Origin of the sequence: Flavobacterium sp. UMI-01 (genome assembly GCF_019656315.1) — a bacterium.
In the GTDB taxonomy this organism is placed as follows: domain Bacteria; phylum Bacteroidota; class Bacteroidia; order Flavobacteriales; family Flavobacteriaceae; genus Flavobacterium.
Genome location: NZ_BPLU01000019.1, coordinates 1 through 57,671, shown reverse-complemented (window position 1 = coordinate 57,671; position 57,671 = coordinate 1). Strand labels below are relative to the sequence as shown.

The following is a 57,671-nucleotide window of genomic DNA, read 5'->3' as shown; positions in this document are numbered from 1 at the left end:
TGGATTATTGTATAGAGTAACCACAGCTGGAACTTCTACTTCTGTAGCTCCTACACATACCTCTGGTGCTTCTGCTGCTGCTTCAACTGGTGCTGTGTTTACGTATATTGGTGTGGCTGCAACAGCTACAGCGGTTAAAATGACAGGAGCTTTGACTTCCGCTCAAACAGCGAATAAAGATGAATTTAGAAAAGTAATACAAGATGAGCGTATGCGTGAATTGTGTTATGAAGGATTTAGAAAAAGAGATTTAATTCGTTGGGGAATGTTAGTTCAAAAAGTGAAGGAAATGGGAGATCTAGCGGTTAATGGAAGTTTGGAAAGATTCCCGAATGGTAACCAAATCATTCATATTGCTTCTAATAGTGGATCTCTTAGAGATATTGCTGCAAACTCTGGTAAAAACATTAGTGATAGATGGAATTTATTGCCAATACCATTGGATGAAATTTCGAACAATAGATTGGCTAAACAAAATCCAGGTTTTCAATAATTAAAAATAAAATATGATGAAAAAAATAATTTTTACGATAATGATGTTAGGTATCATTGCAACTTCTTGTAGTGATATTGAGGTAGAAACTCCATCTTTTGAGGCCAGATTAGATAAATTAAATTATAAAGCAGGTGATACGGTTAGGTTTTCTTTTTCAGGTAAAACCGATTATTTGTATTTCTTTTCAGGTGAATTAGGTAAAGAATACAGCAAGCGTTCTATTTTTGAAAATGACGTTAATGGAAATGCTGAATTTTCTTTTAATAGTAACGTAAGTGGCGGTACTGTTGGGGTAAACAACATAAGAGTATTAGTTTCTAATGATTTTAACAGTGTTTACGATAAGACAAATGTGCAAAATGCTACATGGGTTGATATCACAGACAAAGTAGTTTTGGGAACAACGACTACCAATGTTGCCTCGGGTGTGGTTGACTTATCACCTTACCAAGCTGAGGGGAAACCGTTGTTTATTGCGTATCGATATGTAGGTAGTAATACTCAAACAACCGCTCAAAGAACGTGGACTATTGGTGCTTTCTCGTTCAAAACAAAACATGCTGATGGTGAAGTTTATGTTAATGCTACAAGTGTTAGTAACGCTACGTTTACTAATGTAACTTTTGATGAGAATGCAACCCAATGGACTGTAAACAGTGCTTCGTTGACACATGTGGGTCTTGCTGCAGGAAATTTAGATGATGATGACTGGGTTATCTCTTCGGCTATTAATTTAAAAACAGCCATCGGTGATGCAACAGGAGTTGTTACGCTAAGAACACTTAATACTGGATTTACACCAAGTTCTTTTGAATATGTGTATCAAACTCCAGGGACTTATAAAGCTACTGTTGCAGCTGTAAATGCTACATCACAAGGTAGAAAAGATAAAGTTACTGAGTTTACAATCGTAGTAGAATAATTTTATTGTTTTTTGATTTGAGGAGAGGTTGTCTAGTAATAGATAGCCTCTCTTTCTTTTTTTGGTGTAAACGTAATTTAGAATTTAGTTAATCCAATTTTTTTTTATTAGCTACAATTCTCTACATGCAATAGTTAAAGTATTTGTGTTCTTTTAGACTGCAAATAAGGGTTTTTTTGCGGTTATTTAAATAAAAGTATATTAGTTGTTGTGAAAGGTTATAAAAGTGCCTCTATTGAAGCAAAATCAATCCGTATGTCTTCGTTTGGGATTTGGAATGAAATGAACTGGTTTTCCGATTGAAAGAATTCAAATGAAGTAAAGTAATGCCTGTTGAGTTTAATTGAATTCGGTTTTGAATAAAACAAAAGCGACAGTAAATAATTAAATTTACTGCCGCTTTCAAAAAACCAATCAAACTAACTAAATTTCTAACAAAGAATTTATTTGTATTACCTCCCTAGATTTTGTGTCCGGACAGGATTTATTTTCATCATTTGGAATGCCTTATCAATAACAATAGTTTTTCAGTAATTTAAACCAAGACATAACCATTGGGTTAGAAATTCCTAAATAAGAATAGGTATTTGTTCTAAAATAAAGGAGTCCTAATGGGAATCCTGATTTCTTATGGATTTTAATTACTAGTCCTTAAGGATTGTTTTTCTACCTATTCAGTTACTTTTTTACAAGTAAAACATGCATTTTGTTATTTGTACTACAATATTAAAAGATTAAATTTTTATTAGGTATAAATTAATGCCTCATGAGTATAAATTATAATTCATCTGAGTGTTGGATGCTAGTTTTTCTTATCGTTTTCGAGTCTCGAGTTTTTTTTTTGAGAGTAAAAGTTTAAAAATGATAAGAGTAAAAATGATTGATAAAACGGAAACATATTAAACAGTGTTTTTTGCCAAAATAAAATGGCTTCTGGGTAATTTAAGTTAGTTTTTTTGCTTACTTAATGGGAATGCTTTGGTCTTCATACCACATTGTGGCAATTTCAAAATTAATTCATACAATTAATGAAAAAGTTGTTGAGTGAATGAAGTATGTTTTATTCATTTTGAGTAAGTGCCTGAATTTGAAAAAAAATAAAGTTGAGTAGAGTTATACTGCGTAATTTGGGTTTAATTTAATGGAACTCTTCTTGTTTAATGACGATTCTAAAAAGGTCACTGATGTCTTTGTCTATATAATGTCTAGTTGTTTTTATGAGGTAATTTTATTGGAATGAAAGTTTTTTGTACAAATTATCTTAAGTTTGTAGCTTCTGTTTATTTAATTTTTTTGAAGAAAAGTTTTATAAAAAAGCGATTTTAAGTCGCTTTTTTAAGATTATTAAATAGAAATAATGACGCGCCTAAGAAGGGAAGGATAGGTAAAGCTGTTAAACGTAAAATCTTTTATTTTTTTTAATAAAATAATGCTGAAATCGGTCAAAGCCAAGAAACAGCAAGCGATAAGGGGCTAAAAGAATAATAGTTTATAGTCTTTGGTTAATAATTTAATAAGGGTCTGGTGTGATATCCTTAAACTTGTAATTGTAAACAAAGTCTAATAATATTAGTTGTTTTCAAGGAATATCAAATTAATTAAAATAAGAAGTTCTAGTTTTATTAAGTTGATTTTTTTATAAAAATATTAATTCAATTATAATGAGTGTAATCAAGCCGTGTTTAATTTTAGGTTTATCTTTATTGTTATCCTGTAATTCAGCAAAAAAAGAAAATTTAAAAATTACTAAATCAGAAACTAAAACTGATTTGGTATTACAAAAGAATGTCGATAAAATAAAAACCGTTGCACAAAGTTTAAAGTATGTTGACAGCTTTCCTAGAAATGTAAAAAAGAATACCAAGAACTGGAAGTTCGTAGATGTAGCCGATTGGTGTAGCGGATTTTGGCCAGGAGTACTTTGGTATGCCTATGAAGCCTCTGGTGATAAAGAGATTCTTAAAGAAGCGCAAAGATTTACAGCTCCTCTTAAAGTGATAGGATATACACCTGCACTAGATCACGATATAGGATTCCAAGTATTTTGTAGTTATGGTAACGGTTATAGATTAACAGGCAATAAAGAATACAAAAAGGTAATATTGGCTGCAGCTGATACCTTAGCTACATTGTATAATCCAAAAGCGGGAACCATTTTGTCTTGGCCAGTACAGGTGAAGAAATTCCAGCACAATACGATTATCGATAATATGATGAATTTGGAATTGCTTTTTTGGGCTGCTAAAAATGGTGGAGATAAAAAATTATATGATATCGCCAAAAGTCATGCTGAAAAAACGATGCAACACATTGTAAGAAAAGATGGTGCTGTTTATCATGTAGGGTCATTTGATTTAAAAACAGGAAAATTTTTGAGAGGTTACACACATCAAGGATATGCAGATGAATCCATGTGGGCAAGAGGTCAAGGTTGGGGAATTTATGGTTTTGCAATGGCTTACAGAGAAACAGGAGAAAAAGCATTCTTAGATACCTCTATTAAATTGGCAGACCATTATATGAATAGATTGCCAAAAGATGGAATTCCATACTGGGATTTTGATGACCCTAAAATTCCAAACGCGCCTAAGGATGCTTCGGCAGCTGGTGTTGTAGCTTGCGGAATGTTGGAATTATCTCAATTGGTTAAAGACGAAGCGTTGAAGCAAAAGTATTATAATGCAGCGGCATCTTATGTGGACATATTATCAAGTGATAAATATTTGAGTGGAGACACTAATCAAGCTTTGTTGTTACATTCTACAGGACATCATCCAAAAGGTTCAGAGATTGATGTGCCTATCATTTATGCTGATTATTACTATATGGAAGCTTTGATTCGTTTAAATAAAATGAAAAATCTAAGCAGCAAGAGTACTTCAGCAGTAATGAAATAAAAGGTTGTTAGTTACGAATTAGTTTGTAGTAAGTGAATAGAGTCGATTATGGTTTTCCATAGTCGATTCTGTTTTTTAAGGAATATAGTAACCAGAAGAATCAATAAGAAATTTAATTTTTTCTAAATAACAATCCAATACTGAGGTTACTAAATAAAGCTGTATTTGGATGTTTTCCTTGGCGGAATACGACTTTTGCAGTACTATTCAATGGGTTTTGTTGAAGAAATCCTGTTTTTGAAGAATATGTCCTGATTTTTGACGAACCTATTCATAGTAGTATTGGGGTTTAGAGTTAATTTAGCTTCATTTAAAATAGAATAGAAATCATTTTAAGAAACCAAAATTATTAAACAACAAACTAAAAAAAACTTTTGTTATGAAATCAAAGTTAACCCTTATCATTGTATCCTTATTGACAATGAGTTTTACCGCATTGGCCCAACTGAAAAACAAACCCGAAAAGGTGGAAAATTTTATGGATATGGGATTTGGTATTTTTGTGCATTGGAGTTTAGACTCTCAATTGGGTAGTGTGATTAGCCATTCGATGGTGGGAGCTTCTGAAGATTATGTAAAAAGGTACATGAATGAACTTCCTAAAACTTTTTACCCAGATAAATTTGACCCAGACGAATGGGCAAGATTGTTTAAAGTTGCCGGTGCCGAATACGTGGTTTTTACTGCCAAACACCATAATGGTTTTTGTATGTGGGATACCAAGACGACTCCTTTCAATATTATGAACACACCTTATAAGAAGGATATCGTAGGGGAACTGGTAAAAGCCTTGCGCAAACAAGGACTGAAAGTAGGGATTTATTTTTCGCCAGAAGATTTTAGCATTTTGCACAAACAAGGCAATTTGATTTCTCGTAATACTAAAGAAAGTCAGGTGACGGACAACCCAGAATTGTTAGCCTATGACAAACGACAAATTGATGAATTGATTGCCAAATACAGTCCTATTGATGTGATGTTTTTTGATTCTTTCAAAAAAGGAGACTTAGTACAATATGTTCATGCCAAAGATCCCAATATTATGGTCACTCGTGGTGAGATACAAACACCAGAGCAAAAAATCCCAGATGTAGCCATGCCAGGACCTTGGGAAACCTGTATGACTATGGGGACGCAATGGGCGTACAAACCAACCAATGAGGTGTATAAAAGCGGTAAAGAAGTAATCAATAAATTAATCGAAATCAGAGCCAAGGGTGGAAACTTTTTACTTAACATAGGGCCAAAACCCAATGGAGAAATCCCCATTGAACAAGAAGAACGTTTGCGTGAAGTAGCACTATGGATGTTTGTAAATTATGAAGGAGTGAAGAATGTTAGGTCGGTGCCAGGACTTATAAGGGATGGTGATGTGTGGTTTACCAAAGATAAAAAAGAGAATACGGCTTATGTTTTCATAACCGAACAAAAAGACTGGTTCAAGGGGTTTCGAAGAAACTTTTTGATTAAAAATATTAGGGCTACAAAAGAAACGACAGTCTCAGTTTTAGGTCAAAATGATTTGGTTGTAGAATACTGGCCGGAGAACAATCCTAAAACGACTTTCACACAACACGCTGACCGATTGGAATTATCTGTAAGTAGAGCGCAAAGACTTTACAATGATAAAATTTGGCCTAATGCTATCGTTGTAAAAGTGACCAATGTAGAGTTTACAGAAACTAAAAAATAGGAATAAAAGACGTATCGTTAAGCAGGTAAAGGACATTGTTAAAACCCGTTAATTAAGGCTTTTTGTCAATATATAAAGGACTTTGCTCGCTCTTTTGAAATACAATACCAAATGAACTATAGTTTATATGGAATGAATTATAATTTATAGGCTATGACAGGAATTGTTTTTAAAATTGTATCAGGTAATTAATTTTAAAAATACAATTTCTTTTTGCCTAGAGGGTTTGGGTTGAAAAGAGAAAGTTTAAGTAGATACTATGAAAAGAATAATTTTAGGAGCTATTGCGCTTTTAGTATTGAGTGGAGCATCCGCTCAAAATGCGGTAAAATCCAAAGCGATTAAAGCAAAGGAAATGACTTTGGAAGAACGCATGGCATGGTGGGAAGAAGCTCGTTTTGGAATGTTTATCCATTGGGGGATTTACACTGTTCCTGCTGGTTTTTATAAAGGTGTGGCACAAACCAATAGTGGGGAATGGATTATGAACAAAGGGAAAATTCCCGTTGCTGAATATGAACAATTTGCAGCGCAATTTAACCCGTCTAAATTCAACGCAAAGGAGTTTGTGGCCTTGGCCAAAGAAGCAGGAATGAAATACATGGTCATTACAGCCAAGCATCATGATGGTTTTTCGATGTTTGATTCTAAAGCAAGTGAATATAATATTGTTGATGCTACGCCGTTTAAACGTGATGTTTTAAAAGAATTGGCCAAAGCTTGTCAAGAGCAAGGAATTAAATTTGGGTTTTATTATTCGCAAGCACAAGACTGGCATCATCCAGGAGGATTAGGAAATAACTGGGATCCTACAATTAAGCGAGTGAGCAGTGATGAATATGTGTACCAAAAAGCCTTACCTGAAGTAAAACAATTATTGACAGAGTATGGTCCAATTGCTATTTTTTGGTGGGATACGCCAAGACAAATGACAAAATCAGTTGTTGATAGTTTGCATCATATTACGAGAGCTTTACAACCAAAAATTATCACCAATGATCGTTTGGGAGATGATTATCCAGGTGACCATAAAACGTTTGAAAGAAACGGACCAAGATACCAGCCTGAAGCAAAATATTGGGAACTGTGTAAACCTATCAGCGGAAGCTGGGGCTACCGTTCTGACGATAATAACTTTAATTCGGTTAAAACCTTAATTCAGGATTTAATTAATCAAAGCAGTAAGGGTGGAAACTTTTTACTGAATGTGAGTCCTACTCATGAAGGGATTCTAAGACCAGAAGCTACAGAGCGCATGAAAGCTATTGGTGTTTGGATGAGTAAAAACAAAGAAGCCATCTACGGTACTCAAGCCAGTCCTACAACTACTGAACCTGCTTGGGGTAGAATTACCATGAAAACAGTAAACAACGCAGGATTGCTGTACTTGCACGTGTATGATTGGAAAGATGGTGCAACACTTCCTATTAGACTTAAAAACACTGTAGAAGCTTGTTATTTATTAACTGACAAAAAAAGAACATTTGAAACCAAAGCAGTGGCCGATGGATTGCAAGTGCAATTAAAAGGTGAAGCACCTGATGCAGTAGCCTCAGTAATTGTTTTGAAATTAAAAGAAATGCCAAATGCTTTACCGCAATTGCCATTGACACAGGATAAGGCAGGGGTGGTAACCTTGCCAGCAGTTAGAGCTCAATACGAAAACTTACAAGGACCAGGGGCTCAGTATGACGATCATTTGGATTGTGTAGGAAGTTGGGATAGCGAGACAGCTAGAGTGTATTGGTCATTTGAAGTGGCAAAACCAGGAACTTTTAATTTGATAGGAGCTTTTTCAGCGATGTCCGATACGGAAATCAAAGTAACTCTAAACGGTCAAACGCAAACAGTGAAGATTCCTACTACAGGGGACAATCCTAAAAGATTTAAAAATATAGCACTTCATACATTTGAGATAACTAAAGCAGGTAAATACGAGGTATCATTTATGCCTGTAGCAAATAATTGGAAAGCTGTAGGATTGAAAGAAGTAAAATTAGAGCCTACAAAATAAATCATCAAAAGCATGAAATATGTAATTCTCTTAATTCTTGGATGCATCATGTCAAGCTCTGCCCAGAATCCTATTTTTGATAATTTAGGAGAGGCACCCGTTGATGGTGGACTTCAGATGGCAGATTATTGGGTTTGGGGAAGTTCTGTTATAAAAGGAGAGGATGGAAATTATCACATGTATGCCTCTCGATGGCCCAAGTTTTTGCCTTTTCATCCCGGTTGGATGATTGCGTCAGAAATTGTTCATGCCACTTCCAAAACACCACAAGGCCCTTATCAGTTTCAAGATGTGGCTTTAGGGGCTAGAGGAGCACAATATTGGGACGGTCGTTCGTGCCATAATCCTAAAATTGTCAAATACAAGGATACCTATATTTTATATTATATGGGTTCGACACATCCTTTTGAAGAGGTAACCAAGCAAAATGTAGCAGCCTTTGATTTGCAAAGCAAGTGGTGTATTGCAGGACGCTGGGGAAAACGCATCGGAATCGCTACTTCCAAAAGTCCAAATGGCCCTTGGAAGCGATTGGATAATCCCATTTTGGATGTGAAACCGAATTCTTATTATAGTTTTTTAACCTCAAATCCTTCGCCTTTAATCAAAGAAGACGGTTCTGTAGTTTTGCTTTTCAAAGGTCGCTCTTATAAAGAAGACGGAATTTCAAACAGTGACATGAGTATTGGAGTGGCAACTGCTCCTTCTTATGATGGAAAATACACAGTGGTAGGAGACAAGCCGCTTTTTTCAATAGATAAATTTGGTGAAATTGAAGACCCACATTTGTGGAGTGACAAAAAAGGCTATCACATGGTAGCTAAAGATCAACGAGGAGCTATCACGGGAGGACATGGCGACGGACTTTTGGCACATTCGAAAGATGGAATTAATTGGGTGATTGATAAAAATCCAAAAGCTTATACCAAAACGGTAAAATGGAATAATGGCAAAACAATCGTGCAAGGACAATTGGAACGCCCTTTTGTTTTGGTTGAAAACGGAAAACCTACTCACATTTTTTTTGCCACCATGGATGGTTCAGGAGGTTTTGGGAACGGTACAAAAACATGGAATATGGTTATTCCTTTGAAAAAGTAATTTAACTAACTAAATACATAATTAAATAATGAATAAAAAAATAATACTTTGGTCTATTACTGCAGCTCTTGCAGGATTTTTATTTGGCTTCGATGTGGTGGTTATCTCTGGAGCGGATAAAAAATTACAATCGATATGGCAATCTTCGGATTCTTTTCATGGTTGGGTTGTAATGGGTATGGCACTTTGGGGTACTGTTGTAGGAGCTCTTTTAGGAGGTATTCCTACCAATAAGTATGGTCGTAAAAATACCTTGATTGCTATCGGAATTTTATTTGCTGTATCTGCGGTTGGATCAGGTATCGCTACAGGACCTTGGTTTTTTGCTATCGCTCGATTTATTGGTGGTATCGGTGTAGGTGCATCGACAATTGCAGCGCCAGCTTACATCTCTGAGATTGCACCTGCAAAGGATAGAGGGCGTTTAGTAGCGTTATACCAGTTTAATATCGTTTTTGGAATTTTGATTGCTTTTTTATCCAATTATCTTTTGAGTGGAATTGGAGAAAATGCTTGGAGATGGATGTTAGGGGTTGAGGCCATTCCAGCGGTATTGTACATCATATTTGCGTTGCGTGTACCTAAAAGCCCAAGATGGTTGTTGTCACAATCTCGAAATGAGGAAGCTAAAGAAGTGTTGCAACTTATCAACCCAGAGATGAATGATGCTCAGATTAATGAAATTATAAGTGAGTATCAAAATCATCACGACCAAAGTGACCATTCGGAAAATATTTTCATGAAAAAATATAGATTTCCATTGTTATTGGCTTTCTTATTGGCCTTTTTCAATCAGTTGTCAGGGATTAACGCTTTCTTGTATTATGCTCCTCGTATTTTTGAAGAAGCTGGTTTAGGAGAAAGTACCGCTTTGTTGAGTAGTATTGGTATTGGAATCACAAATCTTATCTTTACTTTGGTAGGGGTGTTTTTGATTGATAAATTAGGTAGAAAAACATTAATGTACATCGGTTCTGTGGGGTATATCATTTCCCTTGGGTTGGTGTCCGCTGCGTTTTTCCAAGGGTGGACAGGAATGGCTGTGCCTATTTTCTTATTCTTGTTTATTGCTGCTCACGCTATTGGTCAAGGTGCTGTTATTTGGGTATTTATTTCTGAAATATTTCCAAACCATTTACGTGCTTCGGGACAAGCTTTCGGAAGTTCGACACACTGGGTTTTGGCAGCCATCATTCCTTCGTTAATTCCGTTTTTATTTAACCATCCGATGATTGGAGCAGGAATGGTATTTTTATTCTTTGCATTAATGATGGTACTTCAATTGTTGTTCGTGGCTTTCATGATGCCAGAAACAAAAGGGAAAACATTAGAAGAATTAGAAGAAATTATGTTGAAAAAATAATAGAAAGTTCTTTCTGAAATGAAAAAATGGTTTCCCTTTTTATTGTGTTTGAATGTTGTCTTTACTGCTTTTGCATCGACTGTAGATACCCTAGTGGTTTATAGCAAGTCCATGAACAAAAACATAAAGAACGTGGTTATTCTACCTGATTCGTACCAACAAAAAGGGAAAAACTATTCCGTAGTGTATTTACTGCATGGCGCGGGTGGCGATCACAAAGCGTGGCTGTCTAAAGCACCCGAGATTAAGAAATATGCGGATGAATACGATGTGGTTTTAGTATGTCCGGATGGTGATAAAACCAGTTGGTATTTTGACAGTCCGGTGGATAATGCGATGCGATATGAAACCTATATTTCAAAAGAACTGGTAGCACATGTGGATAAAACCTATGCTACAATTGCCAATACTAAAAACAGAGCCATTACAGGTTATAGCATGGGAGGTCATGGCGCTTTGTCACTAGCGTTTAAACATCCTGATGTATGGGGTGTAGCCGCTAGTATGAGCGGTGGTGTGGATATCCGATCCTTTCCTTTGGGTTGGGATATTGCCAAAAGATTGGGTTCTTATGCGGAACATAAAGAAAACTGGGAAAACAATACCGTAATCAATCTGGTTCATTTGTTAAACGGTAAAAATTTGAAGTTCCTTTTTGATTGTGGTGTGGATGATTTTTTTTATGATGCCAATAAACGATTGCATCTTAAGTTAGTTGAGCGTAACATTCCGCATGATTATATCGAAAGACCCGGCGGACATACCAATGCCTATTGGAGCAATTCCATTAAATATCAAATGCTATTTTTTAGCGAATTTTTTAAATAAAGAACAGAATGAATTTTCGAATAATTAAATTTTTTGCCATGATGGTAGTTTTGGTTTCTTGTAAAACAACGAAACCAATAGCTAATATTGAAACAACTTCAAAACAACCCAATATTGTAGTCTTGTTATGTGATGATTTAGGATATGGAGATTTGTCTTCTTTTGGACATCCTATTATCAAAACACCTAATTTGGATAAGCTAGCTCAAACGGGGATTAAGTTAAGCAACTTTTATTCTACAGCTCCTGTATGTTCTCCTTCAAGAGTGGGATTGCTTACCGGTAGAAGTCCAAATAAAGCGGGGGTGTATGACTTTATTCCAGGAGGCAAAAAGAGTGAAGACAATAGAGACTTAGTACATCTTCAAGCGCACGAACAAACCATTCCAGCGATGCTTAAAAGTGTAGGATATGCCACTTGTTTGGTGGGGAAATGGCATTGTAATTCAAAATTTAATTCAAAAGCACAACCACAACCTAACGATTTTGGTTTTGATTATTGGATGGCAACTCATAACAATGCGGTTCCAAGTCATAAAAACCCCAACAATTTTATTCGCAATGGCAAAGAAGTGGGCGAAATAGAAGGTTTTAGCAGCCAAATTATAGTTAGCGAAGCTATCAAATGGCTGGATAACAAAAAGGACAACAAACCTTTTTTCTTAGAAGTGACTTTTCATGAACCGCATGAACCCATAGCTTCACCAGAAGATTTGGTGCAAAAATATTTGCCTTTTGCTAAGACGAGAGAACAAGCGGAGTATTTTGCCAATGTTGAAAATGTAGATATCGCAGTAGGTCGTTTGCTTGCTTATTTCGAAAAAAATAAGATTACAAATACTTTAATTGTGTTCAGTTCGGATAATGGTCCGGAAACTTTAAGACGTTATGGCGACAAAGCCAAACATTCTTATGGCTCGCCAGGGGCATTAAAAGGGATGAAATTATGGACCAATGAAGCTGGTTTTAGAGTACCGGGAATCATCAACTGGATAGGGAATAAAACTTTTACGGGAACTTCGGATAAGGTGGTTTCTGCCTTAGACTTTTTACCCACTTTTGCGGAACTGGCTGGAGCCAAATTGCCAAACAGAACCTTAGACGGAGAATCCTTTACTTCACTTTTGAAAAATGGTGATTTTAACCGTACCAAACCGCTTATTTGGGCTTTTTATGATGCTACAAATGATCATAAGGTAGCGATGAGAAAAGGCGACTGGAAAATCATGGCTCGTATTGAAGCTGATGGAAAACCATTACCGAACATCCATAATTTATACGATGGAAATGAGGCTTTAATGAAAAATGCCAAGCTTACCGATTTTGTATTGTTTAATTTGAAAAAAGACATAAGTGAATCTGAAGATGTATCTTCGAAAGAAACCAAGGTTTTTGCAGAAATGAAAAAAGAAGTAGAAAAACAATACAAAGATTTAGTAAACGAAAGCCATTATTGGGTGCGTAAAGAATAAATAGTAAGAACAATCCAATAACAAGCTCGCTTTCAAAAACAATTTAAAATGAATAAAAGTTTCCTAAAATATAGTGTCCTAAGTATGTTGACTATGGTGGTGTTCAATAGTTGTAAAACGGCTTCGGATACTATTGAATTAAAATCCCCAGATACCGATAAAAAAATTACTTTTTATCAATCCAAAAATGAAAACGGAATCCAATTTTCAGTAAACTATGGAAAGCAAGAAGTGCTTTTGCCTTCGATACTGGAATTGATTTCAACCGAATTGAATTTTAAAGGAAAATGTACCATTTTAAGCGTAGAAAAATCTACGGTTAACGAGAATTGGAATTCCCGTTTTAGCGAACTGAGTACGATTCCAGACCACTACAATCAAATAAAAATAGCGGTAAAATTAGGGGAAACCCAATTGACGGTGATTGCGAGAGCTTATAACGAAGGAATTGCTTTTTCGTATGAGATTCCAAAACAGCAAAATCTTACTCAAATTGGCCTGAGCGAAAATATTTATTACAACTTTAAAGAGGATTATCCAGTTTGGTCCACACCAAAAAGAGAAAAAGCGGTGCTAACTGCTCAAGGAAAATACCGAAAAATTCCAATGACACAATTGGAAGAAGGCGCTGAACGTCCTTTGTTGATTGAAATGGGCGACAAGCTAAAAGTGGCTTTGGCAGAAGCCAAATTAGTTGATTATGCTCGTTTGAGTTACAATAAAAGTTCGGCTTCTAAATACAGTATTGTATCTACGCTGGATGGTGTCATGGGTAAAGCAAAACAAGACACGATTACAGGAGCGGTGATTTCGGAAGCTAAAAAAGATGGGAATAAAGTGTATAAAACATTGCCTTTTCAATCGCCTTGGCGTGTGATTATGATGGGCAAAAGCAGGGGCGAATTGTTGGAAAACAATTATATCCTTCAAAATCTAAACGATCCTTCTCAAATTGCCGATGAATCTTGGATTAAACCAGGTAAAGTACTTCGTGAAACGACCTTAACTACTCAAGGGGGATTGGCAGCCATCGATTTTGTGGCCAGTCATAATATGCAATATGTGTTGTTTGATGCGGGTTGGTACGGTAGCGAAATGGATGATAAATCGAATGCGACTACGGTTACTTTAGACCCAAAACGTTCCAAAGGACCTTTCGAAATTGAGACAATTACCAAATATGCCAAAGAAAAAGGAGTGGGAATCATTTTGTATGTGAACCGCAGAGCCTTAGAAAAACAATTGGACGAAATTTTACCTTTATACAAAAAATGGGGTGTAGCCGGAATCAAATATGGTTTTGTGAGAGTAGGCGACCAAGACGCGACCAAATGGCTACACGAAGCCGTAAAAAAAGCAGCCCAATACGGAATGGTATTAGACATTCACGACGAATACCGACCTACTGGATTTTCCAGAACCTATCCTAATTTATTGACGCAAGAAGGAATTAGAGGAGATGAGGAAACCGTTCCTAACGAACATACTTTAATCACGATGTTTACCCGTATGTTAGCCGGAGCGGCTGATAATACCGTTTGTTATTATAGTCCAAAAGTGAAAGCGATGGGTTCGAATGCTTCGCAATTGGCCAAAACCATTTGTTTGTTTAGTCCGTTGCAGCATTTGTATTGGTACGATAAACCAGCGGCCTCTCCTGAAAAATTAGACGGACTTTGGGGCGATACCAAACACATTGGCAACGAACCCGAATTAGAGTTTTTCAATAACGTACCAACTACTTGGGACGAAACCAAAGTATTGGTTGATAAAATTGGCGAATTAGGAGTTATCGCTCGCAGAAAAGGAACCGATTGGTATATCGGTGGAATCAACGGGAAAACGGCATCGAATCTTAGTTTAGATTTTTCATTTTTGGATGCCAATGCGGTTTATCAAACAACTCTTTATACTGATGATGAAACCGTAAAAACCAGAACGCATGTCAAAATTGAAGAAAAAGAGTTGACCAAAACGTCCAACCTAGACCTAGCCTTGAAAAGCAACAATGGTTTTGTGATGCGATTAATTAAAAAATAAATTAAAGATTGATAATTTAATAAGAGTATGAAATGAGCATGACTCAAAATTTGGTCGCAAACACCAATGATGATATGCGAATTACATATGACCGATAAAAAAAACAATAAATATCAACATATGAAAATAAAGAATATTGTAACCGCCGCCGTTTTAAGCTTGAGTTTATTGGGAGTGAACCACCTAACAAACGCTCAAAATAAAAAAGCAATAGACTTAAAATTAAAAGAAATTAAAGGAACCAAAAAACGCAACGTGATTTTCATTTTAACCGATGACCATCGCTACGATTTTATGGGGTTTACTGGAAAAGTGCCTTGGTTGAAAACACCAAATTTAGATAGAATGGCCAAAGAAGGAGCGCACATGAAAAATGCCTTTGTAACCACTTCTTTATGTTCGCCAAGCCGTGCCAGTATTTTAACCGGACAGTATTCTCACGTGCATACTATCGTGGATAATGTGGCGCCAGACCCAGGAAATTTAGCGTATTTTCCACAGTATTTGCAAAAAGCAGGTTATCAAACGGCTTTCTTTGGGAAATGGCACATGGGTGACCATAACGACAAACCGCGTCCAGGCTTTAATCATTGGGAAAGTTTTGCAGGACAAGGCGATTATTATGCGCCTAATTTGAACATCAACGGAAAAAATATTCAGTACGATGACCAAACTTATGTAACGGATTTATTGACAGATCATGCGGTAGAATGGTTGGATAAAAGAGATAAAGAAAAACCGTTCTTTATGTATTTATCACACAAAGCGGTTCACGCGATGTTTTTCCCAGCCAAACGTCATAACGGCATGTATGCAGGGAAAAAGATTGATAAACCAGATAGCTACACCCAAACGATTGGTTCTGAATATAAAAAATTAAACTGGCCGGATTGGGTAAAAAGACAGCGTGATAGTTGGCACGGTGTGGATTATATGTACCACGGAACTGCAGACGGAACTTTTGACGACTTGGTACAACGCTATTGCGAAACTCTGATGGGAGTAGATGACAGCGTAGGAACGGTTTTGGACTGGTTGAAAGCCAATGGTCTAGATGAAGATACCATGGTGATTTATATGGGTGATAATGGATTTAGCTGGGGAGAACACGGATTAATTGACAAACGTCATTTTTACGAAGAATCAGTAAAAGTACCGATGTTAGTGCGTTGTCCTGAAATTTTTGAAGGTGGAAAAACCATCCAAAGAATGGTGCAAAACGTGGATATTGCGCCAACAATCCTAGAATGTGCTGGTTTAGAAAAACCAAAATACATGCCTGGAAAATCTTTTGTACAGTTGTTAAAAGGAGATGAGTCGAATTGGAGAGACAAGATTTTTTACGAATATTATTTTGAATATGATTTCCCAATGACGCCAACTGTTTTCGGTGTTCGTACCGATAAGTACAAATACATCCGTTACAACGGAATTTGGGATACCAATGAATTGTATGATTTAGAAAACGATCCAAACGAAATAGTAAACTTAATTGACAAGCCTGAATTACAGCCGCTGATTAAAGAGTTTGCCAATAGTTTATACGATTGGTTAGAAGACACTAATGGAATGCAAATTCCGTTGAAACGCAATGTGTTCCATAGAATTGGAGATTACGAACACCCTAACCAATATTAATTTTTAAGAATAAAAGATAATTATTACCCCCATGAGATTGATAAAACTAGCTAGTTTCCTTTGTACCCTGTTTTTTATAACAGCCAACAGCCACGCTCAAAAAGTAGGCAGTCATCCGCGTTTGTTTGTGGAACAAAAGGATAGACCCGCTGTATTGCAAAAAATAGAAACAGAAGAATGGGCTAAAAAATCATGGGAAAAATTATTATCCGAAATTAATCCATATGTCAACCGTCATGTGAATGATCCCGAGTGGATTGTTTCGCGATTGGCGATGTATTGGAAAAAAGGGGAACATTACACCCAATGTTATATTAAAAATCAAAATTGGGATTACGGAGAAGGCAACGCACCTATTCCTACAGTGCGACTACCTGGTATGCGTACTTGGAACGATTATGTGAATGTGCCTTTGGAAGACCGAATTCCGTATAATGAAACTGGCGATTTGTTAGGTATCAGTCGTTCTAAAAGCGATAAAACACCGGTTTTGATTCCGTACAAAGAAACGGGACACATGATACGTGCCAATAATATGGAGATTTTGCAATTGGCTGAAAAAGCTTCTTTTGCTTATTTCGTTACCCAAGAAGAAAAATACGCTAAATTCTCAGCCGATATTTTATGGACTTGGTTGCTAGGGACCTATTATATGAATCCACCACTTGACCCGCAAAAATCTTCGGGTGGTCGTGGCGGTTATGAAAAAGGTGGAATTTTAGGGTATTACGATTACGAAGTGATTCATGACGACCGACAAATTCCAGCAGCGGCCATCTATGATTTTGTACACGATTATATGGTGCAACATCCGCATCCGCATTTGAAATCGATGCAAAAATCGACCGAAGATGTGGCGGGAACGGTTTTCAAACGTTTTATCGAAATCGATTTGATTCGTGGTGGTAAGGTAGGAAACTGGAACGTGAATCGTTACAAAAACATCATCGGAAGCATGCTCGTTTTGGAGTCCAATGATTTTTATGCGGACAAAAAAGGAAAAGAATATTACATCCCGTTTTATACCGAAAACCGACCTTCGGATAATTTTGCCGGTTTGCCTGTTATTATGGATTTCTATAATAAAGAAACCGGTTTGTGGCCCGAATCACCGGGTTATGCTACGGGCATGATTCCTACGGTTTTGGATATGGGATTGCAATTGTATCGCGCAGGAGTGAATACACTCGCAGGAAATCCTATTATATTGAAAGCCGCTATGGCTAATTTAGGTTGGTTGGACGCTCGCGGAAATTTGGTCGTCTTTGGCGATATGCGTGGGGGTGCGGCCGATATGTCTTCTTTTGAATCGCTATTGACGTATTCGACTTGGGAAAAAGACCCTGAAACGGCTAAAACAGTGGCAACCGTTATTCGCAAAAGCATCGCCTCAGGGCAATACGACCGTAATAAATCCGATTGGAGAGGGATTGTTTTAAACCAAAGTTTACCCGAATCTCCAAGTGATTTACCGTACCACAATGCTGCCTATTCGGAGTTTCATAAGCATTTAATCTTGCGTAATGGCAATGACGAAAAAAATGGTTTGATGTTTACCTTATACGGTGGAAAAAACAAATCACACCTTACGGCAAATGGCTTAGCGATGCAGTTTTATGGCAAAGGTTGGGCTATGGCGCCCGATGCTTCAGCTTACGAATCCTATTGGTCTTCGGATGCACCGTATCATCGTGGAATTTTAGGTTCGAATACTATTGTACCGGGTTATGCCGAAGGGGACATTACCATCAATGCGATGGATCCTAAAACCGATAAAGGTTCTTTTTACAATAGTGTAACCACCTCCAATCATTGTTCGTTTGCAGATGTTTCGGCTAGCGAAAAACGCCGTTTGGTCGCTATGGTGCGTACTTCTGAAACTACGGGTTATTATGTAGATATCTTTAGAAGTAATCAAGCAGATAATGATTACATCCATCATAATTTAGGGAATTCGGCAGTCTTGCAAACAGCCGAAAATACACCCCTAGCTTTGCAAAAAACAAATGATTTAGGAACCAAATATGCCAAAGAATATTCGTTTTTTACGAACCAACAAAAAGCGGCTTATTCGAATGATTTCAACGCTACTTGGACCACTAAAACGGTTTCACCTGCCTTACACACGAGTATGTGGATGATGGGACAAAACAATAGAGAATTGTATCTGGTTGATGCACCACCTACAACCTTACTGTCCAATGTTACGCCTGGACAAGTGAACAAAAGTCCTGAACCAACACCCACGTTAATCGTGCGTCAAAACAATAATAATGGCGAAAAAAATCCTTTTGTCGCTGTTTTTGAAAATTACAATGAAGGCGAAAAAGCCATTGATAAAATCGAAAAAATTGCTACCTCAGAAAAATTTGTGAGTATCGCAGTGACTTCAAAAAATAGTATGCAATTCATTTGCAATGCGATTGACAACCAATTGTATCAGCCTACTAAAGGGTTAAAATTTCAAGGTACTTTTGGAATTGCTTCTGAGGAAAACGGAAAATTCCAGTATTTGTATTTAGGAAAAGGAAAAGCATTAGAAAAAGACGGTTTCAAACTAGAAGCGGTTAACGATACGGTTTCCGCTGAATTAGTGTTTGAAAATGGTAAATACTATTATTCAGCGGACCAAGCGGTTTTGATTCAGTTGAAAAAAGGTAAAGCCAAAGAATATCCAGCGGGATATCATATTGAAATTAAATAAGTGACGGGTTGGGTGTAATTATTAAAAACGTCAGTTCGAGTGTTTTTTGTGGAGAGAAACGGAACAAAACTTCTCGATACGCTTCGCACTCGAAGTGACGTGTATCGAGAACCGTTTTTGCTGCTATTTTTCTTGTTCTCGATACAAATTTTCTGAAAAAGCTATTCGCATTTTCTGAAAATTTACTCGAACTGACGAAGAAACATCATCAAAAACTAATTACACCCAATGGGTTAAAAGTGAATTAGAGTAGCAATGTCAGTCTGTCCCGAAGCGTCGGGAGTCGAAAACCTTTTTAAAATGCATTTCGACAGGCTCAATGTGACACTAGAGGTACAATTAAATTATAAATAATAATTACCCACGGGTTAATGTTAAAATAAAAATGAAGAAATTATTGCCCTTTTTAGGAGTATTATTGCTGTTGAGTCCCATTATTTCTATTGGACAAACAACCACGCATCCTAGAATTTTCACCACCAATGCCGATAAACCACAGTTTTTAGAAACCTTAAAAACAGTGTCTTGGAAAAACAGCTTAGTGGAATCTAAAAAAGCCAAAGTTGAAAAATACATTGCCTTTTGCGAAAAAGACCCTAGCTGGTTGGTGTCGCGCTTGCAAATGAACTGGAAGACCAAGCACAGCAAAATATTTTTAAAGGGTGGAAAATTTGACCATTCCGCAGGAAAAGCTCCTGTGCCTACGGTTCGTTTTTCAGGAACAAGAGATTGGGCTTCGGATTACGCACGTCCCAAGTTGGAAGACGTCATTCCGTATTTAGACGACCCGAGAGGTCTTTTTTTAGAAAACAAAAAAAAGGTAAAAGAATGGGTTCATCCGTCAAAAGTGGGTTTTACCATTGAAAAAATCAATGAACAAATTATGGATTTGGCAGCCGATGCCGCTTTCTTGTATTGGGTTACGGGTGACGAAAAATACGCTCGTTTTGCCAAACCGGTTTTCGAGACCTATATGGAAGGGATGTATTATCTGGAAGCGCCTGTTGATTTGGAAAACGGAACCCAACAACGCATATCGGGTTTAACCACTTTTGAAGTGATTCACGAAGGAATATTGGTGAAATTGGCCACGACTTACGACTTTTTGTATGATTTTATAAAAAAAGAAAAAGTCAATATTCCGCATTGTGAAGCCGTTTTTCAAAAATGGGGAGACCAAATTATCGTGAACGGAATTCCAGACAACAATTGGAACCTTTTTCAAGCGCGTTTTTTGATGTATGTGGCGTTGGCGTTAGAGGATAATAGCCAGTATAAAAACGGCAAAGGTCGTGAATATTTTTTAGACCATACCTTTACGACCTCTACTGAAAGACAGTTGTCTATTAAGGAATCCTTGTTGGTTTACGACCAAGAAAACGGGATGTGGCCAGAATGTTCAGGCTATTCGGTGCATGTGATTCAGTCGCTATTGGATATTTTTACCTTATTGGATCATTATACTAATAACAATGAATTGTCGCAATATCCTATTGTCGAAAAAGCTGCTTTGGCTTCGTTCCAATATTTATTTCCCAATGGATATATGGTAGGTTTTGGTGATTCGAGTCACAAACCCTTGCCTCCTGAAAATTTCGAATTGTTAATTTCAAATTATCGAAAGTATAAAGATGAAGAAAAAGAAACATTGCTATCCGGTTTGCTACAGCAAATGATTGCCAATGGCGAATACAAACGTAAAGCAGATGATTTTTTTGAGTTGTTTTTTTATGTGGACAATTTAAAAGCGACTAGCTCAAAAGACGGTTTAGCCGAATTGACCACGCCAACTTTTTATGCGTCGAATGTGAGTATGTTCAACCAAAGATTAGGTGCTGGAAAAGCCGCTGCGATGGTTTCGACTGTGGGTTCTTACGGAAATCATTCTCATGTAAACGGAATTTCGATGGAGTTGTACGCCAATCAATATGTTTTAGGCCCAGACGCTGGCAAAGGACCTAGTTATTGGCACATTGATCACAGAGATTACTATTCGAGATTTCCAGCGCACAACACCGTAGTGGTCGATGGAATTTCAGATTATGGAGCGATGAGAGGTTCGCATCCGTTTAAATTAGAAAATTGTTTTCCTAAAGTAGGCGAGATTCCTGCTTTTGATAAATTAACCTTTGCCAATGTATCTTTTTTTGAACCCAAAGCCAAGGCAGATCAACAGCGCTTTACGGCGATAATCAAATCGAACACCAATCAATCATATATTGTAGATGTTTTTAGGTCTAAAAAACAAAGTGACGGCAAACAAAGACACGATTATTTTTACCATAATTTAGGGCAAACACTTGAAATATTAGATAGTAATTCAAAAGCGATTAGCTTGACCAATACAGATGATTTTGGTTCTAAAAAAGGCGATTTAAAAGCATACGATTATTTGAAGGAAAAAAAGAAAATCGAAACAAATAAGGATGTACAAGCTCTTTTTAGACTAAAAACTAAAGGACAAGCAGATAATTTGATGAAACTGTGGATAAAAGGCAGTGAAAATCAAAGCATCTATACGGCCTTGGCACCCAAATCCAATGCGATTAGCAAAGGAACTGCTCCAGCAGCGATATTGGATGACCCGATGCAAACATTGATTGTAAAACGTGAAGCTTCGGCTTGGGAAAATCCTTTTGCAATGGTGTATAATCCGTATATTGAGGGAGAAAAAAATCCGATTGCGGAGGTAAAATACAGTTCGCTTAAAGATAATCCGAGTACACAACTGATTGAAGTCGTATTAGATGATAAGAAAACAATTGATACGATCATATTAAATGCCAATGATAAAACGATAGTAGCAGAAGAAAAAGGTTATCAAAAAGGACTTTTTTCTATTGTTAGAAAGGCGAAAGAGGCTACGGCTATCAGTTATTTGTTTGTTTCTGGCATGTATAAGTTCGAACAAAACGGTTGGGGCATTACGGCTTCAGGCGAAGCTGTTTCGGTATCGATTGAACGCTCAGAGAATTCCTTCGTTATAGAAAGCGATGGACCTGTGTTGTTGCAAGTTCCGTTTTTAGAAGGAAAAAAATTAGCAAAAATCAATGTGTATGAAAATGATACAGTAGTCGATACCAGAGAAGGGCAAATCAACAGAGCCAATCCAGAGCAACTGGAATTTAGGTTGTCTAAAGCCACTAAAAAAGCGGTGATTGTCTTCTAAATTTTTTAAATCATTTTTCAAAATAATAAAGAGTAACCAACCAAGAATAAAATAATGAAACGATTAAGTATCCTAATTGCTTTTTTAAGCCTGTGTTTTTCATACGCCATGCCACCCACTGCGGTTGCGATTTATGTGTCACAAAAAAGCACTGCCAATGGAGATGGTTCCAAAGCGAAACCTTTTGCGACTATCAAAGCAGCCATTTCGAAAGCCTCTCAGCTGAAAGCAAAGAATAATAATACGGCAATTGTAATTAACATTTTACCAGGAGAATACCGATTGACAGAAGCCATCCTGATTCCTGCTTCCTTAAGCGGATTGACGATACAAGGAACCCAAGCTTCTGAAGTGAGTATCAAAGGTTCGGTAGTGTTGAATGCTAAATGGAAAAAATACAACGAAAACATCTATGTAACTTCAGTTCCTGAAAATGTAAATTTTGATCAATTGGTTATCAATGGCAAACCCCAAATTTTAGCACGTTATCCTAATTACAATGAAAAAGCGCAGTATTGGCAAGGTTTTGCTGCTGATGCTATTTCGAAAGAACGCATCGCCAGTTGGAAAAATCCAAAAGGCGCTTTCTTTCATGCGCTGCATAGCGGTAAATGGGGTGGTTTTCACTGGGTAATCACAGGTGTGAATGCGAAAGGCGAACCTATTTTAGAAGGAGGTCACCAAAACAACAGAGGTTCTAAACCACACGAAGAATACCGTATGGTGGAGAATGTTTTTGAAGAGTTAGACAGCCCTGGCGAATGGTTTTTGGATAAACAAAACCATCAATTGTATTATTGGCCTACAAAAGCTGTGGCGCTTTCGGATGCGAAAGTGGAAGTGGCTGTACTGAAAGATTTGGTTCAACTAAAAGGAAGTTTAGAAAATCCAGTGAAAGATGTAACCATCAGCGGAATTACCTTTAGTCATACGCAGCGTACCTTTATGGAAACCTTTGAGCCTTTATTGCGTAGCGATTGGTCTATTTATCGCGGGAGTGTGTTGTTTTTTGAAGGAACAGAAAACTGTGTGGTTAAGGATAGCGAATTTGCTTATTTAGGAGGAAATGTCATCATGGCAAGCAAGTACAACAAAGGATTGCAAATTACAGGAAACCATATTCACGATAATGGTGCTAGTGCGGTTTCGTTTGTCGGGGATGCTTCGGCAGTGCGTTCGCCTTCGTTCAATTATGGAAAATTTGTGCCTTTGGCCAAAATGGACACCCTTCCTGGACCTAAAAACGAATTGTATCCGCGTGAATGCTTGGTCAAAGACAATTTAATTCACCGCATTGGTAGAACCGAAAAACAAACGGCAGGGGTTCAAATTTCGATGGCAATGGACATTACCGTAAGCCACAACAGTATTTACGATGTGCCTAGAGCAGGGATTAACATTGGTGATGGCACCTGGGGAGGTCATATTTTAGAATTTAATGATGTGTTCAATACGGTATTGGAAACCAGCGATCACGGTTCGTTTAATTCTTGGGGTAGAGACCGTTTTTGGCACCCCAAACGCAATGTGATGGATAGTTTAACTACCGCCATTCCTACGATGCCGAAATGGGATGCGATTAAAACAACGATTATCCGCAACAACCGTTTTCGTTGTGACCACGGTTGGGATATTGATTTAGATGATGGTTCGTCTAATTATCATATTTACAACAATTTATTGTTGAATAGCGGATTGAAATTAAGAGAAGGTTTTTACCGTGTGGCCGAAAATAATATCATGGTCAACAATTCGTTACATCCGCATGTATGGTTTGCCAAAAGCGAAGATGTGTTCAAACACAACATCGTGGGGGATACCTATCAAGACGTAGGTTTGTTAGGTTGGGGAAAAGAAATGGATTATAATTTCTTTCCAAACGAAGTAGCGATGATGAAACCTCAAGTGTATGACAGAGATAAAAACAGTGCTTATGGCGACCCGATGTTTAAAAATCCAGCCCAAATGGATTTTAGCGTAGCAGATAATTCACCAGCATTAAAAATAGGTTTCAAAAACTTCCCAATGGATAAGTTTGGTGTTCAAAAAAAAGCCTTTAAAAAAATAGCCAAAACACCTGAAGTTCCTGTAATCAAAGACCCATCTGAAAAGAAAAGCAGTCCGGAGGTGGCTTGGTTGCGTAACAATATTAAAAGTGTTGATTCAGAACAAGAACAATCGGCTTATGGATTAAATTCGCCTGAAGGGGTAATTGTGTTGCGCATTTGGAATCAAAGTCCTGCGGTACAAAATAATGGCATCAAAAAAGGCGATGTAATTTTACAAGCGGCAGGAAAAAAAGTCAAAAACGTCCAAGATTTTTTCAAAATTAATTTGGAAAACAAAACAGACGAATTGGCATTGGTCGTGATGCGAAATCAAGCCGAAAAACAAATCACAATTAAAACAAAATAAAAATAGAATCAATTAAAAACAGATGAAAATGAAAATAGTTAGGCGATTATTGGTCCTTGTATTAGTAACACTATTAAATGTAAATACGGGAGTTGCTCAAAGTAAATCAAAAGTAAAAAAACTGTCTGATGACGAGCGTATGGCGTGGTGGCGTGATGCTAAATTTGGGATGTTTATCCACTGGGGAGCATATTCTATTATTGGAGGAGAACGCGGTACTAAAATAGCAGGCGGCGGAGCAGAGTGGGCGATGGATAAATTGGATTATACCGTGAAGGATTACGAACAATTTCCAAAAATGTTTAATCCTACTTTGTTTGATGCTGACGCTTGGGTAAAAATGGCCAAAGATGCTGGGATGAAGTATATTGTTATTACGTCTAAACACCACGAAGGTTTCAGTTTGTGGGATTCTAAAGTATCTAATTATGATGTGATGGATACTTCACCCTTCAAACGTGATGTGATTAAAGAATTGTCTGTAGCTTGTAAAAAAGCAGGGATTGTATTTTGTGTGTACTATTCTATTGTAGATTGGCACCATCCACAAGCGCAAGGGAATTTGTACCCAAATTACAATATTGCACAACACGATGATCCATCTGTGGTGAACCCAGAATTTCCTCAATATTTCAAAAACTATATGAAGCCACAGGTCAAAGAATTATTGACAAATTATGGTGATATTGGTGTGGTTTGGTTTGATGGGGATTGGATTTCAGATTATACGACCGAGATGGGGAAAGAGCTATACAATTTCATTCGTGAGATTCAACCCAATACAATTGTAAACAATAGAGTTGATAAAGGTAGAAAAGGGATGGAAGGGATGAATGCCGAAGGTAACTTTGCAGGGGATTTTGGTACGCCTGAGCAAGAAATTCCAGATACAGGAATTGCTACCGATTGGGAAGCGTGTATGACAATGAATGGCACTTGGGGCTATAAACCATCAGATACGAACTGGAAAAGTAGTGAAGATTTAATTGAAAAATTAGTAGATATTGTTTCTAAAGGGGGTAACTTTTTATTGAACATAGGTCCTGACGGTTTCGGAAGATTTCCAGCTGAAAGTATTCGTCGTTTAGAGGCAATGGGACAATGGACTAAGAAAAATGCGGAAGCAATTTATGGTGCTAAAGCAAGTCCGTACGAAAAACCAAAATGGGGTCGTTATACTAAAAAAGACAACGTAATTTATGCTCATGTTTTTGATTGGCCAAAAGACGGATTGCTAAAGTTAAATAAAGACATTAAGTTTAAAAAAGTGACTTTGTTAACTAATCCAGGAGTAGAATTAAAAGCGTTGAAAACATCCAGTGAAGTATTAGTTGATGTTCCGATGATAGCTCCAGACGCTCCCGTTACGGTAGTGAAAATTGAGTTGGCTAAATAAGCATAGTATTAGATAGCTTAAAAAAGGCAAACAGCGATGGAGTTGTTTGCCTTTTTTACCAAATGAGGTTTATCTAAGATTGGGTGAGATCTGGTTAAGCATAGATTTTTTTCTTGAAATCAATCAAAAAAAATCATTTTAATCTGCATAAATCTGCGTGAAAAAAAATAGCACACAGATTTGGCAGATTTTAGCAGATTGTAATTTATAAATTTTATTCATTTACTTTGTCAAACCACTTTCTGTAGCTTCAACCAATACACTATACAATATGAAAATTTACAAGAAATTTTTAATGATTGCCATTGGCTTTGTATTTCATATAAATGCTACATTGGCACAGCATATCACTTATGCAAAACCCGACTGGGGAAGCTATTCCACAACCGAAGATGGTTTTGTGTTGGCGCATGTTAATCATTGGCCAGGAGATGGCAAACTGGTGATTGATAGAGCGATAAAACCCCGACAAGCAACTTTGCTAACTGAACCCACTAAAAAACTAAAAACAGTTTTAATCGATGGGAAACTGACCATCTTTTTACCTGAAAAAGCACCGAGTTCAGAAACTACGGTGGTTAAAATTCAACTAATTCCAAATGACGATTGGGCTAATTTGAATAAATACAAAAAAGCCAATAGCGAACTTAAAGCTCTAGGGAAAAAAGAAAATAGAGTGGTTTTTATGGGGAATTCCATTACCGAAAGATGGGTCGATTTTGATCCTGATTTTTTTACTCAAAACAATTATATTGGTCGTGGTATAAGTGGGCAAACGACTTCTCAAATGTTGTTGCGATTCAAACAAGATGTGGTTCAATTGCATCCGAAAATAGTGGTCATTCATGCCGGAACCAACGATATTGCAGGCAATACAGGACCAATCAGCATAGCTGAAATTGCCGAAAATATTTTTTCTATGGCGGAATTGGCCAAAGCCCATAACATAAAAGTCATATTAGCATCGGTCTTACCAGCGAGTAGTTATTCTTGGAGTCCTTCTATTGAACCCATTGCGAAAATCACGGAGCTAAATAGTTTGCTTCAAAATTATGCCCGTAACAATGGAATCCTGTATTTGGATTATTATTCGGCTTTAGTTAATGAGGAAAAAGGTTTGAAAAAAGAATACGGTCGCGATACCGTGCATCCCAATTTAGAAGGGTATAAAGTGATGGAACCTTTGGCGAAAGCAGCCATCAATAAGGCTTTAGGAAAAAATAAAAAGCCGAGGGATTTTAGTATCAAATAGTACTGTTTTAAAAATAAAGTGCTGTTGATGGACGTTTTATTTGTTTTTATGGAACAACTGCTTGTTATGATTTCAGCTAGATTGGTTTTGCTGATAGCAATCGATTCTTAATTGGAGTAATAAATGTCTTTTTAATGATATGTAGTAAAAATATTAGTTTTATATTTGAAGCTAATACGCTGCCGAATAGCGCCTATACAGCCAAATTTGGGTGGATAGGCGCTAGTTTTTAGCGGGTTTAAGTGAGTTATGTGCAATATTTAACAACACGACAAAAAATGAAAGGACAATATATATCACCCGAACTTGACTTAAAAGCCTTTAATTGTCCTCATTGCCATGTTTATTCTCATCAGGACTGGTATTATTTGCAGGCAAGTGAAAATGCAGGAGGTTATGGGAGACAACATAGTGACAAGAAGTTTAAAGTTTCGTATTGCGAACGTTGTGGCGGTAATACAATATGGTTTGGACAAAACATTATTTTCCCTCAAAATTCAATAGTTGAACCTGCAAATCCAGACTTGCCCCAAGACATTATTGAAGACTACAACGAAGCTGCCATGGTATTAAATTTATCACCAAGAAGTTCAGCCGCACTCCTGAGGCTTTCAATTCAGAAGTTATGTAAATTTCTTGGTGAATCAGGGAAGGACATAAACAAAGACATTAAGAACTTAGTATCGAAAGGTTTACCACCAAAAGTGCAAGAAGCGTTAGACAGTGTAAGAGTTATCGGGAATGAGTCTGTTCATCCAGGAGAATTAAACTTGAACGACAATAGAGAAATTGCAAATAAGTTATTTAAACTGGTAAACTTCATCGCAACCAAATTAATCACAGAGCCAAAAGAAATTGACGACTTATACGGTTCGTTACCAAAGTCGAAATTAGATGGAATAAGTAAACGTGACGGAAAGTAGCAATACTGCACATAACCGCCATTTTGGGCTAGCTGGAATTTAGTGGAATTATCGTTTCGCATCAAGTTTTCGTTAAGCCGAAAATTGAGCGGTTACGAATTTCCAGCCATCTCAAAGTGGCATAGCGTTATATCTAATGTTAAAACCGACGACAAAGATTGGTTCTTGTGAAAAAATCACTACATTTGCAGTAAACAAACTCGAAATTATGTTAATCAAGTTTTCAGTTGAGAATTTTTCGTCGTTTAATGACAGGCAAAATTTTTCATTATTACCAGGCAAAGGGGTCTTAAAGGGTGAGCATAAGACAAAAAAGATTAAAGGTATTTCTGTTCTTAAAACATCAGTATTATTTGGTGCAAATGCCTCTGGAAAATCAAATCTTATTAAAGCTATCGAATTTGGGAAAAGATTAGTGTTGAGAGGTACAAAATCTGAATCTATTATAGACTATCAAAAATTCAGATTAGACAAAGACTCTAATGATAAGGATTCTAGAATAGAATATGTTATTCAGCATAATGGGAAAAATTATGCTTATGGATTTGTTTTCGATTCAATTACTATAAAGGAAGAGTGGTTATTTGAAATCACGCAAAAGACAGAAGTAAAAATATTTGAAAGAAACATTAATAGTAGCCAAATATATGATTTAGATAATATTGTGAAAAATATCAAATCTGAAGAAGAAAAGCAATTTTTAAAATTTACTGCAAAAGGCACACCTAATAATCAACTATTCTTAAACGAAATTAGAACTCGAAAAGTCAAAGAAAATGTTTCAAAAATTGAAGACATATTAAATGTTATAGATTGGTTTCAAAATTCTTTAAAAGTTATATTTCCAGACGACAAATACAATGAAGGATTAAAATTTGAATTGAATCAAGATGAAGAATTATTAACAACATTTGAGCAGTTTTTAAAATATTTTGACACTGGAATTAATGGCGTTTGTCTTGAGAAGATTGATTTTGAAAGTGTTGATATACCCAAATCTATTTTAAATAAAATTAAAGAAGATTTATTGAGTAAAAAGTCAGAAAGTGTTAGAGCATCAATTCTATCAAGCAGAAACACAACATATTTTCTTTCTATTAAAGAAAAGGATTTAGTTGTAGAAAAATTTATGACTAAACATTCCGTCAATGGACAAACAGAATTGGAAAAGTTTGATACAAGTGATGAATCAGACGGAACTAATAGAATAATGGATTTCATCCCACTCTTAATGGACTTGTTAAAAGGTGATAACGTGTTTATCATTGATGAAATGGAAAGAAGCTTACACCCTAATCTTATGTATGATTTAATAGATTTATTTATTTCAAAAGCTACTAATATTAATAGTCAACTTATTTTAGCTAGTCACGAATCATCTTTATTAACTCAAAAATTATTACGTAAAGATGAAGTTTGGTTTGTGGTAAAAGATAAATTCGGTGCAAGTAGACTTCATTCGCTCGAAGATTACAATGTAAGATTTGACAAAGAAATTAGAAAAGATTATTTGTTAGGAAGGTTTAAGGCAATACCTCGAATAGGTAACAGGAACAAACTTACAATTTTAAATCATAATCCATTGTAAGTTATGCCAAGAGAAAGAGAAGAGTTATTTAGAGAAAGTAATTCTCTAGAGAAAGAAAAAATAATAGTATTAGCTTTTGAAGGTAACGATACGGAAGAAATTTATTTTGAAGAATTTAAGAGCTCAGAAATATTTGATGACGCTTTGATTTTTTTACATCTTTTAAAAAGACCTAAAACTGACACCAATAGTGCGCCAAATCACGTTTTTAGGAAACTGAAAAAGGAGGCGAAAGATGAGTATAATTTTAAAGATACTGATGAGCTTTGGATGATCATCGACACAGATAGATGGAAGAACATTCCTGAAATAATTTCAGAATGTAAAAAACTCTCAAATATGTTTGTTGCTGTAAGTAATCCTTGCTTTGAATTTTGGTTGCTTTTACACATTAAGGATATAGCAGATTATGATGAAAATGAACTTGCTTTAATTCTAAAAAACGCAAAAGTAAGTAATAAGAAAAATTATATTGATTCTAAAATAGCGGAAATTTTAGGTTCATACAATAAGAGTAACCCTAAGCCAGAATTATTTTTTCCTACCGTTGATTTTGCAATTGAACAAGCAAAGAAATTAGACAAAAACAATGATGAATATCCTGAAAAATTAGGTACACACATTTATAAAGTTGTAGAAAAGCTCAAAAAACACTAGGCATAACTAGCGTTTGGCAAAATAGCGGGTTCAGTGTTAAATTCAACGGCAGTTTTTCAATCAAACTTTCGTGCAGGTTGGCAGTTTTGTGCTTCGAAGTCGCCAACTTCTTATCGCTGCAAACCGTTGTGCATAATTTAACCGAACTTCAAAATGCCATTTCCATTAGACCAAAAATATATAGCTGAAACGGAATCGGAATTAAATGTAAAATTCCCATCTGAATTTAAAAACCGAATGATAAAATCAAATGGTGGCGAGTTATTGATTTCGGAAGAGTTTGAGCTATATCCATTTTTGGACAAAACTGACCGAAATTCGGCTTTGCTAACGAGGAAAAAGGTTTGAAACAGAATACGGTCGTGATACCGTACATCCCAATTTAGAAGGGTATAAAGTGAGGAAACCTTTGGTGCAAAAAGCCATCAATAGGTTATTGAAGTTACGTATTGGTACAAAAAGAAGGTTTTAAAATCGTGAGACTGTTCAAAAAAAGTAACATCATTAGTGCACGGGTTGTCTATCAAGGGTAAATTTAAATTCTTAATAGGATAGTTTTTAGAATGATGAAAGCGTATTGTTTTTGGGTCTTTTTGGACAGTCTCGTTATTTGGTACTTCAAAGTTATTTGTTTTTCTTCGCTTTAATTGCAGCCTCAAGTTGATCCCAAAGAGCTTCTGGTATTGCTTCTAATAGATTAAATTGACCTGCTCCTTTAAGCCATTCTCCTCCATCAATTACAATAACTTCTCCGTTGATGTAGGCTGAAAAATCAGATACTAAATAAGCCGCAAGATTCGCTAATTCTTGATGATCACCCACTCTCTGCAACGGAACTTTTTTGGATAAGTCAAATTGAGCGGCTAAATCACCTGGTAGTAAACGTTCCCAAGCGCCTTTGGTAGGAAAGGGACCGGGCGCAATGGCATTGGTGCGAATTCCGTATTTTGCCCATTCTACTGCTAAACTGCGGGTCATTGCCAATACACCCGCTTTGGCAGTCGCACTAGGTACAACGTAAGCCGAACCCGTCCAAGCATAGGTGGTTACAATATTTAATACTGTTGCCTGCGGTTGTTTGCTGTCAATCCAGTGTTTCCCAAATGCAAGGGTACAGTTTTTGGTTCCTTTTAATACGATGTCTATGATGGTGTCAAAAGCATTCGCTGATAATCTTTCAGTAGGGGATATAAAATTTCCTGCGGCATTATTAAGTAAAACATCTACTTTCCCAAAAGTGTCAATTACTTGGTTAAGCATTTCTTCGACTTGTTCATAATGCCTAACATCACATGAAACGGGCAAACAAGTACCACCGGTAGATTGCTCTAGTTCTCGTGCCGTATTCTTCAATTTGTCTAAATCTCGGGATGTGATGGCTACTTTAGCTCCTAATTCAAGAAAATAGTGTGTCATGGCTTTGCCTAGCCCGCTACCGCCACCTGTCACTACAATTACTTTATCTTGCAAAGCTCCATCTCGTAACATCTTGTTTTTAAAATCCATAGTATTCGCTTTTTAGTAAATATAGGAAAATTAAATACTATGCACGCATAATAAAAAATAAATTTATGTTAATTTATAAATAACTCAGTTTTTGAGCAGCAGCTTTTAGTGTTGCATCATTTTTAGCAAAACAAAAACGGATGAGTTTAAGGTCTTTGCCATTGGCATAAAATGTAGAGATAGGTATGGCTGCAACACCATATTCTCGAATTAATCTTTTGCAAAAATCGACATCATTTTCATCGGATATTGCGGCATAAGAGACAACTTGAAAATAGGTGCCTTCACATGGAAGGAGTTTAAATCGGGTTGTACTAAGGAGTGTTCTAAAATAATCCCTCTTTTTTAGGTAAAAAGTGCTGATTTCGTCCAAATTGACATCCTCTAAATAGGATGCGATAGCAGCTTGTGAAAGACTATTAACGCTGAAAACCAAGAATTGATGGACCTTTTTGATTTCTTGCATCAAATGAGAAGGTGCGATGAGGTAACCAACTTTCCATCCTGTGATATGGAATGATTTCCCAAATGAGGAGGCAATAATACTTCGAGATATTAATTTAGGCCTGCTGTTGGCTGATATGTGTTTTTGTTCAAAAGTAATGTACTCATAGACTTCATCAGCCAATAGCAACATATTAGGGTTGTTTTCCAAAATATTCTCAAGGGCTTCAATGTCTTTGGTGTTTACTATTTTTCCCGTTGGATTATGAGGATTATTGATAATAATGAGTCTTGTTTTTGGATTACAAGCTTGTGCTACAGCCTCCCAATTTACTGTATAATCGTCATTAAGAGGGATACGAATAGCTGTACCTTGACATAAAGTTATTGATGGTTCGTAGGAATCATAACTGGGATCCAGTAGGATTACTTGGTCTCCTGTTTTGATGAAAGCCTGAATAGCAGTAAAAATACCTTGGGTGGCACCAGTAGTAACAAGAATTTCAGTATTAGGGTCAACGTTTCGGTTGTATTGTTTAGATGTTATTTGTGCAATTTTATCCAATAATGGGGGATAACCCGCCATAGGAGTGTATTGGTGAACATCAGTCTGGGTGAGTTTTGCAGTAATTTCTAAAAGCTTTTCATTAACAGGAAAATCAGGAAAACCTTGTGATAAATTAATGGCTTGATGCGCTGTTGCCAATTGTGACATTATAGAAAAAATACTAGTGCCAACGTTAGGAAGTTTACTCATTACAATACTAAAAATTACATTTTATGAATGATAAAAATGGTTGGGCGTTTGTGTAAATCTACCTTTTCTTTTTTCCAAGCTGCAATTTTTTTGGTTTTAATGTATTCAGTAGGTAACGTAATGTCTGTAGCTATACACAAATGTGTTTCGGGATGTAAAGTTTGAATTAAATCTTCAAGTAATTTATTATTTCGATAGGGGGTTTCAATAAATATTTGAGATTGATTTTTTTCAAACGAGGTGCGTTCTAAACTTTTAAAACGGGCTTTTTTATCTTCTTTTTCGATAGGTAAATAGCCGTGAAAAGTAAAACTTTGCCCATTCATGCCAGAAGCCATCATGGCTAATAATATAGAGGAAGGTCCTACTAGAGGAACTACTTGAATCCCTTTTTCATGGGCTATTTTGACAATTTCGGCACCCGGATCTGCGACACCGGGACAACCTGCTTCACTCATTAATCCCATATTTTTACCTTCTAATAAAGGGTTGATAAACTTAAGATGTTCCTGGGGTTCAGTATGTTTGTTTAGTGCAAATAGAACTAATTCAGATTGTTTTTTTTCAGGTTGTACTTGTTTGATTGATTTTCGAGCCGTTTTTTCATTTTCTACAATATAGAAGTCGATTAAATCAATAGCACGTTGGATGGTTTGGGGTAAAACATCCATGGGGTCGCAATCTCCCATGGTGGTTGGGATAAGATAGAGTTTCCCTAAAGTAGTGATAGCCATTTTGCTGTAGTTTTTCTGTAATTGAATACAAATAACGGAATTATATCACGATTAGCAATAACTCCTAAATAATAAATCCTATCTGGGTTGTACCAAATAGGATTTGCAGTAGGAATGATTTCTAACCTAAATGATGCAATAGGAATATACTCAACTTTTTTTTCTTCAAATTCAGATTCTTTCTCAAAATTTAATCATTGGCCCGAGAGCTTTGCTCGAACTGGCGAAGCAAATAGTTTGCTATTCCTTTTTTTAAAAAATTTCCGTGTGCACTCGAAAGTATTAAAAAATTTCGTTTTCCTATGAAGACTATTGTATCATTTGGGTTAAAAAAATTAGTTGTTAACAGGTTTGAAAATACGTACCCAGTCAATTTTCATGGTATGCCCCTCTTTGTCTTTTATTTCTTCATCGGTCGGGGTGCATCCAATTCCTGCTCTCCAGTTTTGGTCTTCCATAGTTAATAGGATGTCCATTGGTTTGTTAAGGCCTGTTCTGGTGGAAGGATCTTTGGTAGGTGAAGTGAAACTGTATGGGTCAATTCCGTCTTTTCCTCCAGCGGTATCTAAATTATTTGTAGAACGTACCAACTTTCCATCAATATAATATTCTAATTCCGTTGGACTTTTCCAGTAAACACCATAACGGTGGTACGCATCACACCAATCACCTACTTTACTGTCAGTGTACCAAGTGGTGTTGTCAGCTGGTTGGTAATCTTGGAAGGGATTTCTGATAAATACATGATGGCTCAAGTGTATGGTTTTAGAAAATTGTCTGCCACCTGTAACATTGTTTCTTGCAGCTTTACCGCCCCAAGCTTCCATGAAATCTATTTCTTGTGTGTCGTCAGGACTTAACATCCACGCTCCGGATGTACTGACGCTGTTAGCGATTTTGATGCGACTTTCGATATATACGGGATATACAATTTGTTTGTTAGATACTACGGCACCAAGTCTTGTCGCTTTTCCTGTTAATGTTTTGCCTCCGTAATCGTAACTTTTGGTTTCTCCTTCTACACGAGTTGTAATTAATTTAAGGATACCATCTTCAATAATAACATTTTCATATTTCCATTTGGTCAATCCTGGCCCTTCCCATGAATTATGGTAAAAATTTGTCCATTTTCCGTTTCCAAAGGTGGTTTTAGTAGTTGAAGGGGTATAATTATAGTCAAAATCATCCGACATGTCCGTTTGAAACTCCCATTTTTTACCTGTTCCAGCATTGGCTGGTACGGGAATTAATTTATAATCTGTTATTTCAGGTGTTGTTGTTGGAGGTGTGGTCGCTGGAGGAATCACTGTAGCTTGCTCTGGGGTATCACTCGAGCAAAAACTAAAACTAAAACATAATCCTAATAGGAACAATAGTGCTGCAATCTTTTTCATCTTAATAAATTTATAAGTATTTTGGTTTAATAGTACATTCTTAGTCGTCTTTGATTATTAAGAATGGTTTAAAACAAAGTTAATTCTATAACTTTTTTGATACTTGTTAATAAGTTGTTATTCTGTTCTATTTGGAAGGCAATTTATATAGATAAAAACTAGACAAAAGAAGAGTTTTGTGTTTTTTGTAAAATTTTATTGGTTAAAAAATAATTATATACGAATATTCTTTGTTTTTTGAAAGAATGTTCAACTAATAATATAAAAAAATCCCTCTGAAAAAGGGATTTATTTGTGTCGGTCAATTAGTTTTTGAGCAATGGAATCACAAGCTTGGTCGAGCATTTTATAGACTAAATCAAAACCGTCCGAGGTGCCGTAATAAGGATCTGGGACATCCACTTTTTCGTTTGGGAAAAGTTCGTCTAAAATCATTTGAACTTTTGCTATATGCTCTGGTTTTTGTGATAATGAAAGTACATCTTCGTGATTGGAGCTGTCCATTACATAGATGTAATCAAATTGATCAAAATCTTCGGGTTTAAATTGCCGTCCTTTTTGTTTGGAGATATCAAGATTGTTTTTTTGGGCAACTGCTATGGAGCGTTTGTCAGGGGAGTGGCCTATATGCCAAGAGCCTGTACCAGCAGAATCTACTTTGAATTTGTTTGGGGGTAGTTTTGATGCTAAAATGCCTTCAGCCAATGGGGAACGGCAAATGTTTCCCAAACAAACCATTAAAATTTTAATTGCCATTGTATTTTATAAAGTTAACTTTTTATGGATGTCGTCAACAAATTTTTTAAACTGTTTGTCAGTAGTGACCAAATTGTCAACAGTTTTACAGGCGTGTAACACGGTAGCATGGTCGCGATCACCTATTTGTGAACCAATATTAGCCAAAGAAGCTTTGGTAAATTTTTTAGCAAAAAACATGGCTAATTGCCTGGCTTGTACAACGTGTCTTTTTCTGGTTTTGGATTGTAATGTTTCGATGTCCAATTGGAAATAATCAGAAACAATTTTTTGAATGTAGTCTATTGAAATCTCTCTTTTTACATTCTTAACGAATTTTTCTACGACACTCTTGGCTAGTTCAATGGTAACTTCTTTTTTGTTAAAAGAAGATTGTGCAATCAATGAAATAATAGCGCCTTCTAGTTCTCTAACGTTGGTTTTGATGTTGCGAGCGACATACTCGATAATGTCTTCAGGCATTTCAACACCATCACGGTAAAGAATGTTTTTAAGGATAGAAATTCGAGTTTCGTAATCGGGTTGGTGTAGCTCTGCTGACAGTCCCCATTTGAAACGAGATAACAAACGTTGTTCGATATCTTGCATGTCCACTGGAGCCTTGTCGGAAGTAAGGATAACCTGTTTTCCGTTTTGGTGTAAATAATTGAATATGTGGAAAAACACGTCTTGAGTTCCTGATTTTCCAGATAAGAACTGTACATCGTCAATGATTAATACGTCAATAAGTTGGTAAAAATGAATAAAATCATTTCTATTGTTCTTTTTAACGGAATCTATATATTGTTGGGTGAAAATTTCAGCCGAGATATACAATACAGTTTTTTCAGGATATTTTTCTTTGATTTCAACTCCAATCGCATGGGCCAAATGCGTTTTACCTAATCCAACTCCTCCAAAAATCAACAAAGGATTGAATGAGGTTCCGCCAGGTTTATTGGCTACAGCCATACCAGCAGAACGTGCCAATCGGTTAGAGTCACCTTCAAGGAAGTTGTCAAAACTATAATTGGAATTCAATTGGGATTCGATTTTTAAATTACGAATTCCAGGAATAACAAATGGATTTTTTAATTCTGGATTTAAGTTTTTTAATGGAGCATCTACATCTTGTGGTTTTACTGCCACTCGATTTGCACTAGGTAACTGTTCTGTAAAAGGTTGTTTGTTACCATAAGTGTTTTCCATCTTAATTTTATAAAGTAACTTTGCGTTTTTTCCAAGTTCTTTGGTCAACGCCACTTTTAATAGTTTTACATAATGTTCTTCTAGCCATTCGTAGAAGAATTTACTAGGAACTTGAATGTAAAGTGCGTTATCGGTAAGTTCAACTGACTTAATTGGTTCAAACCAAGTTTTGTAGGCTTGGTCTTGAATGTTGTCCTTTATAAAGGACAGACAGTTTTCCCATACTGATTGTGCAGTTTTGTTCATAAATTCTAGTAAATTATTTTAATTGTAATCGGGTTACTTTATAGAAAAAGCAATGTTGTTTTAAGCTTTCTTTTGGGTTAACAAATATGTGAACAATTTTCTTTAAAAAAAAATTATTGGGGGTTGAATTTGTAAAAATATTGTTGTAAGTGATGGTTGAATGATAGATAAAATAATGTTAAAATTAAGGTATAGGTAAATGAAAGAATTCGATTTAAAAGTGCGTGTGAGGTATTCCGAAACGGACCAAATGGGAGTGGTGTATCATGGCAATTATGCTCAGTATTTTGAGATGGGACGTGTGGAATGGCTAAGAAATATGGGGGTTTCTTATAAATGGATGGAAGAAAATGGAGTAATGCTTCCGGTGGTTTCTTTAAGTGTGCAATATAAAAAACCAGCACGTTATGACGATTTATTGACTGTTAAAACTATTTTGAAAAGTCAAACTTCTGTCAAGATAGAATTTGACTATGAGATTTATAATGAAGAGATGGAGTTGTTAACAATTGCGAATTCAATTTTGGTTTTTGTGGACATGAAAACTGGTCGTCCGAGAACTCCTCCAGAGTATGTAAAAGAGCGTTTGTTGATGATATGAAAATGAAGTAAGAAGGAATTGATTTATTCTATAATTTGAATGTTAATTTCGTGGTGAGAATTAAAAATGTCGAATATTATCTCGGCATTTTTTTTTCGGGTTTTAAATTCTATTTTCCCTATGGGAAGTTCTGATTCAGGATGTATTTCCATCTGTTGATGTACAATTTCGAGTTTTTTTTCTTTAATAATTCGCATGGCTTTATTCATGTTTTGATAGTCAAATGAAATTAAAAAAGAAACATCTACTGTTTTTTCAATGATGTTACAGGAATCCAGGGTGGCTTGAGCGGTAGTTTTATAAGCGGCAATTAGACCGCCAACCCCTAATTTAGTCCCCCCAAAATACCGAACGACTACAACTAATATGTTGGTAAGCCCAAAAGATTGTATTTGTCCGTAAATAGGAGTGCCAGCAGTATTGTTGGGTTCCCCATCGTCGTTAGTTCTGTAGTAAATTTTTTCGGCACCTATTTGAAAGGCATAACAATGATGCCGTGCGTTGGGATGAACTTTGCGTAAGGTTTCAATAAGAGGTTTGACTTCTTCTTCACAACGTATTGGATAAGCATAGCCTAAAAATTTACTGCCTTTTTCTTTAAACAGTATTTCTTCAGTAGCTCGGTCAATGGTTTTGTAAGTGTCTTGGGTGTTCAAGAAAAATTAAATTATCTTTTTTTCAAATAATTCTACAACATCTTCTTCACCCACTTGAAGGTTCCAAACGTGTAACCCAATAGATTTTGCTGCGTCCGTATTTTCTTTTTTATCATCCACAAATAGCGTTTTGGAAGCGGTGAGGTGGTGATTGCTTAGTACATATTCATAAATTTCTACATTGGGTTTGCGCATTCCAATTTCATAAGAGAAATAGACATGTTCAAAACAACGGTAAAAATCGGTATAAAAAGTTTCTCCAGCTTTTTTCTGAAAGCGTTCAATGTGAATAGCGTCTGTGTTGCTCAGTAAAAAAAGACGGTATTTTTGGGAAAGCATTTGTAAAAACTCCAAACGGTATAATGGGAAGTCTAATAAAATTGCATTCCAAGTTTTTAAAATTTCATCTATGCTAGCTTGAGGACAATGTTTTTGGATGCCCTGTAAAAAAGCGTCTTGCGAAATTTTGCCCATTTCAAATTGATGATTCAAATGGTCTAAATCGTCATTCCATTCTGAAAGACCTAATTTTTTTAATCCTTCAAAAGTTGCGGGTTTGTCTAGGTTGATGAAAATATCACCAAAATCAAAAATAATAGCATCAATCATGGTTTGTATATCGTTTAAGTTCGTCTTGTCTGAGTTGTTTTTTAGAAAAATAGCTTTGAGATATTGTAGGGGCTTTTGTTCCATTGTTAAAAAATGCTGCTCCTTTAAAAACAAGTGCTTCATCCCATAAATTGGTGTCAATGAAAGATTGTAGCGTACGTTGGCCTCCCTCAATAAGTACCGATTGAATTTCGTGTTTGTACAGTACTTTTATAATTTGAATTGTTATTTCGTTTTCAAAGTCAATACTTTCAAAGATACAATTTTCTGTATTTTTTTCAGTGATTGTTTCGCAAATTACAATAGTTTTAACGTGATTGTTAAAAACAGCACAGCTCCTAGGGATTCGGTTTTTGCGGTCAATTACAATTCGTGTAGGATGATTTCCTGTCCAGTCTCTTACGTCTAATTGAGGGTTGTCATCAAGTACGGTTTGAGTTCCTACAAGAATGGCTTGTTCTTCACTGCGCCATTTGTGTACCCATTGGCGAGAGTATTTTGAGGTAATCCAAACAGGTTTTTGTTCCTCTCGTTCCCTAGGCGCAATATATCCGTCTTGAGTTTCGGCCCATTTAAGAATGATATAAGGACGTTTTTTTTGATGAAAAGTAAAAAAACGTTTGTTGAGTTCATAACATTCCTTTTCCAAAACACCTACGGTAACATCAATGCCAGCTTCTATTAAGCGTTTGATACCGTTTCCGGCCACTTTGCTATGGGGGTCAATAGTACCAATGACCACTTTGGGAATTTGGTTTTTGATAATCAAATCACAACAAGGAGGCGTTTTTCCAAAATGACTGCAAGGTTCTAGGCTTACATAAATGGTGGATTTGGGAAGTAATGATTTGTCTTTAACAGAATTAATCGCATTCACCTCGGCATGGCCTTCGCCTGCTTTTTGATGCCAACCTTCACCAATGATTTGGTCGTTGTAAACAATAACGCTTCCTACCATGGGATTAGGATAAGTTTTTCCTAAGCCATTTCGAGCAAGGTCAATGCAACGCTGAAGGTACTTTTCATTGGTGTTCATACCGCAAAAATACTATTTTGGTTTTGGTTTTGAGGATAAAAATACAATTTGCAAACAACTATTGTTACTTTTGTGACTTCTTTTCAAGAAAATTGGGAGGGAAAATCAATTATGACAATTAGAAACTATCGAGATCGTTTTGTTCAAGAGTTAAGCTCGCAGTATGATGCAGATGAGGCAGCAAGCTTTTTTTATTTAATTTTAGAAAAACAGCGGCAACTCAGGCGTGTGGATGTAGCCTTGCAGCCTAATTTAGTATTTTCCGAAACAGAGTTGGTTTTTTGGAATGATATTCTTCAAAAGCTTCAGCAGGAAATTCCTATTCAATATCTATTAGGAACAACCTCTTTTTATGGGTTAGAGTTTGAAGTAAACTCCAATGTGTTAATTCCGCGTCCCGAAACTGAGGAGCTAGTGGATTGGATTGTTTCTAAAAATCAAAAGACAGCACATAAGATAAAAATTCTCGATATTGGTACTGGCTCGGGTTGTATTGCTATCACCTTGGCTAAAAAACTTCCCCATGCTGAGGTGTATGCTATCGATGTGTCAGAAGGAGCCTTGGAAACTGCTCAAAGGAATGCCCTAAAAAACGATGTTTACGTCCAATTTATTAAACAAAACATTCTTGAAACAACTGATTTAGGTCAACTGTTTGATGTTATTGTGTCAAATCCACCCTATGTCCGAAATTTAGAAAAACAGGAAATTAAGAAAAATGTTTTAGAGTATGAGCCTCATTTGGCGCTTTTTGTAGCAGATGATAATGCTTTGGTTTTTTATACTAAAATTGCACAACTCGCTCAAAAAAATGTTGTGGTAGGAGGGCAATTGTTTTTTGAAATTAATCAATATTTAGGGCAAGAAATGATCACTTTGTTGCAACAATTGCATTTTAATAATATCGAATTGAGAAAAGATATTTATGGAAATGATAGGATGATTGGGTGTAGTGTTTAGTTAATTGTTTAATTGTTTAATTGTTTAATTGTTTAATTGTTTAATTGTTTAATTGTTTAATTGTTTAATTGTTTAATTGTTTAATTGTTTAATTGGTATCTTTAAATCTCTAACTTCTGATTATTCATATCGTAATGCTTCAATAGGGTCTAGCTTTGAAGCTTTGATAGCTGGGTATAACCCAGAGAGTATGGCCACAATAAAACTTGTCATAAAAGCGGCAAATATGGCAAGCCACGGAATAACAAAATCAAATTGCATTGCAGAGGCAATTCCAAAACCGATGAGTATTCCTAATACAATCCCAATGATTCCGCCTAATTGTCCAATAAGTAGGGTCTCGATAAAAAATTGAATTGCTACCGTTGTTTTTTTGGCTCCTAACGCTTTTCTGACCCCAATTTCCCTTGTGCGTTCTGTTACCGAAACAATCATAATGTTCATTAGTGCAATCGAAGATCCTAAAATAGTAACCACACCTATACCCCAAGAGGCCAATCCTAAGTATTTTGTAATACCAAGAATTTTATTAATCAAGTCATCTGAACGAATGACACCAAAATTGTTTTCCTCTACCGGGCTTAATTTTCTGATTTTCCTCATCGTACTAATAGCTTGGTCGATAGCTTGGTCAAGAAGTTCGTTTTTTTGCGTTAAGATACTGATGGAATAATTGATGTTTGGTGCTGTAAAAAGAGACCTAGCCAATTGAATAGGAATCAACACTCGTAAATCTTGATTGTTCTCAAAAGTAGCTCCTTTTTCTTTTAAAACACCGATAACCTTAAATCGCGCCCCCCGAATCGAAATTGTTTTTCCAATAGGATTGACATCTTTTAGAAGGCCTTTTTCAAAATCGGAACCTACAATGCAACTATGGCTGTTGTTGCTAATGTCAAAACGATTGAAATTCCTGCCTATTTTAGTCTCTAAACCTGAGTTAGTCAGGAAAAATTCATCGACACCCATAATGGTGATTTCGGGGTCTGTTTTTTCGGTATTAAATTTTACTTCTGCGGTTCCTGTGGCTCTGAAAGACAATGACGTTTGGGTGAGCGGGTAATCAAATTTGTTTTTAAAAGCGAGGGCTTCTGGATAGGAAATCACAGGATTTGTAATTTTTCGAGTTTCTCCGTGGCGTTTTCGCAGTACATTTTCGTATTGTTTAATGGAAAAAGTATTAGCGCCCATCGAAGTAAAGTCGGATGAAATGGTGTTCTCCAAAGCTGATACTACTGTTAATATTCCTACTAAGGCGGTGATTCCGATAGCGATAATAATTACCGTCAAAATGGTGCGCAAGATTTGGGTACGTATAGAACCTATAGCAATGCGAATGTTTTCTTTAAATAATTGTAACATCATTTTAATTTGATACTAAAGTACATTTTTTGTAGCAATTCCAGTTAGACAAATAAGAACGATTTTTTTTAACAATATTAGTCATATAAGCTTTTAAAGATTTTTTGAAAGGAGGTGTAGTAGATAACTTGGCTGTTTGATTTTTTTGGAACACAGATTTTAGAAATTAGAGAAATTCAAATTTCACGACTTAAGATTCATCGCAAGGGACGAGTCCCTACTGATATGCGCTTTTTTTTAAGAGTTTTAAAAACCAATCAAAGCAAATAACTTACATGACTTATATGTTAATTTTTTTTTGGAACACAGATTTTAGAAATTAGAGAAATCCAAATTTCACGACTTAAGATTCACTGTCAGGGACGAGTCCTTACTGATATGCGTTTCTTTTTTTAATGAGTTTTAAAAACCAGTTAAAGCAAATAACTTACATGACTTATATGTTAATTTTTTTTGGAACACAAATTTTAGAAATTAAAGAAATTCAAATTTCAGGACTTAAGATTCATCGCAAGGGACGAGTCCCTACTGATATGCGCTCCTTTTTTTAAGAGTTTTAAAAACCAGTCAAAGCAAATAACTTATATGACTTATGTGTTATTTTTTTTTTTTTTTTGGACACAGATTTTAAAAATTAAAGAAATCCAAATTTCAGGACTTAAGATTCATCGCAAGGGACGAGTCCCTACTGATATGCGCTTCTTTTTTTAAGAGTTTTAAAAACCAGTCAAAGCAAATAACTTACATGACTTATATGTTTCAATATTTTTACCACAAAGCTTAAATGTTCTTATATTTCTTAAATGGTTTTAAAAAAAAAACATAAATGACTTATATGTTTAAAAAACTACAATTAGTAAACAGATTTATTTTAAAAATAAGATATTTGCAAAGATTTTGGGTTAATCCATAATCACCAATTTTTTTTAAATAATTATAATGGCATCAAAACCCAGTATTCCTAAAGGAACTAGAGATTTTTCACCAGTTGAGGTGGCAAAAAGACAATACATTATCCAAACTATAAGAACCAATTTTGAGAAATTTGGTTTCCAACCCATAGAAACTCCTTCATTTGAAAACTCTGAAACCTTAATGGGGAAATATGGAGAAGAAGGCGATCGTTTGATTTTTAAAATATTAAACTCAGGGGATTATTTGGCTAAAGCCAATGCGACTCATTTAGAAGCCAAAGACAGTACAAAACTCACTGCTAGTATTTCTGAAAAAGCCTTGCGTTATGATTTGACTGTTCCTTTTGCTCGTTATGTAGTGCAACACCAAAACGAGATTGAATTCCCTTTTAAACGATACCAAATCCAACCTGTTTGGCGTGCGGATCGACCTCAAAAAGGGCGTTTTAGAGAATTTTTTCAATGTGATGCCGATGTCGTAGGGTCTCAATCGCTTTGGCAAGAAGTTGAATTGGTCCAATTATATGATGCTGTTTTTACTGATTTAGGATTGAATGGTGCTACAGTAAAAATCAACAATCGCAAGATTTTGTCTGGAATAGCAGAAGTAATCGGCGCTTCGGATAAATTGATTGATTTCACAGTAGCTTTGGATAAACTGGACAAAATAGGTGAGGAAGGAGTTAAAAAAGAAATGATGGATAAAGGAATTACTGAAACTGCCATCCAAAAAGTACAACCTCTATTTAATTTTACTGGCACCATCACCGAGAAACTGGAGAAGCTATCCCAATTGTTGGCTGAATCTCAAGAAGGAATGAAAGGAATAGCCGAGTTGCGTTTTATATGTGACAAGGTATTGGAATTAGGTTTAGCCACTGTTATTTTGGATTTGGATGTGACTTTGGCAAGAGGGTTAAATTATTATACAGGGGCTATTTTTGAAGTAGCTGCGCCCAAAGGAGTAACGATGGGTTCAATTGGAGGCGGTGGCCGTTATGATGATTTGACAGGGATTTTTGGATTAAAAAACATGAGTGGTGTTGGGATTTCTTTTGGATTAGACCGTATCTATTTAGTTATTGAAGAATTGGATTTGTTTCCCAAAACAGTTACCATATCCACTAAGGCGTTATTTCTTAATTATGGCGAAAATGAAGCCTTGTACGCGATGAGTGCTATTAAAGAATTGAGAGCCTCAGGTATAAAAGTCGAAATGTATCCTGATAATGTAAAGTTGGGAAAACAATTTCAACATGCTGACAAACGTCATATTCCGTACGCCGTAATTGTAGGTGACGAAGAGATGAAAACAGGTCAGTATGCTCTTAAAAACCTAACCACAGGCGAGCAGATTTTAGTTGATTTGGAAGGATTGAAAAAAAGTTTGTTAGCGTAAGAGTTTAAGTCTTGGATGGTCTCAATTTAATAGGTATAAAAAAAGCTTTGTTTTATAAAACAAAGCTTTTTTTTGATATAAGGTATAGTGAATTAATAATATAGTAAATAACCTTAGAGTCCCTAATGAAGGAGAATAGATTACAAACATAAATAAAACAATTGATATAATTCATAAAATTGTATTAAAATTTAAATTAATAATGAAAAAATAACAGCCGATTTTGGATTTTTCAAAAATCGGACTGACAATTTGACGTTTAGTGCGTTTTGGCAGTACTTTTGCTTTCCAAAAGAAAGTTCAAAATATGTTTAAGAATATTTTTAAAAATAAAGGTAATATGACTACTGAAAATACAGAGATCGATCAAAAAGTAGCCGATGGAGCATTGGAAAATAACAATGTTGGTGGAGAACAAGTTGCAGCTGAAGAGACAAATGCTGAGGAATTAAGTGTTGAAGAGCAATTAGCAAAAGACTTGGCAAATGAAAAAGATAAATTTTTGAGATTATTTGCTGAATTTGAAAATTACAAAAGACGAACTACTAAAGAACGTATCGAGTTATTCAAAACAGCTAATCAAGATGTGTTGCAAGCTTTGTTACCTGTTTTAGATGATTTTGACAGAGCGGTGGTGGAAATTGCTAAATCAGAAAATGAAGCAGTTTCTAAAGGCGTGGAATTGATACATGAAAAATTAAAAAGTACTTTGAACGCTAAAGGATTAGAGTTAGTGGAGGTAAATGCAGGAGATGCTTTTAATGCTGATTTTGCTGAAGCGATTACACAAATACCTGCCCCGTCTGACGATATGAAAGGTAAAATTGTGGATGTTCTTGAAAAAGGATACAAATTAGGAGATAAAATTATTCGTTTTCCTAAAGTTGTAATTGGGCAATAAATAAGCGTAACTACGCACTGCTGTAATTTTCAACCTAAATGAATACAATGAAAAAAGATTTTTACGAAATATTAGGACTTTCTAAAGGGGCTGATGCTGCAGCGATTAAGAAAGCCTACCGAAAAAAAGCCATTGAATATCACCCTGACAAAAATCCAGGAGACAAAACGGCAGAAGAAAAATTCAAAGAAGCAGCCGAAGCCTATGAGGTCTTAGGAGATCCTGCCAAAAAAGCCAAATACGACCAGTATGGACACCAAGCATTTGATGGTTCAGGAGGTTTTGGTGGACATGGTGGCATGAATATGGACGATATTTTCAGCCAGTTTGGTGACATCTTTGGTGGTGGTTTCGGAGGATTTGGCGGTGGATCACGTGGTCCTCAAAGAGTCAAAGGAAGTAATCTTCGAATCAAAGTAAAACTCACCTTAGAAGAAATTGCTAATGGTGTAGAGAAAAAAGTAAAAGTAAAGCGCAAAGTTCAAGCGCCAGGGGTAACCTATAAAACGTGTACTACTTGTAACGGACAAGGGCAGGTAATGCGTGTGACCAATACTATTTTGGGACGTATGCAGTCGGCTACGACTTGTCCTGCTTGTGGAGGCTCAGGTCAAATTTTAGACAAAAAACCATCTCAAGCAGATGCGCAAGGAATGATTTTAGAAGACGAAACCGTTTCTATCAAAATTCCTGCTGGTGTAGTGGACGGAATGCAATTGAAAGTTTCTGGTAAAGGAAATGATGCGCCAGGTAACAGTGTTCCTGGAGATTTGATTGTTGCGATAGAAGAGTTAGAACACGAATTTTTAAAACGTGAAGGAGAGAACCTTCATTACGATTTGTACATCAGTTTCCCTGAAGCGATTTTAGGTGTCTCCAAAGATATCGAAGCGGTAAACGGAAAAGTACGCATCAAACTCGAAGAAGGAATCCAATCGGGAAAAATTTTGCGTTTGAAAGGAAAAGGAATCCCAAGTATCAATGGATACGGTAATGGTGACTTATTGGTTCATGTAAATGTTTGGACTCCTAAAACGTTGAATAAAGAACAGAGACAATTTTTTGAAAAATACTTGGATGACGAAAATTTCAATCCAAATCCTGAAAAATCAGACAAGTCATTTTTTGAAAAAGTAAAAGATATGTTTTCTTAAATGAAGCTAAGTTTCATTTAAAATCACCACTTATAAAGCCCATTCTTATCACAATAGGAATGGGTTTTTTTATTCTGGGATGCCAAGCTTTTACCTTTGATTTGCTAATTTCTGAAATGAACCATGTGTCCGGTAAACCGATTGAGATAGAAATGATAATCATGATTTAGTTCAAAAAAATAAACAATCAAAGCAAACTTGGGTTGTTTTTAAACGCAGGTTGACTCTTTTTTTATCGAACAAATCAAAGGATTTCCCCTTGAATTATTTACTTTTACACAAATTCAAATTTTAGAATGAATAACTTACTTGAAGTCAACAAAGTTGTCAAACAATATGGTGACTATACCGCCTTGAATGAAGTTTCATTGAGCGTGCCTAAAGGGAGTATTTACGGACTTTTAGGTCCTAATGGAGCGGGAAAAACCTCCTTAATTCGCATTATAAACCAAATAACTTTGCCAGATAGTGGCGAAATTATTTTGGATGGCGAAAAGTTACAGCCCAAACATGTGCAATATATTGGTTACTTACCCGAAGAACGCGGTTTGTATCAAAGCATGAAAGTGGGAGAACAGTGCTTGTATTTGGCACAAATGAAAGGATTGTCTAAGTCAGAAGCCAAAAAACAATTGGATTTTTGGTTTGATCGATTGGGAATTCAAGGATGGTGGAACAAAAAAATTCAAGAGTTATCCAAAGGAATGGCACAAAAAATACAATTTGTAGTTTGTGTCTTGCATCAGCCTAAATTATTGATTTTGGACGAACCTTTTTCGGGTTTTGACCCTGTAAATGCTAATGTAATCAAGGACGAAATTTTAGCTTTAAAAGAAAAAGGTACCACGATATTGTTTTCTACTCATCGTATGGAGAGTGTGGAAGAATTGTGTGATGAAATCGCTTTGATTCACAAGTCCAATAAATTGATTGAAGGCAAGGTAAACGACGTCAAAAAACAGTACAGAACGAATAGTTACGAAGTTGGGATTTTGAGTGCTGATGTAGAAGGATTGATGTATGCTATCACTCAAAAATTCACTGTTAAACCAGCGCATTTCAAGTCATTGAACAACGAATTAAAATTAGAGATTCACATTGGCAACGCCACACCTAACGAATTGTTGAATGTATTGGTGCAAAAAGGACAGGTGACACACTTTGTTGAAAAAATTCCGTCAGTAAATGACATTTTTATCCAAACGGTGAGCGAGTAATAAATATTTGGGTATTCCTAAATCAAAAAATCCTTAATCTTAAATGTGAAAATGAGTATTATTTCATTAATTATCAAAAGAGAATTTATAGCCAAAGTGCGTAATAAATCTTTTATTGTAATGACCTTTTTAAGTCCATTGTTGTTTGTAGCGATTACCATTTTTATCAGCTACCTCAATACGATGGAAGTAGAGACTAAACGCATCGCCATACACGATCCCTCTGGAGTTTTTGTTAAGGAGTTGGTATCCCAAAATCAAAAGGACTCAGAGTATAAATACGTTGATTTATCGGCCATTGAAGTCCAATTTGTAAAGGACAGCATTGCCAATCATAATTATGAGGGCTTGTTATTGGTTCCTCCTACGGATGATTTAACCACATTAGAAAATAAAATTCAACTCATTGCTAACACCAGTCCTAGTTTAATTTTTATTGAAAAGGTTCAGTCTATTATAGGAAAAAAAATTACCCAACTCAAACTTGAAAAAGCCCATTTAGACACTGTTGCCATTCAAAAGGCACAAGCCAAAGTGGTCCTTAACTTAGCCAAAACATCAGGAGAGGAAACAGTAAAGGGACTTAATGAAATTAAGATTTTCATCGGTGGTGCATTTGGTTATTTGGTCATGATGTTTATTATCATGTACGGCAACATGGTGATGCGTTCAGTGATTGAGGAAAAAACCAATCGTATTATTGAAATTATTATATCTTCGGTCAAACCTTTTCAATTGATGATAGGTAAAATCATAGGGACTTCTTTGGCAGGGATTTTACAATTTGTTATTTGGACTGTGCTAGGCTTATCAATCCTGTTATTCGCCTCATATTTTTTTGGTGTCAACGTGGGTTCGGCAGCACAATTTTCACCTGCAATGGCAGAGCATTCTGCGACTGAAATGACAAGTACTATCCAAATGTATATTAAGGAATTGTGGCAATTACCCATAGTTTCTATTTTGCTAGGATTTGTAGTGTATTTTATTGGGGGTTATTTCTTGTACAGTTCATTTTATGCGGCTATTGGAGCTGCTGTTGATAATCAAACCGACTCCCAGCAGTTTCTTTTACCTATTATCATGCCGTTGATTTTGAGTGTGTATATTGGTTTTTTTAGTGTAGTCAATGACCCTCATAGTACGATTGCGGTAACTTTTTCGATGATTCCGTTAACTTCACCCATTGTGATGCTCATGCGAATTCCGTTTGGTGTACCTTTGTGGCAAATTATAATTTCGGTTTCCCTATTACTAGTAACCTTTTTAGGTGTAGTTTGGTTTGCAGCAAAGATTTATCGTGTGGGGATTTTGATGTATGGCAAAAAACCTAGTTGGAAAGAATTGTATCATTGGTTAAAATATTAATGATTATCAGTGTAACGGATTTTCTGTTCAATCGGTTTTTCGAATAAACAGTTTGTCAAATAGCCAAATCAAGTAGCGAATGGCTTAGTTTTTGAGAGTAAGCATTGTTCCTGCTTTGACCTTTATTCCTCCACTATAGTGGTGTGAATATTGATTCAAATAAAGTTCACTGAACATCAAGAAGAATAATGGAATAGTGAAGCAATCAGGGTATAAAAGTAAGCACTAGGTTATTGAGTAAGTTAAGTTAACAATTAACCTAATAACCAGTTAAACCATTTAACAGATTAAACGAAAAAGCATGCCTAAAATTTTAATAATAGAAGACGAAGCTGCTATCCGCAGGGTGTTGTCCAAAATACTTTCTGAGGAAAATGATACTTACGAAGTAGAAGAAGCCGAAGATGGTACTATTGGTCTTGAAAAAATTAAAAACAACGATTATGATTTGGTACTTTGTGATATCAAAATGCCCAAAATGGACGGTGTTGAGGTATTAGAAGAAGTCAAAAAAATAAAACCTGAAATCCCAATGGTGATGATTTCAGGGCACGGCGATATGGAAACGGCCATTAATACGATGCGTTTGGGGGCTTTTGATTATATTTCAAAACCACCTGATTTGAATAGGTTGTTAAATACTGTTCGTAATGCTTTGGACCGAAAACAATTGGTAGTTGAAAATAAAATTCTAAAGAAAAAAGTTTCTAAAAATTACCAAATGATAGGTGAGAGCGAAGCCATTAATCATATTAAATTGATGATTGATAAGGTGGCGCCTACCGAGGCTAGAGTGCTTATCACGGGTTCAAATGGTACCGGAAAAGAGTTGGTTGCCCATCAATTACATGAAAAAAGTGAGCGTTCTAGCTTTCCGCTAATAGAGGTGAACTGTGCTGCTATTCCGTCAGAATTGATAGAAAGTGAGTTGTTTGGTCATGTGAAAGGTGCTTTTACATCAGCTGTAAAAGACCGTGCAGGTAAATTTGAAGCAGCAGACAAAGGAACGATTTTCTTGGATGAAATTGGCGATATGAGTCTTTCCGCTCAAGCCAAAGTATTGCGTGCTTTACAGGAAAATATGATTACCCGAGTAGGAGCCGACAAGGATATCAAAGTCGATGTACGTGTTGTGGCAGCAACGAATAAAGATTTGAAAAAAGAAATCGAAGAAGGACGCTTCCGCGAGGATTTGTACCATCGATTGGCGGTAATTTTGATAAAAGTACCGTCGTTAAATGAACGTCGTGAAGATATTCCACTTTTAATTAGTCATTTTGCTCAAAAAATTGCTTCGGAGAACGGAACAGCAGTGAAGAAATTCTCTGATAATGCGGTGAAGTTATTACAAGAATACGATTGGACAGGAAACATACGAGAATTACGGAACGTAGTAGAGCGCTTGATTATTCTTGGAGGAAGTGAAATTTCCGAGAATGATGTGAAGTTGTTTGCAAGTAAATAAACTATTTCGCAAAGATTCACTAAGAGAAAACACGAAGAAACGCAAAAGAATTACAATTGAAATTTAGCGAATCTTCTTGAAACTTAGCGAATCTTAGTGTAAAAATTTTAAAAATGAAACTAAAAAAAATAAAGGAAAAACTGCAGCAAGCCTTAATCGAAAATGGATTGACCGAGGCAAATGAGGTTCAAAAAGAAACGTTTTCAGCAATCAAAAGTGGTGCTGATTGTTTGATTTTTGCACCTAAAGAAAGCGGTAAAACCACTACGATTGTTTTGAATGTAATTCAAAAATTAGCTGGAACCAATGAAGAATCACCACGGGCATTAATTTTTGTGGAAGACAAAGCTAAGGTTTTAGAAATGGAAGCCCTTTTTGAGCAATTCGGAAAATATACGGGATTAGAAGTGTATGGCGTTCACGAAAAAGGCGATATGGACTATGATAAAAATTATGTTTCCACTGGAATAGATGTTTTAATAGGAACTCCGACCAAGTTGAGCGATATGTTTTCAACAGCGGGCTATAATGTCAATCGCTTGAAAATGTTTATCGTGGACGATGCAGATAGCTTGTTGAAATTGCGTCATGAAACTAAAATCATGCGCATATCTGATAGTATTACTAAAACCCAACGACTGATTTTTTCAGAAGAATATACGGAAAGAGTAGCCATTATGGCAGACAAAATGTTGGTAGAACCTTTCGAATTCGATTTTGAAGAAGTGGAAGAGGAGGATGATTTTGAAGAAGAAGAGGGGGACGAGGAAAATTAATATAAATGCTCCGCAAAGTCTCTGACTTTTGAGGTGGTGAATTTCAGTCCTTGACTGGCTCTATAAAAAAAAACGAAAGAAGGTATATTATTAGAGATCAATCAAAAACCTCATTTTATAACAGCAACAGTTATAGATTGGGTAGATGTTTTTTCAAGTAAAGAATATAGGGAATGTATTATTGATAGTCTGGATTTTTGTAAAAGAATAAAGGAATGATTTTGTATGGATATGTAATTATGTCCAATCATATTTATTTAATCATTCAGTCTGAAGAGGGAAAATTGTCTGATTTAATAAGGGGATTTAAAAAGTTTACCGCTAAAACGATACTGAATAAAATAGAAAATGGGGTTGAAAGTAGAGCAGATTGGATGTTAAAAAGATTTGAATTTGCCTGTAAAAGGCATACCCGAAATGAGAAATACCAATTTTGGCAATATGGGAGTTATCCTGAAGAGATTTTTTCTGAAAAATTTATGTGGTCAAAATGGGATTACATACATATGAATCCTGTTAGAGCAGGGATCGTATCAAAAGCATCAGATTATCTATATTCAAGCGCTTCTAATTACGTAAAAGATGAAGGGATTATTTCGATAACAAAAGCAGGTAATCCGGCTGTTGATGTTTTAAAACCTTTCTCAATTTCTAATCATTATATTTGGTAAAATGAATATGAAGGTCAGGAGACCTTCTCTCACTTCGACGAAGTTGTAAACATTGTGGAGCAAAATGTAGAAAATTAATTTAAAAAATAGCGTATAATGGCATTGATGAAAGTGTTTTCGGGGAGTGAAGTTTTGGCTTTGGCCTTAAAGGAAAAAATAGAAGCCATAGGGGTGGATGTTGTAATGAAAGACAACATTCAATCAGCGCGATTACCGGGTTTTGGAACTATGGGGTCAGCAGTTGAATTGTTTGTGCAAGAAACACAATACGGAAAAATTTATCCCATTATCGAGGAGTTTAAAATGAATTTATAATTATTCTTTGTAACCATTATGAAATACAAAATGCTGGTTTTAGACATGGATGATACCTTGTTGAACGACGACCATATCATTTCGGATGAAAATAGAGCCATGCTAGCCAAGGCAAAAGAAAAAGGAGTGAAAATCATTTTGGCGTCAGGAAGACCAACTCCTGCGATGATTGAATATGCTAAAGATTTGGGGTTGATGGATTCGTATATGATTTCGTTTAACGGTGCTGTGATTACCGATTTGAGTACTAATGAAGTGATTTTTGAGCAAAGTTTGACTCAAGAGCAGATTCATATATTGTATGATTACAGCCAACAAAAGAAAACACATATTATTACTTATTTGGACGGGAAAATAGTGAGTGAAACCCGTTCAGAATATATCGATGTGGAAACCACGATTACAGGTTTAGAACATGAGGTGGTGCCTAATTTTAAAGAACGAGTGCAATCAGCGGCGATAAAATGCATTTTGCTAGAAGAACCCAGTTATTTGAAAGCAGTTGAAGAAGATTTAAAAGCAGTAATGCCCCATTTGAGTGTATGTATGTCAAAACCCTTCTTTTTAGAAGCCGCTCAAACTGGAATTGACAAAGGCGCCAGCGTGAAATTCCTAGCGGAAAAATTAAACATTGCACAACATGAAGTAATTGCAGTAGGTAATGCCGGCAACGATTTGTCGATGATTGAATATGCTGGATTAGGTGTTTGGGTCGATAATGTGGATGCACATTTGAGAGACAAAGGCGATGTGGTTGTAGCTTCCAACAACAACCACGGTGTGGCTGAGGTAATCCAACGCTTTATTTTGGCTTAAGATTTTATATTCTATTAAAAACCATTAAACAATTAAGGGATTTTAAGTGTTGTGCTTAAAGACTTAATTGCTTAATGGTTTTTTTATTGTGATGATTTTCCTTTGTATTAATCAAATCCTTCTTCAGAATAATACCATCTGTCATCCAGTTTTTTAATCTTATATGAAGCATTAGGAATATTGCGGTTTCCAAAGTTTCTTGGTTTTTTAGTGGAGTCATAAATTATTCTTTTCTCCTTGTCGAATAAGCTATTGGGTTTTTTGATAAAAATTAGTAAACTATCGTTCTCTTCAATAAATCCTGAATAATTTGGATTTTTTTTATTTCCATTTTTTACTACTAAATCAATATCTAATTGTTCAATATCACCAATTATAAATTCATCAAATTCATCTCTATCATAAACACCATCATTATATTTTTCAAATTTTGAAACTAAATTATTCAAATCATCTTTGTATTTCAAAACCTTATTTTCATTAAATGGATTACAAGAAATGAAAGTTAATAATATAAGAAATAGAGAGGTTTTCATTTTTTTAAGGTTAGTCATTTGTTTTTCTTTCGTATTTTAAAAAGTAAATATGCAAAAATGATTTGTCCTATAGAGAATAAGAGTAGAACTGTGTAAAGGATTCTATTTATTAAATCAATCATTTCAAAAATATCAGTTGAATTTTTTGCAGTAAATTGTCTAATTGGGAAATTAAAACGTGCCCAAAGTACAATTGGAATTGTTAGCAGGTAATGAAGAGTAAAAAGTTTGAAATCAATTTTAGATTTGTTTTTTAATAATCTCCAATAGATAAAAGCAATAATAGAGACAATAATTAAAACTATTATTTCCAAATAACTGGTGCTTGGGATAACCATATTCCAACCTGTGAGACTTTGAAATGTAAAACCCGATTCAAATGGGGTGGCTAAAATAAGCAACAAAGAAAAAGAAATTAAAGGAGTATATCTTTTAGAATACATAGTGGTTTATAAATAAATGATCCATTTTGTAGATTACTTAATTAATATTTTAAGCGTTTTAGTTTGACTGTTATCTATGTTTTTTACAATGAGAAAATACAAGCCTGATTGTTGATTGCTAATATCTATTTTGTTTTTTACATCATTAAGTTGCCCTTCTAAAATGAGTTTATTCGAACTATTGATTAGCTGAAAACTAGATTTTTTATTTGTTTCAACATTGATAAAATCGACTGCTGGAATTGGGTAAGCTTTCACAGAATATTCTACATTGTCTGGATCATCTTCATCTTTTTCAGTGACTAGTTCGTTTTTTGAAATGTTATTTAAGGTGAATTTGGGATTTAAAAGTGTGTCGGGAACAGTATTGTTCATTATGATTGTAAACAATTTTTTTAATTCGACTTTGTTAGTTTTCAACCTAATTACAGTTGTATCTGAATTGATAGATACCAATTCTTTTTTATAAATCCCTTTTAGAATATTTTCATCCACAGCAAAAAACTGGGTTCCAAAATCCAAACCATAAATTAAATTTCCTTTTATTTTGAAGGCGCTTATACAATAGGAAGTGTCATTTTTTTTGTGATTAAAATAGTAGTAGTCTCTATATTTACATACTTTGCCATAGAAAACTGTATCTCCTATTTTATTGGTTATTAGATTAGTGTATTTGTTGGATTTAATATTTAAAACTAAGGTGTCATTGTAATATTTGACTAACAATGTTTCTCCAAAAATTCTATCCAGTTGTTTGTTGTTTTTAGGGAATGGAGAATCGAAAGTGCTTTTAGTTAATTCCTCAGGAGAAACTTCTGCTTTTTTGCATGAGATTACAACTATAAGTATTAATATTAAATATTTGATGAGTTTCATAGAATTGAACTAAAATTAATTATTAAAGCATTTCAAATATATCAATAAATAACTACAAAACATTCTGTTGAAATAAAATTTTCCTCATTAATCAACACCGCGTGAGGGATGGAAGCGACATCTCCCGATTTTAAAAAACAAGGCTAATGCCGTAGTTTTTTTAATCGGGAATACAGCGGACAGCCCGACCCGAAAGTGGCGAGGAAGCATGACGAAGCCATCTGGAGGGTCACGCCCAAATCCTACAATTAGAATAAAATAAAATTCCTTGTACAGTTCCTTTATTTGTTTGTAAATTTGCACACGCTATTTTTTTGACAACGATTTCATTAGATAGCGCATACTTATGGAAAAAAGAAAAAAAGTGGCCTTCTATACCTTAGGCTGTAAACTGAATTTTTCAGAAACTTCAACTATTGCCCGTAACTTACAGGACGAGGGTTTTGACCGTGTGGATTTTGAGGAAGTGGCTGATATGTATGTCATCAACACGTGCTCGGTAACCGAAAATGCCGATAAACAATTTAAACAGGTAGTACGCAAAGCGATGAAGCTTAACAATAAGGCTTTTGTTGCTGCGGTGGGTTGTTATGCTCAATTGAAACCAGAAGAATTGGCTGCGGTAGATGGGGTTGACTTGGTACTTGGAGCTACTGAGAAATTCAAATTGAATGATTATATCAATGATTTGTCTAAAAACGATATGGGGGAGGTGCACTCTTGTGAGATTGCCGAAGCCGATTTTTACGTGGGAAGTTACTCCATTGGCGACCGTACCCGTGCTTTCTTGAAAGTGCAAGACGGTTGCGATTATAAATGCACCTATTGTACGATTCCGTTAGCGAGAGGTATTTCGCGAAGTGACGAATTGCAAAACGTGTTAAAAAACGCTAAGGAAATTTCACAACAAGGCATTAAAGAAATTGTACTTACCGGAGTGAATATTGGAGATTACGGTAAAGGGGAATTTGGTAACAAAAAACACGAACATACGTTCTTAGAGTTGGTTCAGGCGTTGGATGAAGTAGAAGGCATCGAAAGATTGCGAATTTCGTCTATTGAACCCAATTTGTTAAAAAATGAAACGATTGAATTTGTTTCGAAAAGCAGGACTTTTGTACCGCATTTCCATATTCCGCTACAGTCAGGGAGCAATGAAATTTTGAAGTTGATGAAACGTCGTTATCAACGTGAAGTCTACACAGAACGAGTAAATAAAATTCGTGAAGTAATGCCAGATGCCTGTATTGGTGTGGATGTGATTGTAGGTTTTCCTGGGGAAACAGACGAACATTTCTTAGAAACCTATCATTTCTTGAATGATTTGGATGTTTCGTATTTACACGTTTTTACGTATTCAGAGCGTGATAATACTGAAGCAGCCGCTATGACAGGTGTTGTGCCAGGGAATGTGCGTGCCAAAAGAAGTAAGATGCTCCGCAGTTTGTCTGTTAAAAAACGTCGTGCTTTTTATGAAAGTCAATTAGGTACGACGAGAACTGTGCTTTTTGAGGGAGAAAACAAAGAAGGTTATATTCATGGTTTTACGGAGAATTACGTAAAAGTAAAAACACCTTGGAATCCTGAATTAGTCAATACGTTACACGAAATCAATTTAACCCATATTGACGAGGATGGAAGCGTACGAATGGAGTTCGTTTCAGCTTTAGTATAGTCATTGTCTTATTTTAAAAAACCATTGAGAGGTTAGTTTATTAGCTATTTTCTATTACCATATAAGCCATATAAGTTTGTAGTTGACTTGGGAAGCTTATTTTAGAAGAGCATATCAGTTTTGGGTATTTGTAAATAACTCACTTATTTTTTACCATACAAGCCATATAAGTTTGTAGTTGACTTGGGAAGCTTATTTTAGAAGAGCATATCAGTTTTGGATTTCTTTAATGTTGGTAATGTGGTCAAAAATAGTTGGTGATTTTTGATTTTAGATTAATTAAATTTCACCATCAAATTGAAGAGGACATTGGCTCTGCTGAGGAGCA

At 35.7% G+C, this 57,671-nt stretch carries 46 protein-coding genes (1 of these 46 running past the window's edge); 33 read left to right on the top strand and 13 right to left on the bottom strand.

The genetic code is table 11. The features are described 5' to 3' along the window. The 20 genes from K5R64_RS07670 to K5R64_RS07575 form a co-directional block, all read left to right on the top strand. On the top strand, positions 1-493 hold the 3' end of the coding sequence (locus K5R64_RS07670; protein ID WP_220762382.1) for a RagB/SusD family nutrient uptake outer membrane protein. It extends 1,586 nt beyond the left edge of the window; 493 of the gene's 2,079 nt are visible here — the last part of the coding sequence; its start codon lies off the left edge, out of view; its stop codon occupies positions 491-493. Between the two features lie 16 nt (positions 494-509). Further along, the gene (locus K5R64_RS07665) at positions 510-1,418 is read left to right on the top strand and encodes a DUF5017 domain-containing protein (RefSeq protein WP_220762380.1); all 909 of its coding nucleotides are present in this window, start codon (positions 510-512) and stop codon (positions 1,416-1,418) included. A 1,661-nt stretch (positions 1,419-3,079) separates the two neighbouring features. Continuing rightward, on the top strand, positions 3,080-4,315 hold the full coding sequence (locus K5R64_RS07660; protein ID WP_220762378.1) for a glycoside hydrolase family 88 protein: 1,236 nt from the start codon (positions 3,080-3,082) through the stop codon (positions 4,313-4,315). Positions 4,316-4,694: 379 nt separating this feature from the next. Beyond that, on the top strand, positions 4,695-6,008 hold the full coding sequence (locus K5R64_RS07655; protein ID WP_220762376.1) for an alpha-L-fucosidase: 1,314 nt from the start codon (positions 4,695-4,697) through the stop codon (positions 6,006-6,008). 259 nt (positions 6,009-6,267) lie between these two features. Next, positions 6,268-8,022: an alpha-L-fucosidase gene (locus tag K5R64_RS07650; protein ID WP_220762374.1), complete on the top strand. Its 1,755-nt coding sequence runs from the start codon at positions 6,268-6,270 to the stop codon at positions 8,020-8,022. Positions 8,023-8,034: 12 nt separating this feature from the next. After that, a complete protein-coding gene (locus K5R64_RS07645; protein WP_220762373.1) occupies positions 8,035-9,123 on the top strand; it encodes a glycoside hydrolase family protein in 1,089 nt (362 codons plus the stop codon). A 28-nt stretch (positions 9,124-9,151) separates the two neighbouring features. After that, entirely contained in the window at positions 9,152-10,486 is a 1,335-nt protein-coding gene (locus K5R64_RS07640; protein ID WP_220762372.1) for a sugar porter family MFS transporter, read from the top strand. Positions 10,487-10,504: 18 nt separating this feature from the next. Beyond that, positions 10,505-11,314: an alpha/beta hydrolase family protein gene (locus K5R64_RS07635; protein ID WP_220762371.1), complete on the top strand. Its 810-nt coding sequence runs from the start codon at positions 10,505-10,507 to the stop codon at positions 11,312-11,314. A gap of 8 nt (positions 11,315-11,322) precedes the next feature. Further along, positions 11,323-12,786 carry a sulfatase-like hydrolase/transferase gene (locus K5R64_RS07630; RefSeq protein ID WP_220762370.1) on the top strand — a complete coding sequence of 488 codons (1,464 nt, stop codon included), beginning with the start codon at positions 11,323-11,325 and terminating at the stop codon, positions 12,784-12,786. A gap of 48 nt (positions 12,787-12,834) precedes the next feature. Continuing rightward, entirely contained in the window at positions 12,835-14,826 is a 1,992-nt protein-coding gene (locus K5R64_RS07625) for a glycoside hydrolase family 97 protein (protein WP_220762369.1), read from the top strand. Between the two features lie 120 nt (positions 14,827-14,946). After that, positions 14,947-16,464, top strand: coding sequence for a sulfatase (locus tag K5R64_RS07620; RefSeq protein WP_220762368.1), 1,518 nt, complete (start codon positions 14,947-14,949; stop codon positions 16,462-16,464). Between the two features lie 31 nt (positions 16,465-16,495). After that, positions 16,496-19,168, top strand: coding sequence for a hypothetical protein (locus tag K5R64_RS07615; RefSeq protein WP_220762367.1), 2,673 nt, complete (start codon positions 16,496-16,498; stop codon positions 19,166-19,168). A 385-nt stretch (positions 19,169-19,553) separates the two neighbouring features. Next, positions 19,554-22,337 carry a heparinase II/III family protein gene (locus tag K5R64_RS07610; RefSeq protein WP_220762366.1) on the top strand — a complete coding sequence of 928 codons (2,784 nt, stop codon included), beginning with the start codon at positions 19,554-19,556 and terminating at the stop codon, positions 22,335-22,337. 54 nt (positions 22,338-22,391) lie between these two features. Then, entirely contained in the window at positions 22,392-24,752 is a 2,361-nt protein-coding gene (locus tag K5R64_RS07605; protein WP_220762365.1) for a PDZ domain-containing protein, read from the top strand. A 28-nt stretch (positions 24,753-24,780) separates the two neighbouring features. Beyond that, positions 24,781-26,148 carry an alpha-L-fucosidase gene (locus tag K5R64_RS07600; RefSeq protein WP_220762361.1) on the top strand — a complete coding sequence of 456 codons (1,368 nt, stop codon included), beginning with the start codon at positions 24,781-24,783 and terminating at the stop codon, positions 26,146-26,148. 271 nt (positions 26,149-26,419) lie between these two features. Then, complete coding sequence (locus tag K5R64_RS17170; protein ID WP_255580324.1) at positions 26,420-27,400, top strand: SGNH/GDSL hydrolase family protein; 981 nt, start codon at positions 26,420-26,422, stop codon at positions 27,398-27,400. Between the two features lie 278 nt (positions 27,401-27,678). Further along, positions 27,679-28,323 (top strand): DUF4145 domain-containing protein, encoded by a 645-nt coding sequence (locus K5R64_RS07590; protein ID WP_220762360.1) that lies wholly within the window; start codon positions 27,679-27,681, stop codon positions 28,321-28,323. Positions 28,324-28,459: 136 nt separating this feature from the next. Beyond that, a complete protein-coding gene (locus K5R64_RS07585) occupies positions 28,460-29,911 on the top strand; it encodes an ATP/GTP-binding protein (protein WP_220762359.1) in 1,452 nt (483 codons plus the stop codon). A gap of 3 nt (positions 29,912-29,914) precedes the next feature. Then, positions 29,915-30,568 (top strand): RloB family protein, encoded by a 654-nt coding sequence (locus tag K5R64_RS07580; RefSeq protein WP_220762358.1) that lies wholly within the window; start codon positions 29,915-29,917, stop codon positions 30,566-30,568. A 153-nt stretch (positions 30,569-30,721) separates the two neighbouring features. Next, positions 30,722-30,916: an SMI1/KNR4 family protein gene (locus K5R64_RS07575; RefSeq protein WP_220762357.1), complete on the top strand. Its 195-nt coding sequence runs from the start codon at positions 30,722-30,724 to the stop codon at positions 30,914-30,916. Between the two features lie 276 nt (positions 30,917-31,192). Here K5R64_RS07575 and K5R64_RS07570 read toward each other — a convergent pair whose 3' ends face one another. From K5R64_RS07570 to dnaA, 6 genes are all read right to left on the bottom strand, one after another. Next, on the bottom strand, positions 31,193-32,074 hold the full coding sequence (locus K5R64_RS07570; RefSeq protein ID WP_220762356.1) for an SDR family oxidoreductase: 882 nt from the start codon (positions 32,072-32,074) through the stop codon (positions 31,193-31,195). A 73-nt stretch (positions 32,075-32,147) separates the two neighbouring features. Beyond that, positions 32,148-33,275, bottom strand: a complete 1,128-nt coding sequence (locus K5R64_RS07565; protein ID WP_220762355.1) for a methionine aminotransferase — start codon at positions 33,273-33,275, stop codon at positions 32,148-32,150. A 14-nt stretch (positions 33,276-33,289) separates the two neighbouring features. Next, the gene (locus tag K5R64_RS07560; RefSeq protein ID WP_220762354.1) at positions 33,290-34,009 is read right to left on the bottom strand and encodes an SAM-dependent methyltransferase; all 720 of its coding nucleotides are present in this window, start codon (positions 34,007-34,009) and stop codon (positions 33,290-33,292) included. 335 nt (positions 34,010-34,344) lie between these two features. Further along, entirely contained in the window at positions 34,345-35,403 is a 1,059-nt protein-coding gene (locus K5R64_RS07555) for a family 16 glycosylhydrolase (RefSeq protein WP_220762353.1), read from the bottom strand. A 288-nt stretch (positions 35,404-35,691) separates the two neighbouring features. After that, entirely contained in the window at positions 35,692-36,159 is a 468-nt protein-coding gene (locus tag K5R64_RS07550) for a low molecular weight protein-tyrosine-phosphatase (RefSeq protein ID WP_220762352.1), read from the bottom strand. Between the two features lie 6 nt (positions 36,160-36,165). After that, complete coding sequence (gene dnaA, locus K5R64_RS07545) at positions 36,166-37,593, bottom strand: chromosomal replication initiator protein DnaA (protein ID WP_220762351.1); 1,428 nt, start codon at positions 37,591-37,593, stop codon at positions 36,166-36,168. Positions 37,594-37,792: 199 nt separating this feature from the next. Between dnaA and K5R64_RS07540 the strand changes: the two genes are divergently transcribed. Next, positions 37,793-38,194, top strand: a complete 402-nt coding sequence (locus K5R64_RS07540; RefSeq protein ID WP_220762350.1) for a thioesterase family protein — start codon at positions 37,793-37,795, stop codon at positions 38,192-38,194. Positions 38,195-38,217: 23 nt separating this feature from the next. On the opposite strand, the gene K5R64_RS07535 is transcribed toward K5R64_RS07540, so the two are convergent. The 3 genes from K5R64_RS07535 to ribD are packed head-to-tail and all read right to left on the bottom strand — an operon-like array spanning position 38,218 to position 40,495. Further along, positions 38,218-38,850: a YigZ family protein gene (locus tag K5R64_RS07535; protein WP_220762348.1), complete on the bottom strand. Its 633-nt coding sequence runs from the start codon at positions 38,848-38,850 to the stop codon at positions 38,218-38,220. Positions 38,851-38,856: 6 nt separating this feature from the next. Then, positions 38,857-39,459 carry an HAD family phosphatase gene (locus tag K5R64_RS07530; protein WP_220762347.1) on the bottom strand — a complete coding sequence of 201 codons (603 nt, stop codon included), beginning with the start codon at positions 39,457-39,459 and terminating at the stop codon, positions 38,857-38,859. After that, positions 39,452-40,495, bottom strand: a complete 1,044-nt coding sequence (gene ribD / locus K5R64_RS07525; protein ID WP_220762346.1) for a bifunctional diaminohydroxyphosphoribosylaminopyrimidine deaminase/5-amino-6-(5-phosphoribosylamino)uracil reductase RibD — start codon at positions 40,493-40,495, stop codon at positions 39,452-39,454. The genes K5R64_RS07530 and ribD overlap by 8 nt, the downstream gene beginning before the upstream one ends. 111 nt (positions 40,496-40,606) lie before the next feature. Between ribD and prmC the strand changes: the two genes are divergently transcribed. Continuing rightward, complete coding sequence (gene prmC / locus K5R64_RS07520; RefSeq protein WP_220762722.1) at positions 40,607-41,455, top strand: peptide chain release factor N(5)-glutamine methyltransferase; 849 nt, start codon at positions 40,607-40,609, stop codon at positions 41,453-41,455. Positions 41,456-41,575: 120 nt separating this feature from the next. Here the strand turns inward: prmC and K5R64_RS07515 are convergent, their stop codons facing one another. Beyond that, positions 41,576-42,820, bottom strand: a complete 1,245-nt coding sequence (locus K5R64_RS07515) for an ABC transporter permease (protein WP_220762345.1) — start codon at positions 42,818-42,820, stop codon at positions 41,576-41,578. Between the two features lie 936 nt (positions 42,821-43,756). Between K5R64_RS07515 and hisS the strand changes: the two genes are divergently transcribed. The 10 genes from hisS (at position 43,757) to K5R64_RS07465 (ending at position 53,813) form a co-directional block, all read left to right on the top strand. Beyond that, entirely contained in the window at positions 43,757-45,130 is a 1,374-nt protein-coding gene (gene hisS / locus K5R64_RS07510) for a histidine--tRNA ligase (RefSeq protein ID WP_220762344.1), read from the top strand. A gap of 307 nt (positions 45,131-45,437) precedes the next feature. Further along, positions 45,438-46,031, top strand: a complete 594-nt coding sequence (locus tag K5R64_RS07505) for a nucleotide exchange factor GrpE (protein WP_220762343.1) — start codon at positions 45,438-45,440, stop codon at positions 46,029-46,031. Positions 46,032-46,078: 47 nt separating this feature from the next. Further along, complete coding sequence (gene dnaJ / locus K5R64_RS07500; RefSeq protein ID WP_220762341.1) at positions 46,079-47,185, top strand: molecular chaperone DnaJ; 1,107 nt, start codon at positions 46,079-46,081, stop codon at positions 47,183-47,185. A gap of 296 nt (positions 47,186-47,481) precedes the next feature. Further along, positions 47,482-48,402, top strand: a complete 921-nt coding sequence (locus tag K5R64_RS07495; protein WP_220762339.1) for an ABC transporter ATP-binding protein — start codon at positions 47,482-47,484, stop codon at positions 48,400-48,402. A 51-nt stretch (positions 48,403-48,453) separates the two neighbouring features. Then, positions 48,454-49,770: an ABC transporter permease gene (locus K5R64_RS07490; protein ID WP_220762337.1), complete on the top strand. Its 1,317-nt coding sequence runs from the start codon at positions 48,454-48,456 to the stop codon at positions 49,768-49,770. A gap of 301 nt (positions 49,771-50,071) precedes the next feature. Next, positions 50,072-51,235 carry a sigma-54 dependent transcriptional regulator gene (locus K5R64_RS07485; protein ID WP_220762335.1) on the top strand — a complete coding sequence of 388 codons (1,164 nt, stop codon included), beginning with the start codon at positions 50,072-50,074 and terminating at the stop codon, positions 51,233-51,235. Between the two features lie 113 nt (positions 51,236-51,348). Beyond that, on the top strand, positions 51,349-52,011 hold the full coding sequence (locus tag K5R64_RS07480) for a DEAD/DEAH box helicase (protein WP_220762333.1): 663 nt from the start codon (positions 51,349-51,351) through the stop codon (positions 52,009-52,011). Positions 52,012-52,226: 215 nt separating this feature from the next. Next, positions 52,227-52,682 (top strand): transposase, encoded by a 456-nt coding sequence (locus K5R64_RS07475; protein WP_308443156.1) that lies wholly within the window; start codon positions 52,227-52,229, stop codon positions 52,680-52,682. A gap of 96 nt (positions 52,683-52,778) precedes the next feature. Further along, complete coding sequence (locus K5R64_RS07470) at positions 52,779-52,997, top strand: DUF2007 domain-containing protein (protein ID WP_220762331.1); 219 nt, start codon at positions 52,779-52,781, stop codon at positions 52,995-52,997. 18 nt (positions 52,998-53,015) lie between these two features. Continuing rightward, positions 53,016-53,813 (top strand): Cof-type HAD-IIB family hydrolase, encoded by a 798-nt coding sequence (locus K5R64_RS07465; RefSeq protein ID WP_220762329.1) that lies wholly within the window; start codon positions 53,016-53,018, stop codon positions 53,811-53,813. 107 nt (positions 53,814-53,920) lie between these two features. On the opposite strand, the gene K5R64_RS07460 is transcribed toward K5R64_RS07465, so the two are convergent. The 3 genes from K5R64_RS07460 to K5R64_RS07450 are packed head-to-tail and all read right to left on the bottom strand — an operon-like array spanning position 53,921 to position 55,668. Beyond that, complete coding sequence (locus K5R64_RS07460; RefSeq protein WP_220762327.1) at positions 53,921-54,349, bottom strand: hypothetical protein; 429 nt, start codon at positions 54,347-54,349, stop codon at positions 53,921-53,923. Positions 54,350-54,363: 14 nt separating this feature from the next. After that, positions 54,364-54,792, bottom strand: a complete 429-nt coding sequence (locus K5R64_RS07455) for a hypothetical protein (RefSeq protein WP_220762325.1) — start codon at positions 54,790-54,792, stop codon at positions 54,364-54,366. 33 nt (positions 54,793-54,825) lie between these two features. Continuing rightward, positions 54,826-55,668, bottom strand: coding sequence for a T9SS type A sorting domain-containing protein (locus K5R64_RS07450; RefSeq protein ID WP_220762323.1), 843 nt, complete (start codon positions 55,666-55,668; stop codon positions 54,826-54,828). A gap of 346 nt (positions 55,669-56,014) precedes the next feature. Here K5R64_RS07450 and mtaB point away from each other — a divergent pair, with 346 nt between their 5' ends. Then, on the top strand, positions 56,015-57,343 hold the full coding sequence (mtaB, locus tag K5R64_RS07445; RefSeq protein ID WP_220762321.1) for a tRNA (N(6)-L-threonylcarbamoyladenosine(37)-C(2))-methylthiotransferase MtaB: 1,329 nt from the start codon (positions 56,015-56,017) through the stop codon (positions 57,341-57,343). The last annotated feature ends 328 nt before the right edge of the window (positions 57,344-57,671 follow it).

Bases quoted from the DNA above. Each gene is read 5' to 3' on its own strand.
- K5R64_RS07665 (WP_220762380.1), top strand. From the start codon at position 510: ATGAAAAAAATAATTTTTACGATAATGATGTTAGGTATCATTGCAACT.
- K5R64_RS07660 (WP_220762378.1), top strand. From the start codon at position 3,080: ATGAGTGTAATCAAGCCGTGTTTAATTTTAGGTTTATCTTTATTGTTA.
- K5R64_RS07655 (WP_220762376.1), top strand. From the start codon at position 4,695: ATGAAATCAAAGTTAACCCTTATCATTGTATCCTTATTGACAATGAGT.
- K5R64_RS07650 (WP_220762374.1), top strand. From the start codon at position 6,268: ATGAAAAGAATAATTTTAGGAGCTATTGCGCTTTTAGTATTGAGTGGA.
- K5R64_RS07645 (WP_220762373.1), top strand. From the start codon at position 8,035: ATGAAATATGTAATTCTCTTAATTCTTGGATGCATCATGTCAAGCTCT.
- K5R64_RS07640 (WP_220762372.1), top strand. From the start codon at position 9,152: ATGAATAAAAAAATAATACTTTGGTCTATTACTGCAGCTCTTGCAGGA.
- K5R64_RS07635 (WP_220762371.1), top strand. From the start codon at position 10,505: ATGAAAAAATGGTTTCCCTTTTTATTGTGTTTGAATGTTGTCTTTACT.
- K5R64_RS07630 (WP_220762370.1), top strand. From the start codon at position 11,323: ATGAATTTTCGAATAATTAAATTTTTTGCCATGATGGTAGTTTTGGTT.
- K5R64_RS07625 (WP_220762369.1), top strand. From the start codon at position 12,835: ATGAATAAAAGTTTCCTAAAATATAGTGTCCTAAGTATGTTGACTATG.
- K5R64_RS07620 (WP_220762368.1), top strand. From the start codon at position 14,947: ATGAAAATAAAGAATATTGTAACCGCCGCCGTTTTAAGCTTGAGTTTA.
- K5R64_RS07615 (WP_220762367.1), top strand. From the start codon at position 16,496: ATGAGATTGATAAAACTAGCTAGTTTCCTTTGTACCCTGTTTTTTATA.
- K5R64_RS07610 (WP_220762366.1), top strand. From the start codon at position 19,554: ATGAAGAAATTATTGCCCTTTTTAGGAGTATTATTGCTGTTGAGTCCC.
- K5R64_RS07605 (WP_220762365.1), top strand. From the start codon at position 22,392: ATGAAACGATTAAGTATCCTAATTGCTTTTTTAAGCCTGTGTTTTTCA.
- K5R64_RS07600 (WP_220762361.1), top strand. From the start codon at position 24,781: ATGAAAATAGTTAGGCGATTATTGGTCCTTGTATTAGTAACACTATTA.
- K5R64_RS17170 (WP_255580324.1), top strand. From the start codon at position 26,420: ATGAAAATTTACAAGAAATTTTTAATGATTGCCATTGGCTTTGTATTT.
- K5R64_RS07590 (WP_220762360.1), top strand. From the start codon at position 27,679: ATGAAAGGACAATATATATCACCCGAACTTGACTTAAAAGCCTTTAAT.
- K5R64_RS07585 (WP_220762359.1), top strand. From the start codon at position 28,460: ATGTTAAAACCGACGACAAAGATTGGTTCTTGTGAAAAAATCACTACA.
- K5R64_RS07580 (WP_220762358.1), top strand. From the start codon at position 29,915: ATGCCAAGAGAAAGAGAAGAGTTATTTAGAGAAAGTAATTCTCTAGAG.
- K5R64_RS07575 (WP_220762357.1), top strand. From the start codon at position 30,722: ATGCCATTTCCATTAGACCAAAAATATATAGCTGAAACGGAATCGGAA.
- K5R64_RS07570 (WP_220762356.1), bottom strand. From the start codon at position 32,074: ATGGATTTTAAAAACAAGATGTTACGAGATGGAGCTTTGCAAGATAAA.
- K5R64_RS07565 (WP_220762355.1), bottom strand. From the start codon at position 33,275: ATGAGTAAACTTCCTAACGTTGGCACTAGTATTTTTTCTATAATGTCA.
- K5R64_RS07560 (WP_220762354.1), bottom strand. From the start codon at position 34,009: ATGGCTATCACTACTTTAGGGAAACTCTATCTTATCCCAACCACCATG.
- K5R64_RS07555 (WP_220762353.1), bottom strand. From the start codon at position 35,403: ATGAAAAAGATTGCAGCACTATTGTTCCTATTAGGATTATGTTTTAGT.
- K5R64_RS07550 (WP_220762352.1), bottom strand. From the start codon at position 36,159: ATGGCAATTAAAATTTTAATGGTTTGTTTGGGAAACATTTGCCGTTCC.
- dnaA (WP_220762351.1), bottom strand. From the start codon at position 37,593: ATGAACAAAACTGCACAATCAGTATGGGAAAACTGTCTGTCCTTTATA.
- K5R64_RS07540 (WP_220762350.1), top strand. From the start codon at position 37,793: ATGAAAGAATTCGATTTAAAAGTGCGTGTGAGGTATTCCGAAACGGAC.
- K5R64_RS07530 (WP_220762347.1), bottom strand. From the start codon at position 39,459: ATGATTGATGCTATTATTTTTGATTTTGGTGATATTTTCATCAACCTA.
- ribD (WP_220762346.1), bottom strand. From the start codon at position 40,495: ATGAACACCAATGAAAAGTACCTTCAGCGTTGCATTGACCTTGCTCGA.
- prmC (WP_220762722.1), top strand. From the start codon at position 40,607: ATGACAATTAGAAACTATCGAGATCGTTTTGTTCAAGAGTTAAGCTCG.
- K5R64_RS07515 (WP_220762345.1), bottom strand. From the start codon at position 42,820: ATGATGTTACAATTATTTAAAGAAAACATTCGCATTGCTATAGGTTCT.
- hisS (WP_220762344.1), top strand. From the start codon at position 43,757: ATGGCATCAAAACCCAGTATTCCTAAAGGAACTAGAGATTTTTCACCA.
- K5R64_RS07505 (WP_220762343.1), top strand. From the start codon at position 45,438: ATGTTTAAGAATATTTTTAAAAATAAAGGTAATATGACTACTGAAAAT.
- dnaJ (WP_220762341.1), top strand. From the start codon at position 46,079: ATGAAAAAAGATTTTTACGAAATATTAGGACTTTCTAAAGGGGCTGAT.
- K5R64_RS07495 (WP_220762339.1), top strand. From the start codon at position 47,482: ATGAATAACTTACTTGAAGTCAACAAAGTTGTCAAACAATATGGTGAC.
- K5R64_RS07490 (WP_220762337.1), top strand. From the start codon at position 48,454: ATGAGTATTATTTCATTAATTATCAAAAGAGAATTTATAGCCAAAGTG.
- K5R64_RS07485 (WP_220762335.1), top strand. From the start codon at position 50,072: ATGCCTAAAATTTTAATAATAGAAGACGAAGCTGCTATCCGCAGGGTG.
- K5R64_RS07480 (WP_220762333.1), top strand. From the start codon at position 51,349: ATGAAACTAAAAAAAATAAAGGAAAAACTGCAGCAAGCCTTAATCGAA.
- K5R64_RS07475 (WP_308443156.1), top strand. From the start codon at position 52,227: ATGATTTTGTATGGATATGTAATTATGTCCAATCATATTTATTTAATC.
- K5R64_RS07470 (WP_220762331.1), top strand. From the start codon at position 52,779: ATGGCATTGATGAAAGTGTTTTCGGGGAGTGAAGTTTTGGCTTTGGCC.
- K5R64_RS07465 (WP_220762329.1), top strand. From the start codon at position 53,016: ATGAAATACAAAATGCTGGTTTTAGACATGGATGATACCTTGTTGAAC.
- K5R64_RS07460 (WP_220762327.1), bottom strand. From the start codon at position 54,349: ATGAAAACCTCTCTATTTCTTATATTATTAACTTTCATTTCTTGTAAT.
- K5R64_RS07455 (WP_220762325.1), bottom strand. From the start codon at position 54,792: ATGTATTCTAAAAGATATACTCCTTTAATTTCTTTTTCTTTGTTGCTT.
- K5R64_RS07450 (WP_220762323.1), bottom strand. From the start codon at position 55,668: ATGAAACTCATCAAATATTTAATATTAATACTTATAGTTGTAATCTCA.
- mtaB (WP_220762321.1), top strand. From the start codon at position 56,015: ATGGAAAAAAGAAAAAAAGTGGCCTTCTATACCTTAGGCTGTAAACTG.